Raw genomic sequence first — 52,632 nt, 5'->3', positions numbered from 1 at the left:
GGATCGACCCGGCATTCCCTGCGCGGCGGTTTTCACGCTTACTTTGCGCTCTCCCCGGTGTCCGGCTCGTTAGCCACCGTCGTCAGCGCGACGCCTGAGCGCCGTCGCGAACTTGGCGCCAGCTTCGGGGCGCCAGGACCACGCAACTTCACGTCCGCAAGCACATCGTTCGTCCGCGCCTCGGAGGAAGCGCTGCGACGTCTCGCGGCCACCGCATCCCCGCCTCGCGTGTCGTGACGATCGCGCGCAACGCCCCTTCGTGGTGAGGCGGGATGCGCGGGACAATCGTCGTGATTTGCCCGACGGCGCAAGGCGTCTGGTTGCGACATTTCAACACGACGGGCAGTTTCGGCATGGCTGCGATGTGCCAACTGCCCGTCGGGCAAATGATGGCCGCCGCGAGGCCTGCGGCATATCGCGCGAGATCGACGGCCAGAAGCCGTGCCGATTGTGGATTTTTGTCGAATGACGCGTATCGTTTGCGGCTCTCCTGCGGCGCGACTGTGGACGAATGGAATGTCGACTAATTAGTTTCGCTAATGTGCGATCAGCGGTCGCCGCCGCAACGCTTCGGAGCGGCTTGTTGCGAATGCTCCTCACGACCGCATGAAATCTCCCCAGCTCGGCAAAATTTCCGCCGACCTTTGCCGGTCATTTCAGGGCAAGGGGAGCAGATGGCGCACACATGCGTGTGATGTCGGCCGGCGCCCTGACGTCATCGCAATCGTCTCTGCACAGCCCGGCGTTCCGTTGCAAGCTCACTCACCTCATAAGACCGGCGCGTTCGCCCTGCGGACGAAGCGGCTCATGGTGACGCGATCCCCAAAAGGGGTCACGCTCGCGCTCGTCGAGGTTTTGCTGCTGACCGTGATGGTGGTCGATGCGGCGTCGGCGCAGCAGACCATCAAGGCCAAGCCGACCGACGTCGTTCCAGGACGCGCCGATCGGCTGTTCTTCCGTCACATCACCGCGCGCAGCATCTACTACAACGTGCCCAGAATCGCCAACGACAGCCGGACGCTGATGATGCGCCAGGATCCGCGCAGCGTCAGCGCGCTGTTGCGGCCGGTGCGGGAGGCCGGAGCGCCGGCGCTCGCTGCGCCGGGCAGGGCAGGTGTGCCGGCGGGCGGCTTTGGCTTCGCGGCGTTCCAGCCGGCGCGCAGCGCCCTCGTGCCGGCGCGCGCGGCAGCTCCGCAATCCGTTCCCAAGCAGATCGCGGCAACGCCTGCGGCACCCGTTGCGGCGGCGCCGGTCCAGCCGCAGCAGACCGTTGCTGCAGCTCAGCCGGCCGCGGTGCTGCGCAATCGCGACGTTCTGCCTGATCGAAACCTCGACGCCGTGAAGCCGCCGCCGCTCTCGCCCGAGGCCAAGCCCTATGATCCGACCGGCATCACGATGGGCTCGTTCCTCGTCAAGCCGGCGGTCGAGATCCAGGCCGGCTATGACACCAATCCCACGCGCCGCAAGGGCGGGCAGGGATCGCCGGTCGTGATCGCGGCCACGGAGGTTTCGGTGCGCTCGCAATGGGAGCGGCATCAGCTCAATGCCGATATCCGCGGCGCCTATACCGAGGACACCAACGTCCGCTCGCTCAGCCATCCGACCTTCGAGGCCCGGGCGCAGGGGCGTTACGACGTGATCGAGGGCACGGCCCTCACCGGTGAGGCCCGTTTTGTCAACGACGCGCTGGCGCTGCCGGGGGCGCTCAAGCTGCCGCGCGCCACGACGTTCGGCGGCAGCGCCGGCGTGCTGCAGAAGATCGGCCCGACCGAGATCGCGTTCAAGGGATCGGCCGACCGCGTCGTCTTCAACGACGCCGTGATCACGGCCAACGTGCCGTTGCGGACGCAGGATCGCAACTACACGCAGCCGGGCGCGCAGCTGCGCGTCACCTATGTGCTGACGCCGAACATCGCGCCCTTTGTCGACATGAGCTTCGACCGCCGCAACCACGATCTGCAGGTCGATTTCAACGGACAGCGGCGCGACTCCACCGGCATCGCGGGCCGCGCCGGCGCCGTCGTCAACATGGGATCGCTGACCGGGGAGGCTTCGGTCGGCTATCTCACCCGTCGCATGGACTCGCCGATGATGCCCAACATCAGCGGCGTGATTGCCGACGCGACGCTGGCCTGGGCCGCGACCGATGCGACGACCTTCGTGCTGGTGGCGCGCTCGCAGGCGTCCGAGACGCCGGCGATGAACGTCTCGGGCATCCTGTCGCGCGACGTGATCCTGCAGATGGATCATCAGTTCGAACCCTGGCTGATCGGCACCATGCGCGCCGGCTATGGCCAGGATCAGTTCGTCGGCATCGGCCGGGTTGACCAACGCATGTTCGTCGCCGCGGGCGGCGTCTACAAGATGAGCCGCAACATCCACCTGAAGAGCGAAGTGCGCACCGAATGGACTCGCTCCAATGTCGCGCTCAACAATTTCATGGCGGTGGTGGGCGTGGTCGGCGTCAGGGTCCAGTACTGAGACGGGTCGCGACGATCCGTTTTCGAACCTCGCATCAGTTCGTCGTGTACGAGCAGGACCACCCGTGTGGCTAAGCCTCACCCCGACCCTCTCCCCGTGAAGAGCGAGTAGAGGGTCGCGCACGTACTTGCAACCAAGAGCTCGGGTTGCATGGGGCGTCAGAAACTAATCGGTTCGGTCGGAGCGAACTCTGCCGGTGCCGACGGTGCCACCTCTCCCCGCTTTTTGCGGGGAGAGGTCGGATCGCGCAGCGATCCGGGTGAGGGGCATGGCGCATGCGCAACTACATGTAAGGTTCATCGGACGGGCACGACGGCTCCGCATCGATGAAAGCCTCGAAGGCGTGCTCACGATCATCTCCTGAAACTGGCAGAACGTCAGGAGTCAGCATAGCCGCACCGCCTCTGCCGCTGCCCCTCGCGCCGACCCTTCCGCGGAAAGGGGCTGACAGCGAGCTCACCGTGCTCGCGTGTCGGCCACGCAAAAAAAAGCCCCGCCATGGGGGACGGGGGTGAAGGCATGGCATGTCCGGGCTGATGGGGAGCCGGGGAGCGGGTCACGCGGCGGGGTGAGGTCAAGTCCCGTCTCGTGAGCATCATTCCCCGGCCGGTTGGGCATGCGGCTGGTGATGGCCTTGTTCTCGTTATCGGGCCCCGCGCCGCCCCAGGGGTAAGGGGCGCGCGGCGCGGGACGCCGTGGCCTTACTGCTCGAGCGCGGCCAGGGCGGCGTTGCCGATCTTCTGCGCCTCGGCCCAGGCGGCCTGTGTCGCCTGCTGCGCGGCGGTGTAGCCGGCCTGGATCTGCTGCTGCGCGGCGGCGCGCAGGGCCTGCTCCTGCTGTTCGCCGGTCTCGCGGGCCTGGGTGAGGGCCTGGTTGTCGGCGTTCAGCGTGGCGTTGGCGGCGTTGAAGGCATTGGCGGTGGTTTGCGCCTTCGCCTGAGCGGCAGCCAGTGCGGCCTGATTGGCGGCGTTGTTGGCGCGCTCGAGCACCTCGGCGGCCTCCTGCGCGTCCTGCTTGGCCTGTTGCGCGGCCTGGCGCGCCTGCTCCAACGCCTGACGGTCGGCATTGACCTTCTGCTCGGCCGCCTCGACCGCCGCATCGATCGCGCCGATCTTCTGGTTCAACGCGGCCTCGACGGTCTTCTGGTTCGCCGATGCCGCGGCGTTGGCCGCCTGGGTCTTCTGCTGGGCGACCGCACGGGCCTGCTCGCCGGTCTTCAGCGCCGCCTGGAGTGCGGCCTGCTCAGCCGCCTCATTGGCCTGCTGATTGTTGTTGTTATTGTTGTTGTTGTTGCCGCCGTTGCCGGCCGCCGCGCCGCCGCCATTGTTGGCATTGCCGCCGTTGTTGGCGTTGCCGCCATTGTTGGCGTTGCCGGCGGCCTGGCCGGCCTTCGCGGCGGCTTCCGCGGTCTCGCGCGCCGTGTCCTTGGCGGCGTTGGCGGCTTCCTTGGCCTCGTTGGACACGTCGATGTCCTTGTCGAGCTTCTGGAAGGCGGCCTGCAGCGCGGCCGAGGCGGTGGTCAGCTTCGCGGCGGCCGCAGCAGCGGCGGCCTTGTTGGCGGCGGTCGGGTTCTTCTCGGACTGCTCCTGGGCTTCGATGGCGGCGCCCTTTGCGTTCTGCTCGGCCTGACGCGCGACGTCGATCGCCTTGCGGTCGGCGGCGACCTGGGCCTCCGCATTTGCGGCGGTCTGCGCTGCGGCTGCGGCGGCCGCATTGGCCTTGGCGACGGCGTCGTTGTTCGCCGCACCCGCGGCCGCGGCCTTGGCCGGGGTTGCGGCGGCGGCAGCGGGCGCCGCAGCCGCCTTGGCGACAGCGACGGTGGTGGCAGCCGGCTTGGCAGCGGCGGTCGTCGTGCTGGTGGTGGCAGCGGCAGCCTTGGCGGTGCCCGTGGTCGTCGCTGCCGCGGCGGCTGCGGCGGGCTTGGCGACCGGGGTTGGCGTCGCAGCCGTGGCAACGGTGGTGGGCTTGGTTGCGGTGCCGGTGGTCGCAGCGGCGGCAGCGGTAGCAGCAGTTGTCTTGGCGGCGTTGCTCGCCGCGGCTGCGGCTGACGTGGCGGCAGCCTTCGCAGCGGCATTGGCCGCTGCCTTCGCGGCGGCGTCAGCCGCGGCCTTCGCGGCCGCCTTGGCGGCGGCATCCTGCGCGGCCTTGGCGGCGGCGTTGGCAGCGGCCTTGGCGGCCGCATCCTGCGCAGCCTTTGCGGCGGCTGCGGCAGCAGCCTTGGCCGCAGCCTCCTGCGCGGCCTTCGCCGCGGCATTGGTCGTGGCCGAGGTGGCGAGCGCGGTCGTCATCGCCTGCGCATGAGCCTGATGCGGCAAGGCCGCCACCGCGAGCGCGGACATGAGGGCAAGCACGCTGACGTGGCGATAGAGGTCGGTTCTCGAGGTCGCCGTTTGAAGGTTCTTCTTGTCCGCCATCAGCTCAACTCCATTGGTACGCTGGATTGGATGATGGAACCTTCTGATAATGATTTTGGCTTGCAGGATGGTCGGACCTTGCAAGCAGCAAGGCGTCCGCCTGCATCCTGACGGCAGGATTTCGCGATGTTTGCGGCGGAGCGGCTGCGGCGCGGTGGCGCAGGGGAGCAGAAAGCTTTCGAAACAAATGCTTGCGGCTGAAACCGCCGGTTGCACCGTTGCGGCGGGGCGGTGAGCATTTCACGGCAGGTCATGCTGTCGCCATGGTGACGCGACGCATTGTCGCATCACTGGCGATTGACAAGCCGTACGCTGAGCGAACGGGCGCCTCAGCTCTTCTGCGCGTAGAGCAGCGGCACCGCGGAGTCGACCATCACCTCGACGAGGCTGGTGCCGTCATGAGCGAGACTGCGCGCGAGCGCTGCGGGCAGGTCGGCCGACCGGCTGACGCGCACGGCGTCGCAGCCCATGCCCTCGGCGAGCTTGACGAAGTCGAGGCCGGGCAGCTCGAGCCCGGGCACGTTGCGCACCTGCATGACCTGGCTGAAGGAGCGCATCGCGCCATAGCCGGAATTGTTGATGACGACGACCGTCATCGGCAGCTTGCGCTGGGCCGCGGTCCACAGCGCCTGCAGCGAATACATCGCCGAGCCGTCGCCGATCAGGCAGACGATGCGATCGTTCGGGCGTCCCAGCGCCATGCCGACCGCGGCCGGCAGGCTGTAGCCAAGCCCGCCGCTCGCCATCGTGTAGAACGAGTCCGCGCCCGGCATCGGCATGTACTTGTGCATCACGGGCCGGTGCGAGGGGATCTCCTCGACGACGGCACTGCCTTGGGGCAGCGCCTGCGACAGCGTGTGAAGGAGATAGTCGACGGGAATCGGATCCGCGGGCTTCGGCGCCTCCGGCAGCACGCGGCCCTTCGGCGCGGCGCGCTTCGCCTCCGGCAGCAGCTCCAGCAGCAGCGACAGCGCGGGGCGCATCGTGGCGATGATGCTGGTGCCGATCGGCGGCACGGAAGCAGCCTCCGCATCGTCGGTGATCTGATAGAGCGTGGTTGCGCCGTCGAAGATCGCGGCGTGGCCCTCGACATGGAAGGTGAAGACCGGCGCGCCGATCACGACCACGACGTCGTGGGGCTTGAGTGCATCGGAGAGCTGCCCGGGGGAGGCGTGCAGGAAACCCTGGAATTGCGGGTGCCGCTCGGGGAACGAGCAGCGCGCCGAGAACGGGCTGACCCAGACGCCGGCCTTGGCCTTCTCCGCGACCTCGACCATCAGATCGACGCAAGCCGCGCGATCGATGCCGGGACCGACGACGAGCGCGGGATTCTTCGCCGATGTCAGCGCTGCGACCAGCTCATCCATCGCGGCGCGATCCGGGCCGAGCTCGCGGCTGACCTTGCGCGCAGCCACCGGCTGAGCCGGATGCATCCAGTCGTCGATCGGGATAGACACGAAGGTCGGGCCGCAGGGCGGCTGCATTGCCGTGTAGTAGGCGCGCGCGATCGCGCCCGGCACGTCCTCGGGCCGCGCCGGCTCGACGCTGTATTTGACGTAAGGGCGCGGGAATTCGCTCGGGCGCTCGGCATAGAGGAACGCCTGCAGCGGCAGGATCGAGCGCGCCTGCTGGCCGGCGGTGATGACCAGCGGCGTCTGGTTGCGATGCGCGGTGTAGATGTTGCCGAGCGCGTTGCCGACGCCGGCGGCCGAATGCAAATTGACGAAGCCGGCATTGCGCGTCGCCTGGGCATAGCCGTCGGCCATGCCGACCACGCTCGCCTCCTGCAGGCCGAGCACGTAGTCGATGTCGTCGGGCCAGTCGCTGAGGAACGGCAGCTCGGTCGAGCCGGGATTGCCGAAGACGCATCTGATGCCGAAGGCGCGCAGCAGCTCGAAGGTGGCCTGCTTGACGGTGACGGGCTTGGTCGTTGTTTTCGTTGTCTTGGCCACAGGCGTTTCCCTCGAGTGTCCGTGTGTGCGGTCATTCCGGGGCGATGCGGAGCATCGAACCCGGAATCTCGAGCGGTTCTTTTCACTCATCTCGAGGTTCCGGGTTCGATGCTTCGCATCGCCCCGGAACGACGGGCTTATATCACCAACTCGCGTTGCCCTTCATCGTCGGCTGGCGCTCGGCGTTGGCGGTCCACAGCTCCAGGCCGCCGTCCGTGTCATTGGCATTGACCGAGAACTCGCTGCCTTCGAACAGCGGCTGCACGCCGCGATAGGCGAATGTGGCGGGCGGCTTGCCCCTGAGCTTGGCGGCGAACTCGACCAGCAGCGCGGCCTGCAACGGGCCGTGGAAGATCAGCCCGGGATAGCCCTCGACCTTGGTGACGTAGTCGCGGTCGTAATGGATGCGGTGGCCGTTGAAGGTCAGCGCAGAATAGCGGAACAGCAGCACGGGATCCGAGACGTGGGTCTCGCTGTGCCGCGCGACCGGCGGAGGCGGCGGCGCCTTCGCCGGCGCAGCCGGCGCGCCACCCATGTCGCGATAGACGATGTCCTGGCGCTCGCGGATCGCTGTCCCGCGCGGCGTCGACACGACGTGCTCGACCGCGACGAAGCAGAGCTGGCCGGTCGAGCCGCTCTTCAAGGTGACATCCGTGATCGTCGACGCGCGCGTGGCGAGGTCGCCGACGCGCAAGGGATCGACGAACTGCACCTCGCCGCCGGCCCACATGCGGCGCGGCAGCGGCACCGGCGGCAGGAAGCCGCCGCGCGTGGGATGCCCATCGGGGCCGAGCTGATCGTGCGGAAACACCGGCTGACCCAGGCACCAGTGCACCGTGTAGGGCGCGATGTCGCCGGTCGTGGGCTCGCCGATGTCCTGGAACAGCGTCGCGCGCAGGCCTTTGGTCAGTTGCGCGGTGACGATGTCGACGGCCTCGGCGCTGCGGCCGACCCATTGACGGAGATGATCGAGATCAAGCGCATCCGTCATGATCAGCCCTTTCGCTGATGGGGCGAGGGGGCTTCGCCGATCGCGGGTACGGCACCATAGTGCCTGTCGTCATCTACCACGATCGCCGCCGGCGCCGGATAGGAGACGACGCCGTTCGGCGTGTCGACCTCGATGCGACGCAGATGCGGATGGGTTGCGAGATCCGCCATGCTGTTGACCTCGGCAAACGCAATGTCGGCCGCGGCGAGTTTTGTCAGCAGCTCGTCACGCGACAGTGCCGCGAAGCGCTCGGCGACGATGCCGTCGGTGAGCGCCCGGTTGCGGACGCGCTCGACCATGTTGGCGAAGCGCGGATCGTCGGGCAGGCCGGGCTGCTCCAGCACCTTGGCGCACAGCGTCTTCCACTCGCGCTCGCTCTGGATCGAGATCAGGATGTCCTTGCCGTCCTTCGAGGTGAACACGCCATAGGGCGCGATCGAGGGATGGGCGAGGCCGATGCGCTTCGGCGCGTTGCCGGCCTCGGCGTTGAGCAGGGGCACGGTCAGCCAGTCGGCCATGACGTCGAACATCGAGATCCGGATATCGGCGCCCTCGCCGGTGCGGCCGCGCCTGATCAGCGCCTCCAGGATCGCGGCATGCGCGGTGGCGCCGGTGGCGACATCGACGATCGACATGCCGACGCGCGACGGCCCTTCCGGGCCGCCGGTGATCGAGGCGAGCCCGCTCTCGGCCTGGATCAGCAGATCATAGGCCTTGCGGTCGGCATAGGGGCCGGTGTCGCCATAGCCGGTGATGGTGCAGCAGATCAGCTTCGGATAGTCCTTGCGCAGCCGCTCGCGGGCGAAACCCATCTTGTCCATCGAGCCTGGCTTGAGATTCTGCAGCAGCACGTCCGCGCTGGCGATCAGCGTCTCCAGCTCCGCGCGGCCTTCCAGCTTGGCGAGATCGACGACGCGCGACACCTTGCCGCGGTTGAGCCAGACGAAGTAGCTGCTCTGGCCTTTCGCCGCGGCGTCATAGCCCCGGGCGAAATCGCCCTCGGGCCGTTCGATCTTGATGACGTGGGCGCCGGCATCCGCCAGGCGCGACGAGCAGAACGGCGCAGCCACCGCCTGCTCGACGGCGACGACGGTGATCCCTTCAAGCGGAAGCATCGACGAGCCTCAGTACGAGCGGGGCATGCCGAGCACGTGCTCGGCGACGTAGGACAGGATCAGGTTGGTCGAGATCGGCGCCACCTGATACAGCCGCGTCTCGCGGAACTTGCGCTCGACGTCGTACTCCTCGGCGAAGCCGAAGCCGCCATGGGTCTGGATGCAGGCGTTAGCCGCCTCGAACGACGCGTCCGCTGCAAGCATCTTGGCCATGTTGGCCTCGGCGCCGCAGTCGAGCCCGGCCTCGTACTTGCGGGTGGCTTCCTTGACCATCAGCTCGGCCGCGCGCATCGAGGCATAGGCCTTGGCGATCGGGAACTGGATGCCTTGGTTCTGGCCGATCGGCCGGCCGAACACAATGCGCTCCTTGGCATAGGCGGTCGCCTTGGCGATGAACCATTTGGCGTCGCCGACGCATTCGGCCGCGATCAGGATGCGCTCGGCATTCATGCCGGAGAGGATGTAGCGAAAACCCTTGCCTTCCTCGCCGATCAGGTTCTCCGCCGGCACGCGCATGTCGGTGAAGAACACTTCGGTGGTGGCGTGGTTCATCATCGTGCGGATCGGACGGATGGTGAGCCCGGCCTTCTTGGCCTCGCGCATGTCGACGATGAAGACGGAAAGACCCTCGGTGCGCTTCTGCACCTGGTCCTTCGGCGTGGTGCGCGCCAGCAGGATCATCAGGTCGGAATATTCGGCGCGGCTGGTCCAGATCTTCTGGCCGTTGACGATGTAGCTGTCGCCGTCGCGCTTCGCGACCGTCTTCAGAGAGGTCGTGTCGGTGCCCGAGGTCGGCTCGGTCACGCCGAATGCCTGCAGCCGCAACTCGCCGCTGGCGACCTTCGGCAGCCATTTCGCCTTCTGCTCGGCGGAGCCGTGCCGGAGCACGGTGCCCATCGTGTACATCTGCGCATGGCAGCCGCCGCCATTACAGCCGGCGCGCTGGATCTCCTCCAGGATCGCCGCCGCCGCCGACAGCTTCAGGCCGGCGCCGCCATATTCCTCGGGGATCAGCACCGAGAGGTAGCCGGCCTGCGTCAGCGCGTCGACGAAGGCGGACGGATAGGCCATCTCGCGATCGAGCTTGCGCCAATATTCGCCGGGGAACTGCGCGCAGAGCTTGGCCACTGCGTCGCGGATGTCGGCGTAATCGTCGTGCTGATGCTGCTCTGTCATGTGTTGCTCCGCGGGCCGCCGTGACGATGGCCTGGGCTCTCTCCCTGAACGTGTTCCTGATAGCCTATGACCAAGCGGGTCACGCTTGGCAAGCTTGGAATGCCAGCGTTGCAGCCGGGCTGCCTTGCCGGAGCAACAGGGCAAGGGGGCCGGCGGTCACGTTCTAGCTGATGGGAAATCCGAGATGGTCGCGGAAACGGTTCTTGAGGAAGACACCGTCGCGCGCGGGCAGCGCGCGATGGACGTGATCGGTCGAGATCGCCACGCGTGCAAAATGCGGCCCGGACAAATCATGCAGCTTCGGCCTGAAGGCGTCGAGCGCCGCGCTGTCCTCGATCGTGCTGACGGACGGAAAGCCGGCGCCGGTCGCGATCAGCTCCAGCCGGGCGCCGAGCCCCGAATGGCTCATCTGCATCCCGGTCTCGCCGAAATGGGCGTTGTCGAGCACGACGATCGAGAGGTTGCGCGGCTGCTTCGCCGCCGAGGTCGCGAGGCTGCCGAGTCCCATCAACTGCTCACCGTCGCCGGTGATGACGGCGACCGGCCGCGACGGCTGCGCCAGCGCGAGGCCGAGGCCGATCATGGCGGCCCCGCCCATCGCGCCCCAAAGGTAGAAATTCGCGGCATGGTCGCCGGCGGCAAACACGTCGTAGGACGACGAGCCGAGGCCGCAGACGACCAGCAGGTCGCGGCGGTCCTGCAGCAGCGCCTTGACGGCGGCGCGGCGTTCGAGTGCGGCACGCATCACTTGCCCTCCGTCCACTTCTTGGCGCCGATCATGCGCTGGGAGATCAGCACCGCGATCGGCTGATCGCTGTCATAGGCAAGCCTCGCGGCGGCCGCCGCCATCTCGCCGGCGTCCTCGGGTCGCTCGAGGCGGAACACGGTGACGCCCATGATCTCGAAGGCGGCCTGCGTCGCCTTGCCCATCGGCACCTGCCACGGATTAAACTCGGCCCATTCGCCGCGCATGGTCACGAAGGTGAGAAACGGAAAACGGCAGCTCTGCAGCAGCGAGAGCATGTTGACGCAATTGCCGACGCCGCTCGACTGCATCAAGAGCACCGCGCGCTGGCCGCCGAGCCAGGCGCCGGCCGAGAGCGCGACGCCTTCCTCCTCGGTGGTGAGCACGGTCGTCGCGATCGCCGGATCGTCATGCGCGAGCCGGATCAGGCGGGAATGACCGGCGTCGGGGACATAGCAGAGCTGCCGGACGGAGGCCGCCTTCAGCGCCTGGTAGATGGCGAGCGGCCAGTCGGGAGATGGGATCGGCGTGTCGGAAGCGGCCATGACGTCCTGAGTTTCATGAGCACCAATGGTGCAACGGATGATTTAGCCAGAAATGAACCGGGAAGCCTATTCAATCTCTCTCTGACCCGTCATGCCGGATTCTCATAGGGAGCCGGGGGCCTCATGGTTCGAGACGCGCCGCGAGCGGCGCTCCTCACCATGAGGGTTAAGAATCCCGCCCCTTGCGCGACGGCGCCACCCCTCATGGTGAGGAGCCGCGCAGCGGCGGCTCGAACCATGAGGCCGAGGTCTCGAACCTCGCTCTTCGAGACGCCCGCCTGTCGGCGGGCTCCTCAGAGTGATGGGCGAACGCACTCACCCGGGAATTCGCACCGGCAGGCTCTCATATCCCCGCACGAAGCTGGAATAGACCCGCTTCGGCTCGCCCACGACCTCGATGCGGTCAAAGCGCTTGAGGATTTCCTGCCAGACGATGCGCAGCTGCAGCTCGGCGAGGCGCATGCCGACGCAGCGATGGATGCCGAAGCCGAAGGACAGGTGGATGCGCGGCCGCTTGCGGTCGATGATGAAGGCGTCGGGATGCTCGATCACCTCGCCGTCGCGGTTGCCCGAGACGTACCACATGACCACGCGATCGCCCTTCCTGATCTTCTGGCCGCCCAGCTCGGTGTCGACCAGCGCAGTGCGCCGCATATGCGCGAGCGGCGTCTGCCAGCGGATCACCTCGGGCACCATGGTCTCGATCAGCGCCGGATTGTCGCGCAGCTTCTGGTACTCGGCCGGGTTCTCGTTCAGCGCCAGCACCGACGCCGTCATGGTGTTGCGCGTGGTGTCGTTGCCGCCGACGATGAGCAGGATCAGATTGCCCATCAGATTGTCCGGCGTCATGTGGCGCGTCGCCTCGCTGTGCGCCATCATCGAGATCAGGTCGCGGCCCGGATTGGCCTGGCGTTCCTTCCACATCCGGCCGAACGTCTCGGCGCAATCGGCGAGCTCGCGCCGGCGCTCCTCCTCCGAGGAGACGATGCCGCTCTTGGGCAGGGCGGTGGAGACATCGGACCAGCGCGTCAGCTTCCGGCGCTCCTCGAACGGGAAGTCGAACAAGGTCGCCAGCATCTGCGTCGTGAGCTCGATCGAGACCTTTTCCACCCAGTTGAAAGTCTCATTGCGCGGCAGCGAGTCGAGCACCTTGGCCGAGCGCTGCCGGATCAGCACCGCCATCTCGTCGAGATGCTCCGGCGTGAACATCGGCTGCACCGTCTTGCGCTGCTCGCCATGGCGCGGCTCGTCCATCGCGATGAAGCTCGGCCATTCATAGCCGGGCGGCACGTCGCGGATCATGATGCCGCCATTGCTGACATCGGACGAGAAGAGCGCGTGATTGGTGTCGACATGCATGATGTCGTGGTAGCGCGTCACGGACCAATAGGGCTCGATCGGCGCCTTGGTGCAGTAATGCACCGGCGCTTCCTTGCGCAGCCGCTCGAACCACGGCCACAGCGTGTCGTTCTGGAACAGCCGCGGCGCGCCCGGATGGAAGTCCTCGATCGGCGTCGAATAGGCCTCCAGCCGCGCGTCGCGCAGCAGATCGGCATGGTCGGAACGAAGCGCGGCCTGGGCGGTCATGGGGTGGTCCTTTGCTGAACTTTCGAGTCTCGATAACGAATAAAGTATGGTTGCCGTCCGTCATTGCGAGCGAAGCGAAGCAATCCAGGGCCGGAAAGAAAGTCTGGATTGCTTCGTCGCCTTCGGCTCCTCGCAATGACGGAGTTCGTGGATAAGATGCGTAGGGTGGGCAAAGCGAAGCGTGCCCACCGTCTTTCGCGCCAGTCGCGAGATGGCGGGCACAGCATTCGCACGGTGCGCGACCGACTTTGCCAACCCTACCGTCCCTAAATCCAACCTATGCCGCAATCTTCACCGGCAGTGTCTCATATCCCTTCACAAAGCTGGAATAGACCCGCTTGGGCTCGTCCATCACGTCGATATGATCGAAGCGCTTCAGGATCTCCTCCCAGATGATCTTCAGTTGCAGCTCGGCCAGCCGCAGGCCGACGCAGCGGTGAATGCCGAACCCGAATGACAAGTGTTGGCGCGGGCGGGCGCGGTCGATGATGAAGTCATAGGGGCGCTCGATCGCCGCCTCGTCGCGGTTGCCCGAGACGTACCACATCACGACCTTGTCGCCCTTCTTGATCTGCCTGCCGCGGAACTCGATATCCGCAAGCGCGGTGCGGCGCATGTGGGCGAGCGGCGTCTGCCAGCGGATCACCTCCGGCACGAAGCTGTCGATCAAAGCCGGATTGGCCTTGAGCTTGCGGTATTGATCCGGATTCTGGCTCAGCGCGTAGATGCTGCCCGACATCGTGTTGCGCGTGGTGTCGTTGCCGCCGACGATGAGGAGCACGAGATTGCCGAGGAAGTTCTTCGGATCCATGTTCTTGGTGGCCTCGCTGTGCGCCATCATCGACAGCAGGTCGCTCTTTGGCGGCTGGCTGGCGCGCTCCTGCCACAGCCGCGCGAAATAGCGCGCGCACTCCATCAGTTCGGCCTGCCGCTCGTCCTCGGTTGCGACCAGCCCGCCGGGGCCGGGAAGTGTGGTCGCGATATCGGACCAGCGCGTCAGCTTGCGGCGGTCTTCCCAGGGGAAGTCGAACAGCACGGCCAGCATCTGCGTGGTCAGCTCGATCGAGACGCGGTCGACCCAGTCGAACACCTCGCCGACGGGCAGGTTGTCGAGGCATTCGGCCGAGCGCTTGCGGATATTGATGGCGAGCTCGTCGAGATGCGTGGGCGTGAACATCGGCGCGACCGTCTTGCGCTGCGCGGCATGACGCGGCGGGTCCATCGCAATGAAGCTTTCGCGGCGCAGGTCGGGCGGGACGTCGCGGATGGTGATGCCGCCGAGCGCCGAGGCCGAGGAGAACACCGCGTGATTGGTCTCGATCTCCATGATGTCGTCGTAGCGGGTGATCGACCAATAGGGGCCGAACATCGACTCCTTGCAGTAGTGCACCGGGTCGTCGCGGCGCAGCCGGTCGAAATAAGGCCAGTGCGTGTCGGTGCGGAACAGCTCGGGATTGCCAGGATCGAATTCGGTGAGCGGCAACGCGGCTGCGCGCTGGGCGGCTTCATCCATCGCAGGCGTGGCTGCGCCGGCCTGCCTGAGTGCCTCGGCCGTATTGGCGGTCCCGTGCATGGACGTCTCCCCTGAGGCCGGATTCTTGGTGTGTCCGGCGATATTTGGCGCGATTACATCCTGCCCGGGAGCGCTGGGCAAGCGCGGAGTTTGACGGGGACTGACCTGTCCGGTCTTGCGTCGCAACGCTGGCATTCAACAGGATGTCGGGCGTGACAAGCGCCACGTCACGGAATATGGCTGTGGGCCAATGTTGCAAAGCAGAAGACTAGCAGGAGGCCGCCATCATGATCGCCAACGCGCAGCGCATGTTCAACTTCGATCTCGGCGAGACCGCCGATGCGATCCGCGAGACGGTGGCTAGTTTCTCACAGAACGAGATCGCGCCCCGTGCCGCCGAGATCGATCGTTCCAACCAGTTTCCGCGTGACCTCTGGCCCAAGATCGGCGAGCTCGGCCTGCACGGCATCACCGTCGAGGAGGAGTATGGCGGGGCGGGGCTCGGCTATCTCGAGCACTGCATCGCCATGGAGGAGATCTCGCGCGCCTCGGCCTCGGTCGGCCTGTCCTACGGCGCCCATTCCAACCTCTGCGTCAACCAGATCCGTCGCAACGGCAACGAGGCGCAGAAGCGCAAATACCTGCCCAAGCTGATCTCGGGTGAGCATGTCGGCTCGCTGGCGATGTCCGAGCCTCAGGCCGGCTCCGACGTGGTGTCGATGAAGACCCGCGCGGACAGACGCGGTGACCGCTTCGTTCTCAACGGCAACAAGATGTGGATCACCAACGGCCCGGTCGCCGAGACGCTGGTCGTGTATGCCAAGACCGATCCGCAGGGCGGCCCGCGCGGCATCACCGCCTTCCTCATCGAGAAGGGCATGAAGGGATTCTCGACCGCGCAGAAGCTCGACAAGCTGGGCATGCGCGGCTCCGACACCTGCGAGCTGGTGTTCGAGGATTGCGAGGTGCCGGAGGAGAATGTGCTGGGACAGGTCGGCCGCGGCGTCAACGTGCTGATGTCGGGCCTCGACTATGAGCGCGCCGTGCTCGCGGCCGGCCCGCTCGGCATCATGCAGGCCTGCATGGACGTGGTGCTGCCTTACGTGCATGAGCGCAAGCAGTTCGGCCAGCCGATCGGCACCTTTCAGCTGGTGCAGGGCAAGGTCGCCGACATGTACACCACGATGAATGCCGCGCGCGCCTATGTCTATGCGGTGGCCAAAGCTTGCGATCGCGGCGAGACCACGCGCGAGGACGCCGCCGGCGCGATCCTGTTTGCGGCGGAGAAGGCGACGCAATGCGCGCTCGACGCGATCCAGCTGCTCGGCGGCAACGGCTACATCAACGACTACGCGACCGGCCGGCTGCTGCGTGACGCCAAGCTCTATGAGATCGGCGCTGGCACCAGCGAGATCCGGCGCATGCTGATCGGGCGGGAATTGTTCGAGAAGACATCCTGAGGTAGCTGCCTGAGCCGTCGCGCGGACGCGACCCGCGTTCGCCAACCGGCCAGCGGCCAATAATTTGATTCATCACCTTTCAGGCCGGTGTTTTTTTCCGGCCGACTTGCGTACAAAATACGTCGAACCTCGGAGTCGCCCCGGCGACCAACTGCCGAGGTATTTGGGCATATTGTATGTCATTGCGTGTGTCGGAGGCGTGACCCGTGAACCAGATGAGCTACGTTCCGGGGCAGCCGCCGCCGCTTCCGCCGCTCACCGCCACCTTCTCCGGCTCGCGCAATGATTTCTTCAGGCTGGTGAGCCGTGGTGCGGCCATCGAACTCATCACTCTCGGCTTCTACCGGTTCTGGCTCGCGACCGACATCCGCAGGCATCTCTGGGTCAACACGGCTGTCGACGGCGATTCCGCCGAATATACCGGCCGCGGCAAGGAGCTCCTGATCGGCTTCCTGTTCGCCATGGCGATCCTGGTGCCGATCTACCTTGCCTACTTTCTCGTCACGGTCGAAGCCGAGCGCTATGAGGGATTTGCCAGCGTGCCGCTGGTGATTGCGTTCTACGCGTTCGGCCAGTTTGCGATCTATCGGGCCCGGCGCTATCGCCTGACCCGCACGGTGTGGCGCGGCGTGCGGTTCTGGATGGACGGCTCGGGCTGGGCCTATGCCGGGCGCGCCATGCTGTGGACGCTGCTCGCAGTGGTCACCGTCGGGCTGGCATGGCCGTGGCGGGCGGCTGCGCTCGAACGCTACAAGATGCGGCACTCGCATTACGGCAACCTGCGCGGCGATTTCGAGGGGCGCGGCTGGGAGTTCTTCAAGCGGGCGTGGGTGCTGTGGCTGCTCGCGCCGTTCGCCTTCGTGCTGTTTCCGCTGCTGCCGTTCGTCTATGCGCGGTTCAAGGCCGTCGAGTGGCGGTGGTGGCTGTCGGGTATTCGCTTCGGCGGCGTGCGCATCGAATCGGACCTGCCCGGCAATGCGTTCTACGGGCTGTATTGGAAAGTGATCGGCTGGTGGTTCTTGCTGTCGATCGCCTCGAGCATCTATTTCGGCGGCGTCGCCGCGCTGATGTTCAAGCTGATGGGGCCGGTCGAGGCCGGCCAGCTTCAGGCGCAGGCGCTTTCCAACAACATTCCGATGCTGGTGCTGATGGGATTTGGCTACATCGCGCTGATCCTGGCGCTCAACGTCGTGATGCGCCTCTATCTGGTGCGCGACATGTGGACGACGGTGCTCCAGTCCGTTCAAGTGCATGGCATCGAGGCCATGGCCGATGTCGCCGCCAAGGGCGATCTGGCCAGCGCGCTCGGCGAAGGGTTTGCCGATGGACTCGACGTCGCCGGATTCTGAGTCCGAGCCCAGCGCCGCGCACGGTCCCATGGCGCACGGTCCCATGGGCGGGACGCCGGCTGAACCGGCCGCTGCTCCGCCGAGCGGCCCTGTAAGTGGCCCTGGCACCTATTTCGACGGCTTGTCCAATCGGCGGCAGAGCGTCACGATCGGCTTTGCCAATCAGCTGGTGATGCGGAGCGCCGACAATTTCGTTTCCTGGCCCTACGAGGACATCCGTCGCGTCGACGGACCGAGCGGCACGCTGCGCGTCAGCTGCCTGTCCGCCTCTCCGCTGGCGAGGCTCGAACTCCGCGACCCCGCGCTGGCCGCCGAGCTGATCGCTCGCTGCAGCCATATCGACCAGAACAGCCTCACCCGGGGCGCCATCGCGCGCATCATCGGCTGGTCGCTGGCGGCCGCGGCGTCGATCGTGGCCGTCGTGCTGGTCGTGCTGCCCGTTGCCGCCGACCGGCTGACGCCGTTGGTGCCGGCGACGATGGAGCGGCATCTCGGCGAGGCCGCCGTGGTGCAGATCAAGACGGTGTTTGGTGACAAGGTCTGCAGCGAGGCGGCCGGGCAGGCCGCGTTCGGCAAGCTGGTCACCGCGCTGCGCAAGCCGGCCGGGCTCGACGAGTCGCTCACGGCTGAGGTCCTCGACACGCCGATCCCGAATGCCTTCGCGCTGCCGGGCGGACGCTTCTTCCTGTTCAGGGGCCTGCTCGACAAGGCCGATGCGGCGGACGAGGTCGCCGGCGTGCTGGCGCATGAGCTCGGCCATCTGAAGCACCGCGACAACCTGCGGCAGCTGATCCACAATGGCGGCAGCTCGTTCCTGATCGGCCTGCTGTTCGGCGACGTCACCGGCGCGGGCGCGGCGATCTTCGCCTCGCGCACCATGATCAGCGCATCCTATTCGCGCGAGGCGGAGGAGGCGGCCGACGGCTTCGCGATCGACGTGATGCACAAGCTCGGACGCCCGACCCGCCCGATGGGCGAGCTGCTGTTCCGCATCACCGGCAAGGAGGACGGCAAGCCGTCGCTATGGGCGAGCCATCCCCTGACCGAGGATCGCCTCGCCCGCATGCGCGCCGCCGACCGCCCCGCCAGTGGCCCGCCGCTGCTCGACGCGGAGGAGTGGAAGGCGCTGAAGGGGATTTGCAGGTAGCAGGCGGTGATGACATTCGCGACCTGTCACGGCGACGATGGTGCGCCTGGTGTCGATTTGTGCCAACAGCGTTGCCCCACATTCGTTGTCGTCCCTGCGAACGCAGGGACCCATACGCCGCGGCCTCTGTAAGAGGCAAACTGAGCGACGCCGGCTTCTAACAACAAAGTTTGGTGGTTATGGGTCCCTGCGTTCGCAGGGACGACAGCGGAGTTTGGGGCGGCGTCTGGGCTCTCAACGGTGCCTGTCAGAGCGCTTTCGATCAACCCCCCGCCTCACTCCGCCAGATTGTTCACCTGCTTCACCCAGGCGCGGACATCCGTCAGCACCGCCGGCAGCACGGCCTTGACCTCGGCCAGCGTCATGCCCGCCTTGACGCGCGGGTCGTAGAGCAGGTTGAGGATGTACTGGTCGTAGACGTCGAAATAGCCCATCGAGACGTTGTCGTTGAACATCGTCCACGGCACGCTCGAGGTGTCGTTGATCGGCCCGAGCGATTGCAGCAGCTCCTCATAGGCGCAATCGAGGAAGACGAAGTCGCCATTGTCGACGGTCAGGATGACGTCGGAATGCTCGATCTCGAAGGCTTCGTTCTTGCGGAAACCGGACAGACATTGCGGGTCGAGCGAGGTCTTGATCTCGCGGGCGCGCTCGCTGCCATAGGCCTGGCTGATGGTGTGGTAGAGGTCGCGATCGCGCACCAACTTGACGCGGACGTTGGCGTCGTCGTCGCTGTCGGTCATCGCGATGTCGAGGTTGCGGACCCGGGCGGCGATGTCGCCGACCACCTTGGCAAGCTGCGCCTTGCGATCGGCGCGGCGCCCGTCGGCGAACACGCGCACCGGCGTGCTGTACTTGCGGATGCGGTCGACGCGTCCGGCGAGATGATATTCGGCGCCGAACGCGGTCTTGAAGAAGCCGTCGGTGATCTCGGCGTCGGTGAAGTTCTTCTTCTCGGCGCGCTGGCGCGCGGCGATCGCCGGGATCTCCGCGGTCGAGGCCGGCAGCGCCACCGTGGTGATCACGAGCGAGGCCAGCGCGGCGGTCAGGGCGACGGCCGCGGTCCGCAACGACCACCGGGAGCACAGAGGCTCCCGGCCTGGATGAGCGCCACGCCCCTGCGACATGATCCCGCGCGGTTCAGTTCTTCACGATCACCGTGGTGCCGACCGAGACGCGGTCATAGAGGTCGGTGACGTCGTCATTGGTCATGCGGAAGCAGCCCGACGACACCGCCTGACCGATCGTCTCCGGCTCGTTGGAGCCATGGATGCGGTACAGCGTGGAGCCGAGATACATGGCGCGGGCGCCGAGCGGGTTCTCGATGCCGCCGGCCATGTGGCGCGGCAGATCGGGGCGGCGGCGCAGCATCTGCGAGGGCGGCGTCCAGGCCGGCCATTCCTTCTTGGCGGTGATGCGGTGCACGCCGCTCCAGCGGAACCCGTCGCGGCCGACGCCGATGCCGTAGCGCAGCGCCTGGCCGCCCGGCAGCACCAGATAGAGCCGGCGCTCTCCGGTGTTCACCACGATGGTGCCCGGCGCATATTCGCTCTGGAACATCACGGTCTGGCGCGGAATCGGGCTGACGCCGCTTTGATAGAAGTTCGGCCCGCCGCCGAAAATGTCCCTGGTGTCGAACATCTCCGCCCGCGCCATGCCGACGCTGGCCACCGACGCGACTGCAGCAATTCCCAAAGCAATAGACCGCTTCATTTCCATCCCCTGGCAAACATCAAAATCCGTTCGCAGACAGGCCATAAACGGTTGCATTCCGCAACCCACGGCGGCGTGAGGCCGGTATGTGGCGGCGCTCCGTGACCAAAATCCCACGGAAAATCGCGCAGCGCCTGGACCAACATCCTGTTAGCCAAGACCACGCATGGGCTGCGCGGCGATGGCAGCAATGCGGCCAGCCCCTTTGACGCCGCAGGCGAACAATGATTGATCTGCCCGGCATTGCAAATGGCGCGCGGAATCAACGGGAGAATAGGATGAACGGAGCGGAAAGCCTGGTACGGACCCTGGTCGCGGGGGGCGTTGACGTCTGCTTTACCAATCCGGGCACGTCCGAGATGCATTTCGTCGCCGCGCTCGACCGGGTCGAGGGCATGCGCTGCGTGCTCGGCCTGTTCGAGGGCGTGGTGACCGGCGCCGCCGACGGCTATTTCCGCATGAAGGGCACGCCGGCTTCGACCCTGCTGCATCTCGGCCCCGGCCTCGCCAACGGTCTCGCCAACCTGCACAACGCCAAGAAGGCGCGCTCCGGCATCGTCAACATCGTCGGGCAGCACGCCACCTACCACATCGGCTTCAACGCGCCGCTGACCTCGGACATCGAGGGCCTGGCGCGGCCGATGTCCGACTGGGTGCGGACCTCGCCCTCCGCCAAGGCCGTCGCTGCCGACGGCGCCGCCGCGATCGCCGCCGCCAAGAGCGCGCCGCCGCAGATCGCCACGCTGATCCTGCCCGCCGACACCGCCTGGAACGAGGCCGACGGCATCGCCCAGGTTCCCACCGACGCGCAGCGCCCGAGCTATTCGGACGACGCGGTCGAGAAGGCCGCCAAGATCCTGCATGCCCACGGCCCGGACACGCTGGTGCTGATGACCGCGGGCGCGCTGACTGAGCAGGCGCTGACCTTCGCCCAGCAGATCGCCGGCAAGACCGGCTGCCGCGTGATGGGCCAGACCTATCACCCCCGCATGGCGCGCGGCGCCGGCCGCTTCTCGATCGACCGCATTCCCTATGTGATCGAGCAGGCGCTGCCGATCCTGAAGAACTACAAGCACATCGTGCTGGTCGAGGCCAACGACCCCGTGGCCTTCTTCGCCTATCCGAACAAGCCGAGCATGCTGAAGGCCGAGGGTACCGAGGTGCACCGCATGACCGCCTGGGGCGAGAACTCGGCCGCCGCGCTCGAGGCGCTGGCCGGCCATCTCGGCGCCAAGGCCGCCGACGTGAAGCCGCAGGCGCTCGCCGAGCTGATCAAGCCGACCGGCGCGCTCAACCACACCACCATCGCCCAGGCGATCGCCTATGCGATCCCGGAGAACGCGATCGTCGTCGACGAATCCATCACCACCGGCCGCGGCTTCTTCCCGCCGACGGCCGCCGCCAAGCCGCATGACTGGCTCCAGAACATGGGCGGCTCGATCGGCTTCTCGACCCCCGTGGCGACCGGCGCGGCGGTGGCCTGTCCCGATCGCAAGGTGATGTGCCTCGTCGGCGACGGCAGCGCGATGTACACGATCCAGTCGCTGTGGACCCAGGCGCGCGAGAATCTCAACGTCGTCACCGTCGTGTTCGCCAACAGGATCTACCAGATCCTGCGCGGCGAGTTCGACGGCGTCGGCGCCGGCCAGCCCGGCCAGCGCGCCCAGGACATGCTGAAGATCGACCGCCCGACGCTCGACTTCGTCGCGATGGCCAAGGGCATGGGCGTTCCCGGCCGCGCCGTGACCACGGCGGACGAGTTCAATGCGGCACTGGCCGAGGCCAACGCCGAATACGGCCCGCGCCTGATCGAAGTGCAGATGTAAGCCCTCTGCCTCAGCCGGCGGCCGCAAATCGGCCGCCGGTCGATGGCAGCGTGATTGCCGCATTTTGATGGTTGGCGACTCAGCACGAACGCGTGTTGATGGTGACGTCTCCATCGTTTGTTCTGTTTGGGCGGCATGCACAGCGAATTGAACCGGCTGATATCTGCGCTGCAGGAGTTCTACGCGCGCGAGCGCTTCATCCTCGACCGCGATCTCGGTGAGCGCGCCCTGACGCACCGGCTGTCCGTGCATGTAGAGCGCAACTTCCTCGGCTGGGACGTCGACTGCGACTACAACCGGCTCGGCGACCGCGCCATGCTGCTGCCGCGCGGCTCCATCGTGTCGACCGACGACGAGCTGGCAAAGTCGATCTATCCCGACATCGTCGTGCACAAGCGCGCCGTGCCCCACAATCTGCTGGCCATCGAGGTCCGCAAGGCCACGAACCACCAGCCGCTCGCGCACGACCGCCACAAGCTGATGGCGCTGACCGACCCGCATCTGTGGTTTGCCTATTGGATCGGCGTGCTGGTGATTCTCGACCGCCGTAGCGTGATCACGCCGGAGGTCTATGTCGGCGCAAGGATCGACCCGGCGCTGTCGGCCTGGTTCGCGGGACGATTGCAGCAGATGGGGCTGTCGGCGGGATAAGGAATTCCGTTGCGGGACCGCCGGAGGTGGTGAGTGGCCGCTTGTGTGCAGCGCCGTCTCGAACCAGGAGGCCCGAAATGCCGAACAAGGCCCGGCCTCATTGCTGTGACGAGACCATGTGGCCCGAGGCAGTGGCGGACGCCGGGCGTGCCCTGGAGGCACGCCCGCGCTGCAAGCCTACTTCGACATGCCGTCGCCCGCCGGCTTCTTCGCCGACTTCTTCTTCGTCTTGCTCATCTTCATGTCGTCGCCCGAAGCCATGGCATCGCCGCTCTTGGCCGCCTGGCCGGTGGTCGTCATCGGCTTCTCGGTCGACTGGGCAAGAGCGGCCGACGAGACGAATGCGAGGGCGGCGGTGGCGATGATCAGTTTACGCATGCGGAAAACCTCCGTGGTTGGAACGCGCGGACCATAGGCGGATTCGATCCGCGGCGTTCTGACGCATGAATCAGGAAAACGTGAGAGTGGCGCCCTGCAAAAGCCGCCTTGTCTATTCGCCGCAGCCCAGGCTGCGCAGCTTTCGTGGCAATGCCCGCGGCGCAGAGCGCCATGCGAAACCGCCGTAATGGCCGCGACGCGCGCGCGTGGCCGCATCATGGCGGCACGGCGACAACGTCGTGATGGCAGTGGCTCGGGGGCCCGGCATCACGGCGTGAGTCGCGCGGCGGGTGAGGTTTGGGAAACAGGCGCGACATCGCCAACCTCGGCCGAAGCGCCAAGGCGTGATGACTGCAGCACGCGTCGCGCTATTTCAGCGTTGATAGGAAGGCAACGACGTCGGCGCGTTCCTTCGCGTCGGCCAATCCCTTGAAGTACATCTTGACGCCGTGAACGTCGCCGCGCGGATCGGCGATGTAGGCGTCCAGGGCCGCAGCGGTCCACGGCGCCTTGTTGTTTTTCATGCTTTCGGAATAGGCGTAGTCCGGCACCGCCGCGGGCTGGCGGCCGACGACGTTCCAGAGGCTCGGGCCGACCTTGTTGATGCCGATCTCGGGCGAGTGGCAGTTCTGGCAGATGCGCAGGAAGATGCTCTTGCCTGCGGCGGGATCGCCGTCCAGCGCCCTGGCATCCGATGCGATGGTCGCGAAGGCGACGATGAGAACGATGCGTCGGAGCATGCTTTTCCCCCAAGGTTTGACGCGGAGACCAGGTTCGCGGCCGCGTCGTCAGCCGACCTCCGCATGATCAGGCCGGAGGCGGGCCGGCGTCCTTGTTCTGGATCAAGTCATGCGGTTGCCGTTACAGATCAAATCGCCTATTCTTCTAAAAAAACGAATGAAATCAAGCGGGCGCGAATGTCGTCCTGGGAGGTGCCTGGTGGCAGAAGCCGAGTCTCGGCCGACGCGCCCGTGCGGCGTGATCGCCACGAAGTCGAAGGCCGCGACGGTCGCGGCCGCGGCGGCGGAGATTTGCGACCAGTTGCCGGCCGACGGCTTGGCGATGGTGCTGATCTTCCTGTCGCCGCACTACGATCCCCACGACTTCATCGCCGCCATGACGGCGCGCCTCCCCAACACCCCGGTGTACGGTTGCACGACGGCGGGTGAGCTGTCGCCCGACGGCTGGGAGGATAACAGCGTGGTTGCCCTGGCCTTTGCCGCCGATGATTTCACCGTGAAGACGCAGCCGATCTTCGGCCTGTCCGGCTTTCGCGTCGATGAAGGGCGCCGCCTCGGCAACGAGCTTCGGCAGGAGCTGCTGCGCAACGGCGGCGTCGACGACGGCGTGTTCGGCCTGGTCCTGATCGACGGCATGTGCCAGCGCGAGGAGGCGATCATGTCGGCGATCTATGCGTCGCTCGACAACATTCCGCTGGTGGGCGGCTCGGCCGGCGATGGCCTGCGCTTCGAGCGCACCTGGGTGTTCCATGACGGCAAGGCCTACACCGATGCGGCGTTGCTGATCCTGATCAGGACCTCACTGCCGTTCCGGCTGTTCAAGTGCGACAATTTCGAGCCGACCTCGACCAAGATGGTGGTCACGGAAGCCGATCTCGAGCAGCGCATCGTCAAGCAGCTCAACGCCGAGCCGGCGGCGGAGGAATATTGCCGCGCCGTCGGCATCGCCGATTCCGAGCTCGACCCGTTCCTGTTCGCGGCTCACCCGGTGCTGGTGCGCGTCGGCGGCTCGTATTTCGCGCGCTCGATCCAGCGCGTCAGCCCGGATGGCTCGCTGCGCTTCTTCTGCGCGATCGACGAGGGCATGGTGCTCACGGCGGCGCGGTCGCGCAACTCGGTGGCGGCGGCGCGCGAGATGCTGGCCGAGGTCCGCGATGACCTGGGCGATGTCTCGATCTTCATCGGCTTCGAATGCATCCTCCGGCGTCTCGACGCCGAGCAGCACCAGTTCGCACGCGAGATGTCCGAGCTCTATCGCGACAACCGCATCGTCGGTTTCCATACCTATGGTGAGCAGTACGGGTCGATGCACGTCAATCAGACGCTGACGGGAGTCGCGATCGGCAAACGCGCCGGGGCGCCGCAATGAGCGGGTCGAACTCCGCGGAAGAGCTGCAGCGCGAGGCGGCCAAGCTCAGGAAGATCAACGCCGCGCTGATGTCCCGTGTCGAACGCTCGATGGACCAGCAGTTCAACGCGTTCTCGCTGTTCGAGACCGCGATCGCGCTGGATCAGCAGGTGCGCGAGCGGACGCGGCAGTTGCGCGACGCGCTGCATTCGATCGAGACGGCGAACAAGGATCTGTACCGGGCCAAGCAGCAGGCCGAAGCGGCCAGCTCGCTGAAATCCTCGGTCCTGATCTCCGTGACGCACGATCTGCTGCAGCCCCTCAATGCGGCGCGGCTGACGCTGTCGACCCTGGCGGACGAGGTCCAGTCCGATCGCGGAACGAGCATGCTCGGGCAGGTCGACCGCTCGCTGGCCATGCTCGAAGACCTTTTGCGGTCGCTGCTCGACATTGCCAAGCTGGACGCCGGCGCCCTGCGTCCGGATGTGCGGCCCATCCTGCTGTCGACCCTGTTCGAGCCGCTCGAACGCGAGTTCGCGCCGATCGCCGCCAAACGCGGGCTGTCTTTGCGCATCTGTCCAACCTCGCTCGCCGTGGTGTCCGATGCGATGATGCTGCGGCGCATTCTGCAGAACCTGCTCGCCAACGCCTTGCGTTACACGCGGCGCGGCGGGGTGGTGATGGGATGCCGGCGCGGGCCGGGCCGGGGGCGCGTTCGTATCGAGGTGTACGACACCGGGCCGGGCATCCCCAAGCCGCAGCAGGAAGCGATCTTCCTCGAATTTCAGCGCGGTCAGCCGAGCGCCGAGGATCAGGCCGGGTTCGGGCTGGGCCTGTCGATCGTCCGGCGTTTCGCCAATGCCCTGGATCATCAGGTCCGTCTGGCGTCGCGGATCGACCATGGCTCCACGTTCACGCTCGAGCTCGACCGGGCGGACCCGGCGGCGGTTCCGTCCGAGCCGCTGCCGGTGGATCAGATCTATGATGACTATAGCGGGTTCGAAGGCGCCAAGATCCTGCTGATCGAAAACGACCCGGCCGGCGCCGAGGCCATGGTGAGCTTGCTGGAGAAGTGGGGCTGCGACGTCGTGGCGACGGTCTCGTTGAAGGATGCCTTGCAACGCCTGAGCGCGCTCGGCGCGGTGCCCGAGACGATCATTGCGGATCTGCACCTGGATGCCGACGAGAGCGGAATCGCAGCAATTCGCGGCATCCGGCAGTTCATCGGCAGCGATGTGCCGGCGATGATCGTGACCGCCGATTATTCGGAGGCCGCCGCGAAGGAGGCCAGCGTGTACGGGCTCGAGATCCTGACCAAGCCGGTCAGGCCGGCGGAGCTCCGCGCGCTCCTGTCGTTCCTGCTGACGTGAGCGAGGCGGCATCCTCTGCCGACGCGCGTGCCTCACCGATCAGGTTCACGAAGTCGAGCTTCTCCATCTCGATGATGGCCTGGGTTCGGCTCGCGACCTGGAGCTTTCGCAGGATGTCCGAGACATGGACCTTCACCGTGGTCTCGCTGATCCCGAGCTCATAGGCGATCTGCTTGTTCTGTAATCCGCATCGGATCTGGTCGAGCACGCGTAGCTGCTGCGGCGTCAGGTCGTGCAGACGTTTCAGCAGATCCTGCGCCGGAAGCCTGGTGCGGCGCGCAGGCGCGACGCGTGTACTGGCCGGAACATGAACGTCGCCGCGCAGCACGCTGTTGATTGCGTCAGCCAGTTGCTCCTTGGATGCCGACTTCGAGACGTAGCCGGCCACCCCTAGCGCCAGGACATGGGCGACGAGCCGCGGGTCCTGATGCGCCGAGACGACGAGGATCGGCGTCCGCGGTGCCGATTTGCGCATACGAATGACACCGGAGAGGCCGGTGGTGCCGGGCGTCGAGAGGTCGAGCAGGATCAGGTCGAATCGCGGTGGAGACGACAGCAGGCCGATGGCCGCTTCGATGGACGTCGCCTCGCGCAGCTCGGCGTCGGGCAGCGCGACGCGGATCGCATTCTCCAGCGCCTCGCGAAACAGCGGATGGTCCTCGATGATCAGCAATCGAGCCACGTGCCTGCACTCCCCCGCCGGATCGAGATCCAGTCTTGCAGCGTCGCGGACTGACATTCGCTGCGATATCTTCGCATCGTCTTCGAGCGAACGGCAGAGCCATAGCCATAGCGATAGCGCGTTGCACCCGATCAATCAACGGACGCCGTTGACGCTGCGGCGTCCTGCGGAGCCGCCTATCGCGTTGCAGCAATCCGTCAAAGGCTATTGGTGCTTCCTGCGCGCCGCGTTTCGCGGGTTCTGGTGCTCGGTTGGAAGGTGCAGATCGATCTTGCCGGTTTCGACGACGGCCTTGTTGCGGCTGTACAGGCGGAGCTTGCGCAGAATCTCGGTGATGTGCGCTTTCACGGTCGATTCTGCGAGCTGCAGCTCGCCGGCGATGTCCCTGTTCTGGTAGCCGCGCCTGATCAGGTCGAGGACGCGAAGCTGTTGCGGCGTCAACTGCGCCAGGCGGGCCTGCAGCGCGCGTGACGAGCCATTCCCGCCGCGCTCGGCCGCGGGAAGCAGGTCCTTGGGCACCGACACCGAGCCGCTGAGCACCCGTTCGATGGCGGCCGTCAGCTCGCGCTTCGAGGTCGACTTCGGCAGATAGCCTGCAGCCCCGAGCGAAAGCGCCTCGCGCACGACGTGCTGGTCTTCTTCACTCGACACGATCGCGACCGGCAGCCGCGGATGCGCGGCGCGAAGCCGCAGGAATCCCGAAAAGCCGGCGGCGTCGGGCAGCGTCAGATCGAGCAGCGCCAGATCGATATCGGATTGGGATCCGAGGATGTTGAGCGCATCGGCAATCGACAGCGCCTCGAAGATCTGCGCATCCGGAAGCGCCAGCCGCACGGCGTTGCCGAGGGCTTCGCGAAACAGCGGATGATCGTCAATGATCAGGAAGCGCGTCATGTCCGGCTCTCGATTGTCACCAGCACGCTCCGGCTGACCCGCCAGATCGTGCCGGCCCGCCTGCGCTTCTTCAGTTGGCCGTTTCCGACGACTGCACGGTCTGCAGGAACGTATAGATGCTCTCGAACTGGTCGTCGGTAAAGACCTCCTTCCAAGCGGGCATGCCCTTGGACGGACGACCCTCGTGCACCGTGGTCCAGTATTTGTCGCGCATGTCTTCGCCATAGCGGGTCTGCAGCCGCCGCAGATCGATCCGGCGCTCCGCCTGCACGGCGTCGGGCCCGTGGCAATGCGCGCAGGTGCCGTTGAAGATCTCCTTGCCCGCCGCGACCACCTCGGCTTTCGGATCGCTCGCACTGGTGTCCGCAATTCTGGTCACCGGTGTCGCGGCGGCCGGCTGACGCAGGAACTGCGCAGGACTGCCGAGCGCGGCAAGCCGGATCGGAGACGGCGCGGCGCCGAACCTGACCGGCGGGTCGCTCGGAAGGCCGTATTTGGCAGCGAGCTCTGCGATCCGGCGTTCGAGCTGCGGCAACGCCGCGTCGATCTGGTCGCGCAGCTGCGTGGAGGTTCGCGCGAAGCCGATCGCAGCATCCCACGACAGGCCAGCGCCTTCGACGGGCTGAACCCGGAAGCGGCCTTCGTAGGCTGTCTTGTTGAGCCAGCCCGCGACCGGCCCCCACACGAAGGCGACGTCGGCCTTGTCCTGGGCGAGGGCGGCCATACCCTCCTCCGGCGTGAGCACCGTGACCTTCTCGATATCGTCGCGCTCCGCCAGCAGATTTTGCGGCGTCGTCTGATACTGAACCGCGACGCGCTTGCCGCGGAGGTCGTCGATGCCGCTCAAGGTCAGCGTGGGGCGGCTGACGAGCACATAGGCTTCGGTCAGGATCTTCTTCGAGAAGATCACGGCGGGCCCCATGAAATCAGCTGACAACGGCAGGCCGATCATCGCGTCGCACTGCCGGCCCAGCAGCGTCACGCGCACGGTCCGCTTGCCGAAATAGGATTTGTACCAGTCGTACGTGACCGGGCGGCCGATCTGCTGCGAAAGGGCTTGGCCGATCTCGACGTAGAATCCGGGCTGCGATGGACTATCGCTCGAGAACGGGAGATTGGTCGGATCCGCGCACAGGCGCAGCGGGTCCGGCTGGCTGGCCCATCCTGCCGCCGCCGACGTCAGCAGGGTGGACGCGGCCAATGCGACCAGGATCGTCGCACGTGCTGACAGTTCGGCGCTGGCCCGCCACTTCGAGCCGGTCTCACGGTTCGGGCGCATCCTCGATCCCTCCATAAATTATCTTGTTATCTGTTTGTCTGGTCCGGCACGGTCGTCGTGGCCGTGCCGGGCCGTCATCTCGTCACGTCGGAAGATCGGCTGAGCGTCGCGTGTGCCGCGTTGTCGCGGACACGCGCGCTCACCGTCTGCGGCTACTGGACAGCGAACACGAACAGCGCGCCGCCTTCGGGGGCCGCATTCGTCATCTTCTTGCCGATCTCGCCCAGGAAGGCCGGGATCGAGGCGGTGCGCCCGACGACGACGGCGACATACTGTTTGCCGTCGACCGAGTAGGTCACCGGACCGGCGCCGATGCCCGAGCCGAGATTCTTCTTCCACAGGATCTTGCCGGTCTTGGCGTCGATGGCGCGGAAATCGCCATGCAGATTGCCGGAGAACACCAGTCCGCCCGCCGTGGTGAGTGTGCCGCCATTGAAGGGAAGGTCTTCCTGCAGCGACCAGACCTTCTTGTTGTTCACCGGATCCCAGGCGATGAGCTCGCCGAGGAAGCCGCCCGGGCCTTCCTTGGTGGGGAATTCGGCGCCGAGATAGAACACGCCGCGCTTGTAGGAGACGTCGCTGACCGACCAGTCCATGCAGACGTTGTTGGCGGGAATGTAGACCAGCCCGGTCCCTGGATTGTACGACATCGGTTGCCAGTTCTTGCCGCCGATCAGGTTCGGACAGACGTCCTTGACCGGATGGCCCGGGCCCGGCCGCTTGTCGGGATCCTCGACCGCGCGCAGGGTCGAGGTGTCCCACTTCTGCGCCCAGTTGGCGAAGACGTACTTCTCGGCGGAGATCACCTTGCCGGTCTCGCGGTTGGCGACGAAGAAGAAGCCGTTGCGGTCGGCCTTCATCAGGGTCGGCACGGCTGTGCCGCCGACATTGAGGTCGGCGAGCACGGCTTCGTTGACGCCGTCATAGTCCCACGCGTCGGCGGGGGTGGTCTGGATGTGCCACTTGATCTTGCCGGTGTTCGGATCGAGCGCCAGCGTCGAGGCGGTGTAGAGGTTCGTCAGCTTGCCGAAATCGCCGTTGCCGGTCGAGCGCACGGCGGTGTTCCAGGGACCGGGATTGCTGGTGCCCCAATAGACCGTGTCACTCTTCGGATCATAAGAGCCGACCAGCCACGCCGCGCCGCCGCCATGCAGGCCGGTGTCGCCCTTCCAGGTCTCGCTGCCGGGTTCGCCGGGCGCCGGCACGGTGTAGGTCTGCCACACCATCTTGCCGGAGTTGATGTCATAGGCCTGCAGCGAGCCGCGCACGCCGTACTCGCCGCCGCCGAAGCCGGTGATGACCTTGTCGCGGACGACCAGCGGCGGCGAGGTGATCACCGAGCCCTGCTTGTAGTCCACCACTTTCGAGGTCCACAGCTCCTTGCCCGTGGCGGCATCGAGCGCGGTGAGCTTGCCGTCGAGGCGGCCGACGAACAGCTTGCCGTCGGCATAGGCGATGCCGCGGCTGTTCACGTCGCAGCAGGCATATTGCAGCGTGTCGTCCGGAATCTCCGGCTCGTAGGTCCATTTGCGCGCGCCGGTCGCGGCATCCAGCGCATAGACGTATTTCGGTCCCCATGAGGTCGAGACGTAGAGCGTGTTCCCGATCACGATCGGCGAGGCCTCGTTCGAGCGCAGCGAGGCCAGCGAGAACGAGTAGACCAGCGACAGCTTGCCGGCGTTCTCGGTGTTGATCTCCTTCAGCGGGCTGAACCGGGTGTTGCCGTAATCGTGGCCCGCCATGGCCCAGGCGCCGGGCTCGGCGGCGGCCTTCAGCGCCGAGTCGTTGGCGCGGACGCCAAGCGTGCCGGCAACTAGGAAGGCAACCGTCGAGATGCCAGCCAAGAATCTCCTGCTCGTGAAATTCATCAGTTCCCTCCGCATGTGTCTTTGTTGTGGTCGTGTGGCGCCTGCGCGCCAAGCCCCAGATGTGCAGTCGCGCTGCAACCATCGGCAGCGATTACAGCATCAGCTCAGCCGGACTCTCATAGGCGGAAGGTAGTAGGCCGAGGGAGCGGCGGTCGGCGAGGATTTGCAAGCAGGTTCGTGGGCTTAGCGACACTTTCGGTGTCGGGGACGAGGTGCAGAGCGGGCAGAACGCAGTTCGCCGGGCAAAGAGTCTTTATCGGCGAGGCTGAACAGCCGCGATGGTTAGCACAGGCGATCGCGGCTCAGATCGGCATGGCCAGCTGCGTCTCAACGCCGGCCTCGGCCTCCTGCAGCGATGACAGAGAGACGCCGAGGAGCCGCACCGGCTTGGGTAACGGCAGCTCGGCCTGAAGCAGCGCCAGCGACAGGCGTTCCAGCTCGGCGCGGGTCGCAACCACCGTGACGACCGACCTGCTGCGCGTGATGATCTCGAAATCGGCGAACTTGACTTTCAGCGTGACCGTCCGGCCCCTGTTGCCGGTCGCTTCGCAGTGCCGCCACACCTTGTCGATCAGCGGCTGCAGCTCGGCCGCCATCGGCTCGAACTCGGTCAGATCCGCTGCAAACGTGTTTTCCGCGCCGATGGATTTGCGGATGCGATTGGCTCGGACGGGGCGATGATCGATGCCGCGCGAGATCCAGTAGTAATAGCTGCCGGCCTTGCCGAAATGCTGCTGCAGGAACGGCAGGCTCTGATTGCGGATGTCGAGGCCGGTGTGAATTCCGAGCGCATTGAACTTGGCGGCGGTGGCCGGGCCGATGCCGTGAAACTTGCCGACCGGCAGCCCCTCGACGAAGGCCGCTCCCATCTCCGGCGAGATCACGTATTGGCCGTTCGGCTTGCGATGATCGGAGGCGAGCTTTGCCAGAAACTTGTTGTAGGAGATGCCCGCCGAGGCATTGAGGCCGGTCTCGGCCTTGATCCTGGCGCGGATCTGCAGTGCGATGTCGCGGGCCAGCGGAATGCCCTGCAGATTGTCGGTGACGTCGAGATAGGCCTCGTCGAGCGACAGCGGCTCGATCACCGGCGTGTGCTCGGCGAAGATCGCGCGGATCTGCTGGCTGATCGCCTTGTAGACCTCGAAGCGCGGCTTGACGAAGATCAGGTCCGGGCACAGCCGCTTGGCGGTTACCGACGGCATCGCCGAGCGCACGCCAAACTTGCGCGCCTCATAGCTCGCGGCCGCCACGACGCCGCGCTCGCGCGAGCCGCCGACGGCCACGGGCTTGCCGCGCAGCTCGGGATTGTCCCGCTGCTCGACCGACGCATAGAATGCATCCATGTCGATGTGGATGATCTTGCGGATGACCGTCGGCGCGGCATCCGGGTCTGGACCGGAGCTTGGCATGGCCGAGATCTATCAGAGCTTGGCGCCAAAGTCTGTCAGCAGGAACGGCTGGCGCTCGACCGGTCTTTCGAACATGCGTCGCCTGGGACGAACGTCCGTTTGACCCGGGCGTTTGTCCCCCCGTGCCGGTACGTCAGCTCCAAACTCCGGCGTCGTCCCGGCCTTGAGCCGGGATCCATACCCCCAGTGAGCGGTTTGGGGCAGGCTGGTCGCGTCGTGGCGTGAGGCCGGGCGATGAGGTTGCCAAGTGGAGAAGAGGAGCGTCGAATTGATCCAGATGAGAAAGCTGGCGCAGGCGTCAGGGGCAGAATCGCTGATGCGTCTGCGGCCGGCCGAAGTGACATGGCGCCGATGTTCGAGCTGATATTCCTCGGAACCTCGGCGAGCGTTCCGTCGCAGGGCCGCAATCATCCGGGGCTGCTGGTCCAGGCAGGCGGCCAGCGAATTCTGATCTATTGCGGCGAGGGCATTCAGCGCCAGCTGCTCACGAGCGGCGCGGGCTTCCGCCGGCTCGACCGCATCCTACTGACCCACGGCCATTTCGACCATATCCTCGGCATTCCCGGACTGTTCTCCACCCTGCGGCTGCGCAGGAGCGCCGACATCATGAGCGTCCACGGCAGCCCGGGCACGCTCGATGTCGTTATTCGCATGCTCGCAGGGTTGTGGGGCGAGGGCCGCGCGCCGATCCCGCTTCAGCTCGTTCCGCTCGCGCGCGGGAAGGTCCTCGACGCCGGTGCGTTCACGATCAACTGTTTTCCCGTCCGGCATCGCGACACCGACAGCTTCGGCTTCGCATTCGTCAGCCCAGCTCGCCGCCATCTGCTGCCGGAGCGTCTCGCAGACCTCGCGGTGCCGGATGGTCCGTTGCGAAAGACGCTGGCGGAGGGGCAATCCGTCACGCTCGACGACGGCCGCATCATCAAGCCCGACGACGTCCTCGGCCCTCTGCGCGGAGGGAAGAAGCTCGTCATTGTCGGTGACACCGAGACCACCGCCGGCCTGCAGGAGCATGTTCGCGATGCCGATCTGCTGGTGATCGAGGCGACGTTTCTCCAGCGCGACACCGCCATGGCCCGTGACTACGGTCACCTGACGGCGGCAGAGGCTGCAGCGCTGGCGGCGTCCAGCAATGTCGGCCAGCTCGTGCTGAACCACATCTCCGGCCGCTATGCAGATGACGAGATCCTCGCGGAGGCGAAGGCGGTTTTTCGGGCCACCCGCATTGCTTCGGATTTCGATCGATTGATTGTGTAGCTGCTTCTCTGCAGGACGGCCGGACTGACGGGGCGCGCCGCCAGCAGTCCGCGCTCGATGTCTTGATGCGCAGTTCGATCAGGCAACGCCCGTGCGCTGCGGCTTGAGCAGGGCATGCTTGATCGCACCGATGATCCGCTTCTCGTCGCTGGACGAGAGCCAGCGCCCAAGCCGGACAATGCCGATCGTGAACAGCGGCGGAAGCCAGCCCAACAAAGGCATCAGCCAGAGCATGGGATCATGGGAGCCGCCAAGCAATTCGAGCAGCGGACCGACGATCATGAGAAGACCCATCGCCAGCCCGGCGCCGACGATCGGGCCAGCATGCCCGTCCACCCCCACGAATTGTCCGATCAGGATGACGCGACCGTCGAACGTCTGAAAGCGACCGACGAAGACGGACCTCAAGCCATTGAAGATGAAGAGCCGCTCGCACCGGAGCGAGACGTGATCCTCCGTCACCCGCCCGACGACCGCCACCAGCTTCATTGCGGCCAGGGGAGCGAGGCCAAGCAGGTCGGGCTCGACCCGGGAGGACGACAGTCGCCGCACAGACTCATCGATGCTGAACTCGCTCTCGAACGCGAGCGCCTCTTGGCCGCAGAGCCTATCGAAGATCGTTTGCAGCATTGGCAGGCACCGGCTGCAGGTCGCGAACGAGTTCGAGACATCGGTCGGTCACGGCGCCGCGGCGATCAGCTGTGCGGAGTGGCGTCATGCTCGGATGATATCTCTCGCTTGCTTGAAGCGCGATGACGCCCGACAGCATGATCGGAAGGGGTTGTGAATGTCGATGAGCTGAGGACCGGATGGTGGGCGCACAAGGGATCGAACCTTGGACCTCTCCCGTGTGAACCACAATCCCTAGACCACGGCCAGCCTAATCCCGCCACACTCGAAATCTAGAAAATGTACGTAATAGCAATGGCTTGTGTCTGTTTTGACCACGGCAGGCCATAGCGCGCCTTACTGCATTTTGTGTGCCCCTGTTGTGCCCCCGACGGATTTTCCCCGGGGGCACACAAAAGAGGGAGAGTTTCAGACCCGGTTTGTTCTCGGGCTGTTTCGGCCTCGTCGCGGGGCACACGCGGGACATGGAAAGGACCGGGTTGATGGCGAAAGCAGCGAGCCAGCTGACACTCACGGATGCTCTCATTCGCACCGCCTCGTTGCCGCCGGGCAAGGCGCAGCATTATCTCCACGACGATAAGCTGCCCGGTCTTGCCCTGCGTATGCGCGCCACCGGCGCCCGAACCTGGGTGTATCTTTTCACCAAGCCGGGTGAGAGGGGGACGCAGCGCAAGACGCTCGGCCCGTGGCCCAAGTTCAATGAGAAGGCCGCGCGCAAGGCGGCGACGATCGCCGCGGGCGAAGTGATCCGCGGCCTCGACCCGAACGACGATAAGCGAGAGGCGAGGCGGCTGCAGGCGGCTGAGAAGCAGCGGACCACTCTGGCAAACCTGATCGTTGAAGACGGGCCATACGAGACATCGTTGACCGGGCGGCAGGTCGTCAATTGGAGGCCTGCAATGTCCGCATTGAGGCGTGGGCTCAAGGATCATGTCGAGGGCAGCGCCGCGGATCTCACGCGCCGGAACATCATGGCGGCTGTCGACAAGATCGCTAAGACGGGGAAGCGTGGGGCCGCGAAGGATTTCCGTAAGCACGTGCACACCTTCCTCGAATGGTGCGTCGGCGAAGGGTATGTCGAGCACAATGTGCTGGCCGGCTATCGCGCGCCGAAGGAGACGCGGGCGCAGCGGGTCGGGCGGCGCATGAAGGGGCGGGCTCTGACCGATGCCGAGATCGTCAAGGTCTGGCAAGCATGCGGCAAGCTCGGGACCTTTGGACTCCTGACGCGCATGTGCCTTCTCGGAGGCGCGCGTCGCAGCGAGCCCACGATGATCGAGTGGAAACGGCACGTCATGCAGGATCGCATCACCTTCGATGGCGCGTGGACGAAGATGGGTCTGCACCACGACGTGCCGCGCACTCATCTCGTCGACGACGTGCTGGCGGCCGCCAGGCATTTCCAGCGAGCAACCTCGGACTACGTCTTTCCCTCGCCGAAGACGGGCGGCCAGATGTCGGGCTTCACCAAGATGGTGAAGCGCCTCATCAAGGAAGCCGAGGTGGATAAATTCACCATGCATGATCTGCGGCGCAGCCTGCGCACTATCATGTCACGTTGCGGCTACGACAACGAGATCCAGCGGCTCTGCGTCGGACAGAAGCCCGGCGGCATCGATCAAGTGTACAATCACGATGAGCAGTGGATCATCCGCAAGATGGCGTTCGAGGCTGCTCACGACTACATCGCGGAACTGGTGGGCGCGGAGCGTGCCGGCAAGGTCGTGCGTCTGCAGAGGACGAATCCGCTCGATCCCATCAAGGCTGAGCTGCTCGGCCGTCTTCGCGAGCATTTTGCGGCTGGGGGTGTGTAGCCTCTGTGCGGCCAGATAGATACTCGCGCACCGCATCGACCCGATAAAGCGGGCGGCCGTCGACGTAACGCCATTTGAGAGGATGATCCGGATTGCGCCGCCACTGTTCCAGAGCGCCTGGGGTCCGCCGAATGACCGCCGCCGCCTCGAGCGCGGTCAGGTTCGAGCTCCCCGGTAAGACGTCGATGTCGAATCGGGCTGGCGGGGGAACGCCACGGTTCTTGCGCGGCCGCTTGGCGGCGGTCGCGCTTTGATCGGGGCTCGTCGATCCAGTTGCCTCGACGGGGGTCTTACCGGTTTTGCCGCCCATACCAGTTTCCACGTTTGCGTTGCGGCCGATAGGATCGCAAACGGAGTGGAGAGCACAGAAGCGCGCGTTCGGCGTAGGGCTGGCGGCGGCCTTGGCGTGCAAAAGGATGGATCGAGAGGGCCGATGGTTGCAGCAACCGGCGCAGCAGGCCGGCGGCAGATTGGATCACAAGGTTAGTGGAGCACTGCGTTCGGGAAGGAGACTGTGGAACACAATGGGCCGGCTGACTACGAATCTGAGGGTCGGACGTTCGAATCGTTCCGGGCGCGCCATTAAAATCAAGCACTTAGCCAAAATCACCGTTTGAGTTTTGAAAACTAAAACGGTTTTTCAAACGGTTTTGGTGTGGAAAGTTGATGCCAGTCGACGGTGCCGGCTCTGGCGAAATTAAGTACAGACCGGACAATCAATCGGAATTCGAACCCTTCTCTCGGCTCTATTCCGATCCGGTATATGAATGCGGCGAACGTGATTGCCGTTCTGCGTCAGGCCCAGGATCGCTATGTTGTCGAGACTGCGCGTCGCGTCCCGCAGACCCCCCGCCTAACGACCGCTAGAGCCGACAGCCAAAAGGCGAGCACAGGCTCGCCGAGTCACCGAATGGGTGGTTGCCTCCCGCCAAGCTTGCATTCATGATCAGCACACGCATTGTTTCTTGCGCACGTGCGGGGGCGAGATGGAGGCCAAGAATAGCTGGTCCATACGTGCGGGGGTGTATCCGTAGATGGACACGACGCGCTCACGTTTCTCTGCTGCAGAACAGGGCCTGGGCTATCTCTATCAGGCGCGATTTGCTCTCTTGAAGATCCTTGCGCTGCCGGAAAGCGGCTCTGTCCTCATCGAAAAAGATGATGATGTAGAGTTCGTCTCCGATGCCGGGGTCAAGTCTTTGGCATCCCTGAAGCACAAGGCGACAGGCGATCAACTGACGAACTTGTCAACCGATTTCTGGAAGTCCGTCCGGATCTGGCTAACTCACTATCTGGAGAATGGTCGAGTCTCTTCAGACGCCCAGTTTTTTCTTTTCACGACAGCGACCATTTCCGAAGAATCCTTTCTCGGCATATTCGCTCAAGACGCAGTCGATCATGACGTGCGGGCCGAAGCGGCTAAAGCTGCGATCGCGAAAAGCCGGTCTGAGTTGATCGTCACCATTCGGACCGAATTAGCGCAGTTGAGCGAGAATGAACTCCGAGACTTCTATGCTCGCGTAACGATCGTCGATGCTGCGCCCCGGATCACGGACATCCCAGCGCTGATCGATCGGCACTTGCGTACGATTAGGCGGGAATCCCGCGGGGCTTTGTTTGAACGGCTCGAGGGGTGGTGGACAGATTTGATCATCAAAATCCTCTCTGGTCATCGGAAAGAACCGGTCTACGGCTATGAGGTATCCGACAAGCTATCAGCCCTCGCGGAGGAATACCGGACCGATAACCTCCCAATCACATTTCGCAACCGCCTGCCGGAAGGCGAGATTGATGTTGCCAACGATCCCCGCCTCTTCGTCGAACAGTTGCGCGCGCTGGAACTATCGGCGACTCGCGTTCAAAATGCTATTATCGACTACTATCGAGCCTTCGAGCAGCGATCCAGCTGGGCTCGAGAAAGCCTCCTGATTTCGAGGGAGATCGAGGAATACGAGGACCGGCTCGTCGACGAATGGACGCGCTATCGAGAGATAGTTTTCGAAGGCCTCAACGACTCCAGCGAAGATGAGGCCTGCCTTCTTGCCGGCAAAGAACTGTATCGTTGGGCAGAAATTGAAACGTCGATGCTGCGCATTCGAGAGCGGGTGACCGAACCCTACGTCGTGCGCGGCGCGTTCCAAATCCTCGCCAACACCAGACCCAGCCCCCGGGTTTATTGGCATCCCCGCTTCCTCCAACGTCTCGGAGAACTTCTCGGGGTCGCAGCATGAAACCTTGGGACCAAAGACCGATCGAGATTCGTAATCTCTTCAATCCCGCCTTCTGCGGTCTCGTGCTCTTCCGGTCATTCTGCGGTTATGAGGAGGAGGATGCGAGAGGCATGCCATTTTCGCTAGGACTTCTGATATTGCCGCTTTGCCTGCATAAGCAGTCCCGGAACATCCTTCTGCAGGGTAACCGCAGCTATCTTTTAAAGGTCGTGTCTAGCCATCCAGAGCTGCTGGTCGATTTCGGCCGCCGGGCCACGGACGTCCTACCTTTTACCTTCGAGGCTATGGGTTTTCTCATGCAGCTTGGCGCGCTCGAGGTTGATCCAAAGGGTAGATTGAAAGCCATCTCAGGCGGCGTGCGCAAAGCCTTGACGGGGACGGCAGAAACTGTGGCTTGCCAGCGGGTCGCTCGCTTCCTTGGAAAGGAATTCGCGCGCGTCGGAGATCGCAGCACCATCTATACGACCTTGGGCGTCAGACCATGAAGATCAAGTCGATCCACATCTACAGCTATGACGGTCGCAGGCGCGACCTGCCGTTCCACGGTGGCCTCAATGTGATCACCGGCCGATCATCCACCGGGAAATCGGCTCTGTCCGACATCATCGAATACTGCATGGGTCGGTCGACGTTCAACGTGCCCGAAGGAATAATCCGTGATCGCGTGGCGTGGTTCGCTGTTATCTATCAATTCGCAGGCGAGCAGGTCCTGATCGCCAAGCCATCGCCGGACGCAGGGCGCGCTAGTTGCAGCACGGCAATGGTGCGTCGAGGTGCGAAGATTGAGGCGCCCGGCGTCCAGGAGTTGACGGTGAACGACGACGATAACGGGGTCGAGAGGCTTCTCTCACAGCTCTTGGGTATACCAGAAAACACGACCGACGTGCCACTGGACAGCAGCCGTGAAAGCTATGACGCGAACATCAAGCATACGCACTATTACCTATTTCAGAAGCAAACGATCGTCGCAAACAAGGATCAGCTATTCTATCGTCAGAACGAACCTTTTCAGCCCCAATCCATTAGAGACACCCTGCCAATCCTCCTGGGAGTATCATCGAGAGAGAGGTTTGAATTGGAATCCCGCCTTCGCGTCACACAGCGCGAGTTGCGGTTGATCTCCAAACTTCTCGATCAGGCCAGGGATGCCATTGATAACTCGGAAGATCGCGCAGTGGGTCTGCTGTCCGAGGCGCGCGCTGTTGGCATCCTTCCTTCCGAAAGCGCTGACCAGGAATCCGTCGTCGAACGGCTGCGACCCGCGCTCACATGGAAACCCACCCCTGTGCCCGAGGACGACGGACAACGGGTCACGGGAATCGAGAATGAGCTCGTAGTGCTCCGAGAGCGGCGTCGCGAGGTTCAAAGGGGGATTGAAGCGGCGCAGCAATATGCGAAGCGGGCGGATGGATACCAGACCGAGGCAGGCGAGCAGCGCGACCGTCTCACCTCGATCAAGGCACTTCCGGTGAACAAGGCAACCGGCGAATGGCAGTGGCCCTTCGCCGAGGCGAATCTCGCCCTAAAGAGTTCGATTGCCGGCATTCTGCTTGCTGAGCTTGAATCGCTCGATCGCGAGATGACAGCGGTGGTCGGTGAGCGTCCGGCGCTCGATACTTATCTAGATGAGCAGCGCCGGGACTTACAGCTCATCGGCGACCAGATTCGAAATAAAGAGGTAGAGCTATCCGGAGCGATCGCGGCGAGCGAGGTAATCGCTCAGATGGGCAATCGGAACAATGCAGCCTCGCGTGTTGTGGGACGTATCAGCCTCTTCCTTGAAAATCTTGTGCCCAACAACGAATTGAATCGCCTGCAAGCGGAGGAGCGGCGGCTCAAGGCCAAGGCGGATGACCTGGAGCGAAAAATCGGCGCGGACGATTCCGGCGCGCGTTTGGCCTCTACGTTGAACAACATCTCAATGCATATGTCGGGCTATATTGCGGACTTGGGCGGCGAGTTCAGTCAGTTTCCAGCCCGGCTGGATCTTCACAATCTCACCGTTGTGATAGATCGGCCAAATCGCCCAATCTATATGAACCGGACGGGCGGCGGAGAGAACCACCTCGCCTATCACCTTTCGGCTCTGCTTGCTTTACACCGGTTCGCAACGAACAATGGTGAGCCGATGCCGCGCTTCTTGATGATCGATCAGCCCACACAGGTCTATTTCCCTTCTGAAGCGGTCTATGCCGAAGCGGCCGGATCGATTGAAAGAACCGAAATGGATGCGGATTTGGAGGCGGTGCGGCGGCTGTTCGAAGTCCTTTTGCGCTTTGCCGAAAAGGATGCGCCTGGTTTCCAGATCATCGTCACTGAGCACGCCAACCTGCGAGATGATTGGTTCCAAAGCGCGCTAGTAGAACCTTCCTGGACCAAACCGCCAGCGCTGGTTCCGGATGATTGGCCGGACCAGCGGCAAGAGACGGAATAGCCTCGCGCCAGCTTAGCGCCACCAGCGGAGTCCACAGGCGCCCCCAACCCTTGTAGTACAGAATGTACACTTCACTCTCGCTCTTACTCAAGTCTTCGCGAGTCTTTGGACCGTATCGCTCCTGCAGAGGCTGTCTATTGCGGCTTGGCAGGCCATCTCAGGAGGTGATTTTAAGTCTGGCCTTAGCTCGTCGTAGCAGCCGATACGATGAAAGATCGCAAGATGAAGGCTGGAGCCGAAAGCCAAGCTAACGCCGCGTAGAAGGCCTTCGCTTCGCAAGCTGGGCGACGGCAAGTTCGCCAGCAATCAACAGCACAAGGGCCCCAAACGTGTAGGCGTCATGCACTGCATATACGATTGCTGCCCAGCCGAGCGTTTTCATTTCAGTACGTCGCCCGCTTCCGTGCTTTCCTGGCCTCAGACGCGGAGAAGCGATAGCCGGTCATGAACTGATGCCCATCTGCATGCTCCAGCCCAATCAGAGCAAGGTGAACATAGCGCGGAAGCAGCTTGGTGGACTTCTCCCAAGAAATGATCGTCTGACGTGATCCAACTTGCAGCGCGATCCTCAGCATGTCCTGTGTCATGCCGAACCGCTTCCGCCATGCTCGCAAATCCGCCCCCGTAATTCCTGGCGAGCCAAGGAATGTCGGTTCGTGAATGTCCAAATTTGCAACATTTTCCGCGGTCTCAGTCATCAGTCGCCTCAAAAATGCTGATTCTGCCGGATGTCGGCATGGTCAAAATAGGCGGACAAAGTAAAAATCGACTTAACTCAGAGATTTTGACGCTAAAGGATGCGCCTGGGACGTGGCTTCGCAAGGGTCCGGTCGCCGATCGCGATGCTTGGTGTGCCGTGAGCCTATCGGTGCAATTGCTGAAGAAAGCCATTCCGCGTCTGATGAGCGCGGAGCAGAAGTCAGGCAGACGCTTTGGCTTCGGGGGGGCTCCACCTCGCAACGTCGAGGAGATGCTAATGTGGTGGCTGCAATGGCCGGCGACGGTGAAGCACGTCGACGGAAATTTCACGGATCATCGTGACAAGCGTCCGCGGGCCTGTCGGCACGTAGCCCATATATGCGAGCGTTAGCATCGCCCGGCCGCGCACTCCAGCCTGTGCTGCTCTTTCTCGCACCGCACTGATCGCGCTCGCAAAGCCCGTCCCGTTCTGCGCGCGGACTTTTTGTCGTGAAGGAACCATTGAAAGCTGTGAGTTCTGCACCCGCTTCGAAGTCGCGGCCTTCCCATGAAGGTCAGAGTTGTGGCATGCTCGATTCGGCTCCCGGCAGGAGCCTGCCGCCCGTCATAGCGAAGCCGTTGAGGCGCTGTCCTTATCGATCGCTCCCGTCATGTCTTGTCGGGCTCGAGAGGCGGTTGACGGGCGACGCTTCGTTAAGAGCCGGGAGACCTGACATGTCGAACGATCATGTTCGTCCATCCTCAATCTCTGGCATCAAGCAACTTGCCAAGCGCCTCAAGAAATCGGAGTGCGTTTCGCATACTATTGCCTTGGATAAGGCCTCGATGGCTGCCGGATTCGAAAACTACAGGCATGCCCAGCGAGCGTTTGGTGAAAAGCGCGCTAATACCCAGCGCGGATTCGATCTCTACATCTCCGTCCTCTGGCGGGATCGAGCGACCAGTTCCATGGGCTGCGAGATTCTTAAGATGCGGCTTGGAAAGCCGCTCGATGCGCTGGTGAAGCCCGCGCAATACAAGAACGGGCTGGCCGCGATGCGGCGCGAAGGTCCGGATCATCTTGCGGATCTCTACACCGAACCGTCGCAGGCGGATGCGCGTGAAACCGCCTGCAAGATTGCAAGGAAGATCCAGTTTATGGAAGCAACGGGACTTGTTCCTTCCGGTGCAAATCGCTCCTTCCCCAAGGGATCCTTCCAAAATCGGATGCCTGGGTCTGACCATGATGCTGGCTGGTATGATCCGGTCTCGAAAGGCTTCATCCGTACCAGCGAGCCGTACTCGCGTGGTGGTGTGACGCCAGAGCAGCACAAATGGGCGGCCCGGTATGGCTGGGGTGTTGTCAAGGCACCATGGAAGGGCATGTATCGGCCTGACGATGGCACCTCGCTCTTTCTTTTGGCTGACCTGTCGAAGGGATACTCGCTAGAGCCGCTGATCTCGCGATTGGCAGATGCGCCCCCTCCGATCGTGATTTCTGGCTGGCAGGGAGAGTCAAGGCCGACGGCGCCCGCGTTCGTCAGTCCGGGCCGCATGGCGGAGATCGCAGCAAAGGCTCGCAAGGCCAAGACCGTCGGTAACCGGGCGCGACCAATCGATTCTACTGAAGACAATAGCCTTCTATCGGAGGCGCGGCGCTGGCCGAATGCCCGAATGCCGATTGAACAACATAAGGCGGTTGGAAGGCTGCTGAAGTCCGTGCTGATCGGAACGAGAGGCCGCGCAGGCGTTCACCGCAGGATCGAGGCGATGCGTGTCGAGCTCGATAGTAAGGCCGGGCGTGAGTACGGCCGCGACGAGCTTTCCGATGATGTGTTCTTCAATCTTTATTATCAGGAGCTCCCGGAGAGCGATCCGCTCGCTGCAGTGCCAGGCAGTTGGCAGCGGCATATTGCGAGCCTTGGCGAGATCAAAGCGACTCTTGCTCGGCATTATCCGGAGTGCCCGCAGTTACGCAAACTCCTGAAAAAGGCGGATCAGGCTATCGCATCGCTTCTAACGTGGAAGGTAGCTCCTGCTGCCGGTGACAAACCTAAGCCTCAGCAGTCTGTGCCACCCCCGATGTAGCTGAGGTGGCGGCCGGAGCAGCAACGTACGTGCTGGAAGCAACCCAACTGGACTAGCCCGACTGGTCGAAAGCCAGTCGGGTCCTCACCGCGCAGACGTCCGTCGCAACGCAAAACAATCAAGATGGTACGGGCCGATCTGGTCGGCCCGCGCCCAAGAAGGTGTTCTCAGCATTGGCCGAAGACTCCATCGCTGTAGCTGCAATCTGTTGATTCTATTGCATCCATCTCTAAAGCCTCGAATGAGGCGCGTTGGTTTAGCCACATGCAATACGTTTGTCCGCAAGTAAACGAAGAGGAAGAGTGCAGGCTGGGTTGGCCGTGACGGGTTGGAAGCGGCGAGAGAGTTCCGCCGCGCCCGTCGCGGAGATCCGCGATGCACGGACGGAGAGTTGGAGCGCGTGCCGGTGGGGGCCGGGCGAGCCTCTATGAGGAGATCACGACCAAGATCATCGGCGAGTTGGAGGCCGGGCGCGTGCCTTGGGTACAGCCATGGGGCACGCGGGCGGCGAAAGCGCAGCTCGCATTGCCGCGGAATGCCACATCCGGACGGCCGTACTCCGGGATCAACGTTCTGATCCTCTGGGGAGCCGTTATCGAGCGCGGGTTTGGCGGACAGAACTGGCTGACGTTCCGGCAGGCGCTGTCTCTAGGCGGCCATGTTCGGAAGGGCGAGCGCGGGACTACGGTCGTCTATGCTGACCGCTTCATCCCTTCAGACAAGCGGCAGCGCGCTCGCGAGACGGGCGACGAGGTACAGGCCATCCCGTTCCTGAAGCGGTTTACGGTCTTCAACACTGATCAATGCCACGACCTGACGGAGGACGTTGCGACCGCAGCACCGCCTCCGCCGTCTAACGCAATCGAGCCCGTGGTTCAGGCGCTGATCGCGAACAGTGGCGTCGACTTTCGGATTGGCGGCCACCGGGCGTTCTATGCTCCCGCGGAGGATTTCGTGCAGGTGCCGCCGCCTGCTGCGTTCTTCGAGCCGATCAATTGGCACCGCACGGCCCTGCATGAACTCGCCCATGCGAGTGGGCATTCGTCGCGGCTGAACCGCGATCTCTCAGGCCGGTTCGGCAGCAGCAAATACGCCTTCGAGGAGTTGATCGCGGAGATCGCGTCGGCCTTCAGTTGCGCCGCTCTCGGCATCGTGCCGACCGTGCGCCATGCGGACTATATCGGCGCCTGGCTTGATGTCCTGCGCGAGGACAATCGCGCCATCGTCCGTGCGGCGAGCCAGGCAAGCCGTGTGGCGGACTATCTGCTCGGCTTTGCATCGGACGCGGCTACGCGGGTCGAGACGATTGGAGCGGGTTGCGCCGCTGCCTGAGTGCGGCGGTCCGGGGCCGAGTAGAGGAGAGCAAGAGGGCAAGAGGTGCTCTGCGACGGGGTGAAGGCCTGAGAGAGAGGTTCTTAGGCCGCCCGTCGTGGAGAACGACCGATGACCAAGGCTACCCAGAAGATCACGCTGTCGCCGTCGCGCGACATTCCCTTCAACAAGCTCGTCCTGAGCCAGTCCAACGTCCGCCGGATCAAGGGCGGCGTTTCCATCGAACAGCTCGCGGAAAGCATTGTAGAGAGGACGCTGCTGCAGAGCTTGAACGTCCGCGCCGTGCTCGATGACGACGGCAAGGAGACCGGAATGTTCGAGGTGCCCGCGGGTGGCAGGCGCTACCGGGCGCTGGAGCTCCTGGTGAAGCAGAAGCGGATGGCCAAGACGCAAGCCGTGCCTTGCGTGGTCCGCGATTCCGGATCGGCCCTGGATGACTCGTTCGCCGAAAACGACCAGCGCATCGGTCTGCACCCCCTCGATCAATACCGGGCGTTCCAGGCGTTGCGTGACAGCGGCATGAGCGAGGAGGAGATCGCGGCGCGGCATTTCGTGGCGGTCGCGGTCGTCAAGCAGCGCTTGCGGCTGGCCGCTGTCTCGCCGGCGCTGCTCGACGTCTACGCTGCCGACGGCATGACGCTCGAGCAACTGATGGCCTTCACGGTCGTGATCGATCATGCGCGTCAGCAGGAGGTCTGGGACAGTGTCAGCCGTTCCGGCTGTGACGCGCCTTACCAGATCCGCCGCCAGCTCACGGAGCAGACGGTTCGGGCTTTCGATCGCAGGGGCCTATTCGTCGGGCTCGCCTCCTATGAGGCCGCAGGTGGAGTGGTGCTGCGGGATCTCTTCGAGGCCGATGACGGCGGCTGGCTGCAGGATGTCGCGCTGCTCGATCGCCTCGTGGCGGACAAGCTGCAGACCGAGGCCGAGCGGATCGGCGCCGAGGGCTGGAAGTGGATCGCGGCCGCCGTCGACTTCCCCTTCGGGCATACCCATGGTTTGCGCGAGATTCAGGGAGAGCCGGCCGAACTCACCGCCGGCGAGCAGGCGGCAATCGAAGCGCTGAGGGCGGAACAGGCTAAGCTCGAAGCCGACTACAGTCAGGCCGATGAGCTGCCCGAGGAGGTCGATCGACGCATCGGTCAGATCGAGCAGGCGCTGCAATCCTTCGAAGAACGGCCCATGATCTTCGATGCCGCAGAGATGGCGCGCGCCGGCGCGTTCGTCAGCGTCGACTCCGAGGGCCGGCTTCGGGTCGCCCGCGGCTTCGTCCGCCCGGAGGATGAGCCAGTCGCGACGAGTGAGCAGCCGGATGCCGAAGCTGGGACGGACGCTGATGGCCGGACCGGCATTCCGGACGCGGAGGTCCGGGCAACGGCTCCGAAGATCGTGATCGGCGGCAGCCAAACGGAAGAGCCCAATGAGGAGGGGGAGGACGTCGAACGACCCTTGCCGGAGCGGCTGATCAGCGAGCTTTCGGCCTATCGCACGCTCGCTTTGCGCGATGCGCTCGGTCAGCAGCCACAGGTCGCCTTCCAGGCGGTGCTACACAGCTTTGTGCTGGCGACGTTCTATCCGTTCGGCTCCGCGTTCAACTGCCTGGAGATCTCGCTGCGCAGCCCGAGCTTTCCAGAGCAGCCTCCGGGTCTGCAGGACAGCATCCCGGCAAAGGCGATTGCCGCCTGTCACTCGGCCTGGAAGGCAAAGCTGCCGGCGAGCGACAAGGACCTCTGGGAGGCACTGACGGCGATGGATGGGACGGCGCAGGCCGAACTCTTTGCTCATTGCGCGGCTCAGGCCGTGAACGCGATCTCCGAGCCGGCCAGCCGGGTGCATCAAGGGCGCCTGTCCGCGCACGGCATCCGTAGTCGCCTCGAACAGGCGGACCGGCTGTCGCGCGCCGTCGGGCTCGACATGATCAGTGCCGGCTGGAAACCCACCGTGGACAACTATCTCGGCCGTGTGACCAAGCATCGCATCCTGCAAACCGTGCGCGAGGCCAAGGGTGCGGCCTCGGCCCAGCTCATCGAGCATCTCAAGAAGCCGGACATGGCCCGCGAAGCTGAGCGGCTGCTCGATGGCAGCGGCTGGTTGCCGGAGTCGCTGCGAGGAGCGGAGACCGACGTCACCCCGGCAGCTGAAGGCGGAGGTGGCGACAGTCTCCCGGCTTTCCTCAGCGAGGACGAGGAGGCGACCGAGGGCGCTGACGAAGTCGAGGAGATCATCGCTGCGGAGTGACCCCCGGTTGGGAGGGCCCGAGTGTGGAGATATCGATGATGGAAGCCCGGCCAGGTGGGCCGGGCTTTGTCATGCAGGTCATCGGTGAACTGAGGAGAGGCGAGAGTGAGAGAGGCGGTTCAGCGCGGGTGAGGTCGCCGACAAGAGAGAGCGTTCGGCGGCCGTTCCGCATCCTCGCTCTCCCTTGAGGTTTTTCGCCATGGTCACCGAAACGAGCTGCCAGACGGCTCCCTTCGCACTCATTGCACGCGCCAAGGCCATCCATCGTGCGGCCGAGCTGCTGCTCCAGAACCTTGCCCGCGGCGAGCGCATCGATGCAAGGTGCCTGCGCCACGCTATGCAGACCGCCTTCGGTGCCAGTGACGCCGAGGGCAGCTGGGACTGGAAGACGGCATACGAGGCTTGTGAGATCGCCGCCGTTCTGTTCTTGGCGAAGTACGGTCCAGCGATCATCAAGGCCAGCAATGGCAGCCCCTCGGCCATGCTGCCGATGGTCAGCAAGATAGCAGCGCTTCTGCCGAGCCATACCAGGCGCTCGATGGAGAGCCAGTCCCTTCAGCAGTTCTCGACCCCGCTGCCTTTGGCGCTCGCCGCCGCCACGGCGGCGCAAGTGACCTCGGTCGATCGGGTGCTGGAGCCGTCTGCGGGGACGGGGAGCCTCGCTATCTTCGCGGAGCTCGCCGGCGGATCGCTTCTGCTCAACGAGCTCGCAGCAAGCCGCGCCGCGTTGCTCGATCTGGTATTCGCGGGGTTGACCGTGACGCGCTTTGACGCCGCGCAGATCGATGACTATCTCGATAGGGCGTGCGTCCCGAGCGTGGTCCTGATGAACCCGCCGTTCTCGGCAACAGTGAACGTGGACTGTTTTCAGGCGGATACGACGTTGCGTCATGTTTCGTCGGCACTGGCACGGCTTGGAGAGAGCGGGCGCCTGGTCGCGATTACCGCCGCCGGTTTTGCCCCGGATAATCCGACCTGGACGGACGCCTTCGTGCGCCTGCAGGAGCGAGGTCGTGTCGTGTTGTCCGCCGCGATCGACGGCTCTGTCTACGCACGACAAGGCACCACGACTGCCACGCGCTTGCTCGTGATCGACAAGCAGCCGGCGCCTGATCCTCGCGTGCTTCCGCAGTCGGCGGGAATGGCACCTGATGTCCAGACCTTGCTCGACTGGATCACGGCGCTCGCGCCGCCACGGTTGCCGATGGCGGGGCGCATTGTCCCGCAGGCGGGCGAGCCTGTTGGTCTCCGTGCGAGAGCAGGACGCGTCCTGCCTACTGCCTGCGAACCTTCTTCGGCGCCGGCCCGCGAGCCGGCCGGCTGCGAGCTCGCCTATGAACTCGTGGATCATGTGCCCGAGGAGGGACCTCGCCTGACTGAGGCACTTTATGAGGCGTATCGGCTGCAGTCGATCCGGATCCCGGGTGCGAAACCCCATCCGACCAAGCTGGTGCAATCAGCGGCGATGGCTTCGGTCTTGCCGCCCAAGCCGACCTATCGGCCGCATGTGCTGCCCCAGGTCGTCTCCAACGGCATTCTTTCCGATGCGCAGCTCGAGAGCCTCATCTATGCCGGTGAGGCGCATGGTGGCTTCCTTGCGGGCTCGTGGATCGTCGATGAGACCTTCGACCAGATCCGCGCGGCCGCCGACGAGGTCGAGGGAGCGGTGCGCTTCCGGCGCGGCTGGTTCCTCGGCGATGGGACTGGCGCCGGCAAGGGCCGCCAGGTCGCAGGCATTCTGCTGGACAATTGGCTGAAGGGCCGGCGCCGCGCGATCTGGGTCAGCAAGTCCGACAAGCTGATCGAGGACGCCCAGCGCGATTGGGCCGCGCTCGGCATGGAGCGGCTCCTGGTGACGCCGCTGTCGCGCTTCCGCCAGGGCACGCCGATCCGGCTCAGCGAAGGCATCCTTTTTACGACCTACGCCACGCTACGGACCGACGAGAAGGCCGAGAAGCTTTCCCGGGTCCGCCAGATCGTCGACTGGGTAGGTCGCGACTTCGACGGCGTGATCATTTTCGACGAGAGCCATGCGATGCAGAACGCCGCAGGCAACAAGGGCGATCGGGGCGAGCAGGCCGCTTCACAGCAGGGCCGCGCCGGCTTGAGGCTGCAGCACGCGCTTCCCAATGCACGCGTCGTCTACGTCTCGGCGACAGGCGCGACGACCGTCCATAATCTGGCTTATGCGCAGCGGCTCGGATTGTGGGGCGGTGCCGACTTCCCGTTTCCGACGCGTGCGGATTTCGTGACGGCCATCGAGGAGGGCGGTGTCGCGGCGATGGAGGTGATGGCCAGGGATCTCAAGGCGCTCGGTCTCTATGCAGCGCGGTCGCTGTCCTTCGAGGGCGTCGAATATGAGCTGCTGGAGCATCGGCTCACGGATGAACAGGTCCGGATCTACGACGCCTATGCCGAGGCGTTTGCGGTCATTCACAACAATCTCGAGGCCGCGATGCGCGCGGCCAACATCACCGCGGCAGCCGGGACGCTGAACGCTCAGGCCAAGTCGGCGGCGCGCTCAGCCTTCGAATCCGCCAAGCAGCGCTTCTTCGGGCATCTCCTGACCTCGATGAAGACGCCGACCCTGATCAACGCGATCAAGCGGGATCTCGACGCTGGCCATGCCGCTGTCATCCAGATCGTCTCGACGGGCGAGGCCTTGATGGAGCGCCGGCTCGCCGAAATCCCAACGGAGGAGTGGGGAGATGTCCAGGTCGACATCACGCCTCGCGAATACGTCCTCGACTATCTCGCCCGTTCCTTCCCGGTCCAGCTCTACGAGCCGTTCACCGACGGCGAGGGTAACCTGTCCTCGCGACCAGTCACGCGCGACGGCCAGCCGGTCGAGTGTCGTGAGGCAGTGGCGCGGCGGACGGAGATGATCGAACGCCTCGCCTCGCTTGCACCGGTGCCCGGCGCGCTCGACCAGATCGTCCAGCGCTTTGGCACCGACGTGGTCGCCGAGGTCACCGGCCGTTCCAGGCGCATCGTTCGTATCCGTGATCGGCTTGCGGTCGAGACCAGGGCCGGCTCGGCGAATCTGGCGGAGGCGGCTGCCTTCATGGATGACCAGAAGCGCGTTCTCGTGTTCTCCGATGCCGGAGGAACTGGTCGCAGCTATCACGCCGAGCTGTCGGCGAAGAACACGCGGCAGCGCGTCCACTATCTCCTGGAGCCGGGTTGGAAGGCAGACGCTGCGATCCAAGGGCTCGGACGGACGAACCGCACCAACCAGGCGCAGCCGCCATTGTTTCGTCCGATCGCGACGGACGTGAAGGCGGAGAAGCGCTTCCTGTCCACGATCGCGCGCCGGCTCGACACGTTAGGGGCCATTACCCGCGGCCAGCGTCAGACCGGCGGGCAGGGGCTGTTCCGCCCGGAGGACAACCTCGAAGGTCCGCACGCCCGCGATGCCTTGCACCAGCTCTATGGGCTTCTGGTCCGCGGCCAAGTCGGGAGCTGCTCGCTGGAGCGGTTCGAGCAGGCGACGGGATTGAAGCTGACCGACGAGAATGGTCTGCGTGACGAGCTGCCGCCCATCACGACGTTCCTGAACCGACTGCTGGCGCTGACGATCGAGCTGCAGAACATTCTGTTCACGGTGTTTGAGCAGTTGCTTGCGGCACGCATCGAGGGGGCGATCGCCTCTGGGACCTTGGACGTCGGCTTGGAGACGCTGCGCGCCGAGAGCTTCGTCGTCACCGGGCGGAGGACGATCTACAGCCATCCGGCCACGGCCGCAGAGACGCATCTCGTCACCATCACCCAGCGTGACCGCAACCGGCCGATGCCGCTGGACGAGGCCTTGGAGCGGCTCCTGCAGCGCCGTGCCGTTCCGCTGCTTAACGTCCGATCGCGACGTGCAGCGATCCAACTGCCGGCGCTGAGCGCTCTACTCGAGGACGGAGAGATCGAGCGACGCGTCCATCTCTTGGGACCGATGGGACGCCAGACTCTGCCGATCGCAAAGCTGGCCGAGCGCGATTGGGCGGAAGCGGATCATGAGCAGTTCAAGGAGGCCTGGACCGCGCAGCTCGCATCGATCCCGGAGTTCACGACGAGTACGATCTACCTCGTCACGGGCCTGCTGCTACCGATCTGGAAGCGCCTGCCCCAGGAGTTCACGCGGGTCTACCGGCTTCAGACCGACGCGGGCGAGCGCATCATCGGTCGCAAGGTCCCGCTCAGCTGGGTCTCGGCCATGTCGGCGGATGCCCCAGCGCTCGCGCCCGAGGACGCGTTCGCAGCGCTGCTCCGCGACGGCTATGCGCTCGATCTCGCCGAAGGTCTGCAGCTCCGGCGCGTCCGTGTCATGGGCATGCATCGCATGGAGCTGTCGGGCTTTGCTGAAGGTCACAGGGACTGTCTGAGAGCCTACGGTCTGTTCGCTGAGATCATCTCCTGGAAGCTCAGGATGTTCGTGCCGACCGATCCGAGCGGTGCTGCGGTCTTGGCCAAGGTGCTGGAGCGGTTTCCTATTGCAGGAGTCCGCGGTCGGGAGCGAACGTGATGTCGGGCGTTGCATCCGAACTGGCAGGCCGGCTTGCGCGTGAGGCCGAGGCGGTGTGCCGTCACTATCTCTGCAACGGCCGGCGCGAGGGTCGCTATTGGCTGGTCGGCGACGTCCACAACACGCCCGGACGCTCGCTGTTCGTGCGGCTGCACGCCTCATCGAAGGGAGCTGCTGGCAAATGGGTGGATGCCGCGACCGGCGAGCATGGCGATCTGCTCGACATCATCGGGACAACGTGTGGCTTGCGGAGCTTTCGCGAGATTGCCGAGGAGGCGCGGCGCTTCTTGAAGCTGCCGCGGTGGCAGCGCGAGCCGCCGGTCGAGGCCAAGGCCATCCGCCCGCGCGACGCGATCAAAGCTTCCAGGCGCCTGTTTGCGATGGCGCAGCCGCTGCCTGGAACGCTCGGAGAGACCTATCTTGCCAACCGCAACATCGACGCACCGATCAGCGCCGATGCTCTGCGCTTCCACCCGCGCTGCTTCTATCGTCCGGAAGGCACAGACATTGTGGAGACTTGGCCGGCGCTGATCGCCGCTGTGACCGACCTCAAGGGCCGTATCACGGGCGTCCATCGAACCTGGCTCGATCCCGACGGCTTCGACGATCGCAGACTTGGCAAAGCCCCGATCGACACGCCGCGACGAGCGATGGGCGACCTGCTCAGAAATGCCGTTCGCTTCGGCGTCGCTGACGATGTGCTGGCGGCCGGGGAAGGCATCGAGACCATGCTGTCGTTGCGCACGGTGCTGCCCACCTTGCCGGTTGCCGCCGCACTCTCGGC

Annotated in this window: 40 protein-coding genes (1 of these 40 cut by a window edge); 20 read left to right on the top strand and 20 right to left on the bottom strand. The window is 64.8% G+C overall.

Annotation, left to right across the window (positions count from 1 at the left end; translation table 11 throughout):
- On the top strand, positions 1 to 237 hold a 237-nt coding region (locus BRAO375_RS38440; protein ID WP_083842600.1), incomplete at its 5' end, for a hypothetical protein.
- A 570-nt stretch (positions 238 to 807) separates the two neighbouring features.
- Entirely contained in the window at positions 808 to 2,481 is a 1,674-nt protein-coding gene (locus tag BRAO375_RS34715) for an outer membrane beta-barrel protein (RefSeq protein WP_244423437.1), read from the top strand.
- A 701-nt stretch (positions 2,482 to 3,182) separates the two neighbouring features.
- Here the strand turns inward: BRAO375_RS34715 and BRAO375_RS34710 are convergent.
- The 9 genes from BRAO375_RS34710 to BRAO375_RS34670 all read right to left on the bottom strand — a co-directional run bounded on the left by BRAO375_RS34710 (position 3,183) and on the right by BRAO375_RS34670 (position 14,579).
- Positions 3,183 to 4,895, bottom strand: coding sequence for a hypothetical protein (locus BRAO375_RS34710; RefSeq protein WP_009032100.1), 1,713 nt, complete (start codon positions 4,893 to 4,895; stop codon positions 3,183 to 3,185).
- 329 nt (positions 4,896 to 5,224) lie between these two features.
- Positions 5,225 to 6,847 carry a benzoylformate decarboxylase gene (mdlC, locus tag BRAO375_RS34705; RefSeq protein ID WP_009032099.1) on the bottom strand — a complete coding sequence of 541 codons (1,623 nt, stop codon included), beginning with the start codon at positions 6,845 to 6,847 and terminating at the stop codon, positions 5,225 to 5,227.
- Between the two features lie 142 nt (positions 6,848 to 6,989).
- Positions 6,990 to 7,838: an HTD2 family dehydratase gene (locus BRAO375_RS34700; protein ID WP_009032098.1), complete on the bottom strand. Its 849-nt coding sequence runs from the start codon at positions 7,836 to 7,838 to the stop codon at positions 6,990 to 6,992.
- A gap of 2 nt (positions 7,839 to 7,840) precedes the next feature.
- Positions 7,841 to 8,953 carry a CaiB/BaiF CoA transferase family protein gene (locus tag BRAO375_RS34695; protein WP_009032097.1) on the bottom strand — a complete coding sequence of 371 codons (1,113 nt, stop codon included), beginning with the start codon at positions 8,951 to 8,953 and terminating at the stop codon, positions 7,841 to 7,843.
- Positions 8,954 to 8,962: 9 nt separating this feature from the next.
- Positions 8,963 to 10,129: an acyl-CoA dehydrogenase family protein gene (locus tag BRAO375_RS34690; protein WP_009032096.1), complete on the bottom strand. Its 1,167-nt coding sequence runs from the start codon at positions 10,127 to 10,129 to the stop codon at positions 8,963 to 8,965.
- Positions 10,130 to 10,292: 163 nt separating this feature from the next.
- Positions 10,293 to 10,874: a thiamine pyrophosphate-dependent enzyme gene (locus tag BRAO375_RS34685; protein WP_009032095.1), complete on the bottom strand. Its 582-nt coding sequence runs from the start codon at positions 10,872 to 10,874 to the stop codon at positions 10,293 to 10,295.
- Complete coding sequence (locus BRAO375_RS34680; RefSeq protein WP_009032094.1) at positions 10,874 to 11,419, bottom strand: thiamine pyrophosphate-binding protein; 546 nt, start codon at positions 11,417 to 11,419, stop codon at positions 10,874 to 10,876. Before BRAO375_RS34680 ends, BRAO375_RS34685 begins: the two co-directional genes overlap by 1 nt.
- Positions 11,420 to 11,734: 315 nt before the next feature.
- Positions 11,735 to 13,006, bottom strand: a complete 1,272-nt coding sequence (locus tag BRAO375_RS34675; RefSeq protein WP_009032093.1) for a cytochrome P450 — start codon at positions 13,004 to 13,006, stop codon at positions 11,735 to 11,737.
- A gap of 277 nt (positions 13,007 to 13,283) precedes the next feature.
- Positions 13,284 to 14,579, bottom strand: a complete 1,296-nt coding sequence (locus BRAO375_RS34670) for a cytochrome P450 (protein WP_009032092.1) — start codon at positions 14,577 to 14,579, stop codon at positions 13,284 to 13,286.
- Between the two features lie 227 nt (positions 14,580 to 14,806).
- Here BRAO375_RS34670 and BRAO375_RS34665 point away from each other — a divergent pair, with 227 nt between their 5' ends.
- From BRAO375_RS34665 to BRAO375_RS34655, 3 genes are all read left to right on the top strand, one after another.
- Complete coding sequence (locus BRAO375_RS34665; protein WP_009032091.1) at positions 14,807 to 15,979, top strand: isovaleryl-CoA dehydrogenase; 1,173 nt, start codon at positions 14,807 to 14,809, stop codon at positions 15,977 to 15,979.
- 206 nt (positions 15,980 to 16,185) lie between these two features.
- The gene (locus tag BRAO375_RS34660) at positions 16,186 to 17,328 is read left to right on the top strand and encodes a DUF898 family protein (RefSeq protein ID WP_502689004.1); all 1,143 of its coding nucleotides are present in this window, start codon (positions 16,186 to 16,188) and stop codon (positions 17,326 to 17,328) included.
- The gene (locus BRAO375_RS34655) at positions 17,303 to 18,475 is read left to right on the top strand and encodes a M48 family metallopeptidase (RefSeq protein WP_009032089.1); all 1,173 of its coding nucleotides are present in this window, start codon (positions 17,303 to 17,305) and stop codon (positions 18,473 to 18,475) included. Before BRAO375_RS34660 ends, BRAO375_RS34655 begins: the two co-directional genes overlap by 26 nt.
- Positions 18,476 to 18,750: 275 nt before the next feature.
- Here the strand turns inward: BRAO375_RS34655 and BRAO375_RS34650 are convergent, their stop codons facing one another.
- Both BRAO375_RS34650 and BRAO375_RS34645 read right to left on the bottom strand, forming a co-directional pair.
- A complete protein-coding gene (locus BRAO375_RS34650) occupies positions 18,751 to 19,602 on the bottom strand; it encodes a DUF2927 domain-containing protein (RefSeq protein WP_502689003.1) in 852 nt (283 codons plus the stop codon).
- A gap of 13 nt (positions 19,603 to 19,615) precedes the next feature.
- Positions 19,616 to 20,188: a L,D-transpeptidase gene (locus BRAO375_RS34645; RefSeq protein ID WP_009032087.1), complete on the bottom strand. Its 573-nt coding sequence runs from the start codon at positions 20,186 to 20,188 to the stop codon at positions 19,616 to 19,618.
- A gap of 278 nt (positions 20,189 to 20,466) precedes the next feature.
- Here BRAO375_RS34645 and BRAO375_RS34640 point away from each other — a divergent pair, with 278 nt between their 5' ends.
- Positions 20,467 to 22,014 carry an acetolactate synthase large subunit gene (locus tag BRAO375_RS34640; RefSeq protein ID WP_009032086.1) on the top strand — a complete coding sequence of 516 codons (1,548 nt, stop codon included), beginning with the start codon at positions 20,467 to 20,469 and terminating at the stop codon, positions 22,012 to 22,014.
- A 135-nt stretch (positions 22,015 to 22,149) separates the two neighbouring features.
- Positions 22,150 to 22,665, top strand: coding sequence for a hypothetical protein (locus BRAO375_RS34635; protein ID WP_175345415.1), 516 nt, complete (start codon positions 22,150 to 22,152; stop codon positions 22,663 to 22,665).
- Between the two features lie 177 nt (positions 22,666 to 22,842).
- On the opposite strand, the gene BRAO375_RS34630 is transcribed toward BRAO375_RS34635, so the two are convergent.
- Both BRAO375_RS34630 and BRAO375_RS34625 read right to left on the bottom strand, forming a co-directional pair.
- A complete protein-coding gene (locus BRAO375_RS34630) occupies positions 22,843 to 23,043 on the bottom strand; it encodes a hypothetical protein (protein WP_009032084.1) in 201 nt (66 codons plus the stop codon).
- A gap of 368 nt (positions 23,044 to 23,411) precedes the next feature.
- The gene (locus BRAO375_RS34625) at positions 23,412 to 23,783 is read right to left on the bottom strand and encodes a c-type cytochrome (RefSeq protein ID WP_009032083.1); all 372 of its coding nucleotides are present in this window, start codon (positions 23,781 to 23,783) and stop codon (positions 23,412 to 23,414) included.
- 199 nt (positions 23,784 to 23,982) lie between these two features.
- On the opposite strand from BRAO375_RS34625, the gene BRAO375_RS34620 reads away from it, so the two are divergent.
- Together BRAO375_RS34620 and BRAO375_RS34615 are read left to right on the top strand one after the other, a co-directional pair.
- The gene (locus BRAO375_RS34620) at positions 23,983 to 25,152 is read left to right on the top strand and encodes an FIST N-terminal domain-containing protein (protein ID WP_009032082.1); all 1,170 of its coding nucleotides are present in this window, start codon (positions 23,983 to 23,985) and stop codon (positions 25,150 to 25,152) included.
- On the top strand, positions 25,149 to 26,501 hold the full coding sequence (locus BRAO375_RS34615) for a hybrid sensor histidine kinase/response regulator (protein ID WP_009032081.1): 1,353 nt from the start codon (positions 25,149 to 25,151) through the stop codon (positions 26,499 to 26,501). The genes BRAO375_RS34620 and BRAO375_RS34615 overlap by 4 nt, the downstream gene beginning before the upstream one ends.
- Here the strand turns inward: BRAO375_RS34615 and BRAO375_RS34610 are convergent.
- The 5 genes from BRAO375_RS34610 to dinB all read right to left on the bottom strand — a co-directional run bounded on the left by BRAO375_RS34610 (position 26,455) and on the right by dinB (position 32,633).
- Complete coding sequence (locus tag BRAO375_RS34610) at positions 26,455 to 27,183, bottom strand: response regulator (protein ID WP_035643633.1); 729 nt, start codon at positions 27,181 to 27,183, stop codon at positions 26,455 to 26,457. The genes BRAO375_RS34615 and BRAO375_RS34610 overlap by 47 nt on opposite strands.
- A gap of 204 nt (positions 27,184 to 27,387) precedes the next feature.
- The gene (locus tag BRAO375_RS34605; RefSeq protein ID WP_009032079.1) at positions 27,388 to 28,077 is read right to left on the bottom strand and encodes a response regulator; all 690 of its coding nucleotides are present in this window, start codon (positions 28,075 to 28,077) and stop codon (positions 27,388 to 27,390) included.
- Positions 28,078 to 28,147: 70 nt separating this feature from the next.
- A complete protein-coding gene (locus tag BRAO375_RS34600; protein ID WP_009032078.1) occupies positions 28,148 to 29,356 on the bottom strand; it encodes a c-type cytochrome in 1,209 nt (402 codons plus the stop codon).
- A gap of 152 nt (positions 29,357 to 29,508) precedes the next feature.
- Entirely contained in the window at positions 29,509 to 31,200 is a 1,692-nt protein-coding gene (locus BRAO375_RS34595) for a PQQ-dependent methanol/ethanol family dehydrogenase (RefSeq protein WP_009032077.1), read from the bottom strand.
- Between the two features lie 326 nt (positions 31,201 to 31,526).
- Positions 31,527 to 32,633, bottom strand: a complete 1,107-nt coding sequence (dinB, locus tag BRAO375_RS34590; RefSeq protein ID WP_009032076.1) for a DNA polymerase IV — start codon at positions 32,631 to 32,633, stop codon at positions 31,527 to 31,529.
- 351 nt (positions 32,634 to 32,984) lie between these two features.
- On the opposite strand from dinB, the gene BRAO375_RS34580 reads away from it, so the two are divergent.
- The gene (locus BRAO375_RS34580) at positions 32,985 to 33,890 is read left to right on the top strand and encodes an MBL fold metallo-hydrolase (protein ID WP_009032075.1); all 906 of its coding nucleotides are present in this window, start codon (positions 32,985 to 32,987) and stop codon (positions 33,888 to 33,890) included.
- 78 nt (positions 33,891 to 33,968) lie between these two features.
- Here the strand turns inward: BRAO375_RS34580 and BRAO375_RS34575 are convergent, their stop codons facing one another.
- The gene (locus BRAO375_RS34575) at positions 33,969 to 34,520 is read right to left on the bottom strand and encodes a hypothetical protein (RefSeq protein WP_009032074.1); all 552 of its coding nucleotides are present in this window, start codon (positions 34,518 to 34,520) and stop codon (positions 33,969 to 33,971) included.
- A gap of 482 nt (positions 34,521 to 35,002) precedes the next feature.
- On the opposite strand from BRAO375_RS34575, the gene BRAO375_RS34570 reads away from it, so the two are divergent.
- From BRAO375_RS34570 to BRAO375_RS34555, 5 genes are all read left to right on the top strand, one after another.
- The gene (locus tag BRAO375_RS34570; RefSeq protein WP_009032072.1) at positions 35,003 to 36,334 is read left to right on the top strand and encodes a tyrosine-type recombinase/integrase; all 1,332 of its coding nucleotides are present in this window, start codon (positions 35,003 to 35,005) and stop codon (positions 36,332 to 36,334) included.
- A 679-nt stretch (positions 36,335 to 37,013) separates the two neighbouring features.
- A complete protein-coding gene (locus tag BRAO375_RS39100) occupies positions 37,014 to 37,280 on the top strand; it encodes a phage integrase central domain-containing protein (RefSeq protein WP_502689002.1) in 267 nt (88 codons plus the stop codon).
- An 88-nt stretch (positions 37,281 to 37,368) separates the two neighbouring features.
- Complete coding sequence (locus BRAO375_RS34565) at positions 37,369 to 38,565, top strand: ABC-three component system protein (protein WP_009032070.1); 1,197 nt, start codon at positions 37,369 to 37,371, stop codon at positions 38,563 to 38,565.
- Complete coding sequence (locus BRAO375_RS34560; RefSeq protein WP_035643623.1) at positions 38,562 to 39,050, top strand: three component ABC system middle component; 489 nt, start codon at positions 38,562 to 38,564, stop codon at positions 39,048 to 39,050. The genes BRAO375_RS34565 and BRAO375_RS34560 overlap by 4 nt, the downstream gene beginning before the upstream one ends.
- Positions 39,047 to 40,999, top strand: a complete 1,953-nt coding sequence (locus BRAO375_RS34555; protein ID WP_009032068.1) for a DUF3732 domain-containing protein — start codon at positions 39,047 to 39,049, stop codon at positions 40,997 to 40,999. The genes BRAO375_RS34560 and BRAO375_RS34555 overlap by 4 nt, the downstream gene beginning before the upstream one ends.
- 383 nt (positions 41,000 to 41,382) lie before the next feature.
- Here BRAO375_RS34555 and BRAO375_RS34550 read toward each other — a convergent pair whose 3' ends face one another.
- The gene (locus tag BRAO375_RS34550) at positions 41,383 to 41,697 is read right to left on the bottom strand and encodes a hypothetical protein (RefSeq protein WP_035643620.1); all 315 of its coding nucleotides are present in this window, start codon (positions 41,695 to 41,697) and stop codon (positions 41,383 to 41,385) included.
- A 715-nt stretch (positions 41,698 to 42,412) separates the two neighbouring features.
- On the opposite strand from BRAO375_RS34550, the gene BRAO375_RS34545 reads away from it, so the two are divergent.
- The 5 genes from BRAO375_RS34545 to BRAO375_RS34525 all read left to right on the top strand — a co-directional run.
- Positions 42,413 to 43,765, top strand: coding sequence for a DUF5623 domain-containing protein (locus BRAO375_RS34545; RefSeq protein WP_139031539.1), 1,353 nt, complete (start codon positions 42,413 to 42,415; stop codon positions 43,763 to 43,765).
- A gap of 375 nt (positions 43,766 to 44,140) precedes the next feature.
- A complete protein-coding gene (locus BRAO375_RS34540; protein WP_009032063.1) occupies positions 44,141 to 45,097 on the top strand; it encodes an ArdC family protein in 957 nt (318 codons plus the stop codon).
- A gap of 111 nt (positions 45,098 to 45,208) precedes the next feature.
- Positions 45,209 to 47,335, top strand: coding sequence for a ParB/RepB/Spo0J family partition protein (locus BRAO375_RS34535; RefSeq protein WP_009032062.1), 2,127 nt, complete (start codon positions 45,209 to 45,211; stop codon positions 47,333 to 47,335).
- A 199-nt stretch (positions 47,336 to 47,534) separates the two neighbouring features.
- Positions 47,535 to 51,848 (top strand): strawberry notch family protein, encoded by a 4,314-nt coding sequence (locus tag BRAO375_RS34530; RefSeq protein WP_009032061.1) that lies wholly within the window; start codon positions 47,535 to 47,537, stop codon positions 51,846 to 51,848.
- On the top strand, positions 51,848 to 52,632 hold the 5' portion of the coding sequence (locus BRAO375_RS34525; protein ID WP_009032060.1) for a DUF7146 domain-containing protein. The gene runs 265 nt beyond the window's last position; 785 of the gene's 1,050 nt are visible here — the first part of the coding sequence; it begins with the start codon at positions 51,848 to 51,850; its stop codon lies beyond the right edge, outside the window. The genes BRAO375_RS34530 and BRAO375_RS34525 overlap by 1 nt, the downstream gene beginning before the upstream one ends.

Origin of the sequence: Bradyrhizobium sp. ORS 375 (genome assembly GCF_000239775.1) — a bacterium.
GTDB lineage: Bacteria > Pseudomonadota > Alphaproteobacteria > Rhizobiales > Xanthobacteraceae > Bradyrhizobium.
Note: the sequence above shows the minus strand (reverse complement) of the source record. Positions and strands in the feature narration are given on the sequence as shown.

Bases quoted from the DNA above. Each gene is read 5' to 3' on its own strand.
- BRAO375_RS34715 (WP_244423437.1), top strand. From the start codon at position 808: ATGGTGACGCGATCCCCAAAAGGGGTCACGCTCGCGCTCGTCGAGGTT.
- BRAO375_RS34710 (WP_009032100.1), bottom strand. From the start codon at position 4,895: ATGGCGGACAAGAAGAACCTTCAAACGGCGACCTCGAGAACCGACCTC.
- BRAO375_RS34700 (WP_009032098.1), bottom strand. From the start codon at position 7,838: ATGACGGATGCGCTTGATCTCGATCATCTCCGTCAATGGGTCGGCCGC.
- BRAO375_RS34695 (WP_009032097.1), bottom strand. From the start codon at position 8,953: ATGCTTCCGCTTGAAGGGATCACCGTCGTCGCCGTCGAGCAGGCGGTG.
- BRAO375_RS34690 (WP_009032096.1), bottom strand. From the start codon at position 10,129: ATGACAGAGCAGCATCAGCACGACGATTACGCCGACATCCGCGACGCA.
- BRAO375_RS34685 (WP_009032095.1), bottom strand. From the start codon at position 10,874: ATGCGTGCCGCACTCGAACGCCGCGCCGCCGTCAAGGCGCTGCTGCAG.
- BRAO375_RS34680 (WP_009032094.1), bottom strand. From the start codon at position 11,419: ATGGCCGCTTCCGACACGCCGATCCCATCTCCCGACTGGCCGCTCGCC.
- BRAO375_RS34675 (WP_009032093.1), bottom strand. From the start codon at position 13,006: ATGACCGCCCAGGCCGCGCTTCGTTCCGACCATGCCGATCTGCTGCGC.
- BRAO375_RS34670 (WP_009032092.1), bottom strand. From the start codon at position 14,579: ATGCACGGGACCGCCAATACGGCCGAGGCACTCAGGCAGGCCGGCGCA.
- BRAO375_RS34665 (WP_009032091.1), top strand. From the start codon at position 14,807: ATGATCGCCAACGCGCAGCGCATGTTCAACTTCGATCTCGGCGAGACC.
- BRAO375_RS34655 (WP_009032089.1), top strand. From the start codon at position 17,303: ATGGACTCGACGTCGCCGGATTCTGAGTCCGAGCCCAGCGCCGCGCAC.
- BRAO375_RS34650 (WP_502689003.1), bottom strand. From the start codon at position 19,602: ATGTCGCAGGGGCGTGGCGCTCATCCAGGCCGGGAGCCTCTGTGCTCC.
- BRAO375_RS34645 (WP_009032087.1), bottom strand. From the start codon at position 20,188: ATGAAGCGGTCTATTGCTTTGGGAATTGCTGCAGTCGCGTCGGTGGCC.
- BRAO375_RS34640 (WP_009032086.1), top strand. From the start codon at position 20,467: ATGAACGGAGCGGAAAGCCTGGTACGGACCCTGGTCGCGGGGGGCGTT.
- BRAO375_RS34635 (WP_175345415.1), top strand. From the start codon at position 22,150: ATGCACAGCGAATTGAACCGGCTGATATCTGCGCTGCAGGAGTTCTAC.
- BRAO375_RS34630 (WP_009032084.1), bottom strand. From the start codon at position 23,043: ATGCGTAAACTGATCATCGCCACCGCCGCCCTCGCATTCGTCTCGTCG.
- BRAO375_RS34625 (WP_009032083.1), bottom strand. From the start codon at position 23,783: ATGCTCCGACGCATCGTTCTCATCGTCGCCTTCGCGACCATCGCATCG.
- BRAO375_RS34615 (WP_009032081.1), top strand. From the start codon at position 25,149: ATGAGCGGGTCGAACTCCGCGGAAGAGCTGCAGCGCGAGGCGGCCAAG.
- BRAO375_RS34605 (WP_009032079.1), bottom strand. From the start codon at position 28,077: ATGACGCGCTTCCTGATCATTGACGATCATCCGCTGTTTCGCGAAGCC.
- BRAO375_RS34600 (WP_009032078.1), bottom strand. From the start codon at position 29,356: ATGCGCCCGAACCGTGAGACCGGCTCGAAGTGGCGGGCCAGCGCCGAA.
- dinB (WP_009032076.1), bottom strand. From the start codon at position 32,633: ATGCCAAGCTCCGGTCCAGACCCGGATGCCGCGCCGACGGTCATCCGC.
- BRAO375_RS34580 (WP_009032075.1), top strand. From the start codon at position 32,985: ATGTTCGAGCTGATATTCCTCGGAACCTCGGCGAGCGTTCCGTCGCAG.
- BRAO375_RS34575 (WP_009032074.1), bottom strand. From the start codon at position 34,520: ATGCTGCAAACGATCTTCGATAGGCTCTGCGGCCAAGAGGCGCTCGCG.
- BRAO375_RS34570 (WP_009032072.1), top strand. From the start codon at position 35,003: ATGGCGAAAGCAGCGAGCCAGCTGACACTCACGGATGCTCTCATTCGC.
- BRAO375_RS34565 (WP_009032070.1), top strand. From the start codon at position 37,369: ATGGACACGACGCGCTCACGTTTCTCTGCTGCAGAACAGGGCCTGGGC.
- BRAO375_RS34560 (WP_035643623.1), top strand. From the start codon at position 38,562: ATGAAACCTTGGGACCAAAGACCGATCGAGATTCGTAATCTCTTCAAT.
- BRAO375_RS34555 (WP_009032068.1), top strand. From the start codon at position 39,047: ATGAAGATCAAGTCGATCCACATCTACAGCTATGACGGTCGCAGGCGC.
- BRAO375_RS34550 (WP_035643620.1), bottom strand. From the start codon at position 41,697: ATGACTGAGACCGCGGAAAATGTTGCAAATTTGGACATTCACGAACCG.
- BRAO375_RS34545 (WP_139031539.1), top strand. From the start codon at position 42,413: ATGTCGAACGATCATGTTCGTCCATCCTCAATCTCTGGCATCAAGCAA.
- BRAO375_RS34540 (WP_009032063.1), top strand. From the start codon at position 44,141: ATGCACGGACGGAGAGTTGGAGCGCGTGCCGGTGGGGGCCGGGCGAGC.
- BRAO375_RS34535 (WP_009032062.1), top strand. From the start codon at position 45,209: ATGACCAAGGCTACCCAGAAGATCACGCTGTCGCCGTCGCGCGACATT.
- BRAO375_RS34530 (WP_009032061.1), top strand. From the start codon at position 47,535: ATGGTCACCGAAACGAGCTGCCAGACGGCTCCCTTCGCACTCATTGCA.